Annotated in this window: 45 protein-coding genes (2 of these 45 only partly in view); 20 read left to right on the forward strand and 25 right to left on the reverse strand. The window is 35.0% G+C overall.

Translation table 11 applies throughout. From position 1 onward, the window contains the following. On the reverse strand, positions 1-764 hold the 5' portion of the coding sequence (locus tag STA7437_RS18180; protein ID WP_015194855.1) for a hypothetical protein. It extends 751 nt beyond the left edge of the window; only the first 764 of its 1,515 coding nucleotides appear in the window; its start codon is at positions 762-764; the stop codon falls past the left edge of the window. A gap of 196 nt (positions 765-960) precedes the next feature. Further along, positions 961-1,605, reverse strand: a complete 645-nt coding sequence (locus STA7437_RS18185) for a TetR/AcrR family transcriptional regulator (protein ID WP_015194856.1) — start codon at positions 1,603-1,605, stop codon at positions 961-963. 303 nt (positions 1,606-1,908) lie between these two features. Between STA7437_RS18185 and STA7437_RS18190 the strand changes: the two genes are divergently transcribed. Beyond that, positions 1,909-3,465 (forward strand): M16 family metallopeptidase, encoded by a 1,557-nt coding sequence (locus tag STA7437_RS18190; RefSeq protein WP_015194857.1) that lies wholly within the window; start codon positions 1,909-1,911, stop codon positions 3,463-3,465. A gap of 67 nt (positions 3,466-3,532) precedes the next feature. Beyond that, entirely contained in the window at positions 3,533-5,005 is a 1,473-nt protein-coding gene (locus STA7437_RS18195; RefSeq protein WP_015194858.1) for a M16 family metallopeptidase, read from the forward strand. 66 nt (positions 5,006-5,071) lie between these two features. Here the strand turns inward: STA7437_RS18195 and STA7437_RS18200 are convergent, their stop codons facing one another. Then, on the reverse strand, positions 5,072-5,557 hold the full coding sequence (locus STA7437_RS18200; RefSeq protein WP_015194859.1) for a DUF29 family protein: 486 nt from the start codon (positions 5,555-5,557) through the stop codon (positions 5,072-5,074). A gap of 129 nt (positions 5,558-5,686) precedes the next feature. On the opposite strand from STA7437_RS18200, the gene truB reads away from it, so the two are divergent. The 4 genes from truB to STA7437_RS18220 all read left to right on the forward strand — a co-directional run bounded on the left by truB (position 5,687) and on the right by STA7437_RS18220 (position 12,167). Then, entirely contained in the window at positions 5,687-6,616 is a 930-nt protein-coding gene (gene truB, locus STA7437_RS18205) for a tRNA pseudouridine(55) synthase TruB (protein WP_015194860.1), read from the forward strand. A gap of 29 nt (positions 6,617-6,645) precedes the next feature. Then, positions 6,646-9,654, forward strand: coding sequence for a PAS domain S-box protein (locus tag STA7437_RS25035; protein WP_015194861.1), 3,009 nt, complete (start codon positions 6,646-6,648; stop codon positions 9,652-9,654). A gap of 106 nt (positions 9,655-9,760) precedes the next feature. Beyond that, positions 9,761-10,210, forward strand: coding sequence for a response regulator (locus STA7437_RS18215; RefSeq protein WP_015194862.1), 450 nt, complete (start codon positions 9,761-9,763; stop codon positions 10,208-10,210). 262 nt (positions 10,211-10,472) lie between these two features. Further along, positions 10,473-12,167 carry a diguanylate cyclase domain-containing protein gene (locus STA7437_RS18220; RefSeq protein WP_015194863.1) on the forward strand — a complete coding sequence of 565 codons (1,695 nt, stop codon included), beginning with the start codon at positions 10,473-10,475 and terminating at the stop codon, positions 12,165-12,167. A gap of 258 nt (positions 12,168-12,425) precedes the next feature. Here STA7437_RS18220 and STA7437_RS18225 read toward each other — a convergent pair whose 3' ends face one another. Next, a complete protein-coding gene (locus STA7437_RS18225) occupies positions 12,426-17,879 on the reverse strand; it encodes a translocation/assembly module TamB domain-containing protein (protein WP_015194864.1) in 5,454 nt (1,817 codons plus the stop codon). 380 nt (positions 17,880-18,259) lie between these two features. Here STA7437_RS18225 and gloA point away from each other — a divergent pair, with 380 nt between their 5' ends. Then, the gene (gene gloA / locus STA7437_RS18230; protein ID WP_015194865.1) at positions 18,260-18,691 is read left to right on the forward strand and encodes a lactoylglutathione lyase; all 432 of its coding nucleotides are present in this window, start codon (positions 18,260-18,262) and stop codon (positions 18,689-18,691) included. Between the two features lie 394 nt (positions 18,692-19,085). Beyond that, on the forward strand, positions 19,086-21,356 hold the full coding sequence (locus STA7437_RS18235) for a PBP1A family penicillin-binding protein (protein WP_015194866.1): 2,271 nt from the start codon (positions 19,086-19,088) through the stop codon (positions 21,354-21,356). A gap of 13 nt (positions 21,357-21,369) precedes the next feature. On the opposite strand, the gene STA7437_RS26250 is transcribed toward STA7437_RS18235, so the two are convergent. Beyond that, complete coding sequence (locus STA7437_RS26250) at positions 21,370-21,561, reverse strand: hypothetical protein (protein ID WP_015194867.1); 192 nt, start codon at positions 21,559-21,561, stop codon at positions 21,370-21,372. An 822-nt stretch (positions 21,562-22,383) separates the two neighbouring features. Here STA7437_RS26250 and STA7437_RS18240 point away from each other — a divergent pair. After that, on the forward strand, positions 22,384-22,734 hold the full coding sequence (locus STA7437_RS18240) for a hypothetical protein (RefSeq protein WP_015194868.1): 351 nt from the start codon (positions 22,384-22,386) through the stop codon (positions 22,732-22,734). A gap of 63 nt (positions 22,735-22,797) precedes the next feature. Here the strand turns inward: STA7437_RS18240 and STA7437_RS18245 are convergent, their stop codons facing one another. The 10 genes from STA7437_RS18245 to STA7437_RS18290 form a co-directional block, all read right to left on the reverse strand. Then, entirely contained in the window at positions 22,798-24,753 is a 1,956-nt protein-coding gene (locus tag STA7437_RS18245) for a glycoside hydrolase family 9 protein (RefSeq protein ID WP_015194869.1), read from the reverse strand. A gap of 34 nt (positions 24,754-24,787) precedes the next feature. Beyond that, positions 24,788-25,879, reverse strand: coding sequence for an ETRAMP family protein (locus STA7437_RS18250; protein ID WP_015194870.1), 1,092 nt, complete (start codon positions 25,877-25,879; stop codon positions 24,788-24,790). 9 nt (positions 25,880-25,888) lie between these two features. Beyond that, a complete protein-coding gene (locus tag STA7437_RS18255) occupies positions 25,889-27,472 on the reverse strand; it encodes an MBOAT family O-acyltransferase (protein ID WP_015194871.1) in 1,584 nt (527 codons plus the stop codon). Positions 27,473-27,622: 150 nt separating this feature from the next. After that, a complete protein-coding gene (locus STA7437_RS18260; RefSeq protein WP_015194872.1) occupies positions 27,623-28,912 on the reverse strand; it encodes an oligosaccharide flippase family protein in 1,290 nt (429 codons plus the stop codon). 102 nt (positions 28,913-29,014) lie between these two features. Beyond that, positions 29,015-30,283, reverse strand: coding sequence for an O-antigen ligase family protein (locus STA7437_RS18265; RefSeq protein WP_015194873.1), 1,269 nt, complete (start codon positions 30,281-30,283; stop codon positions 29,015-29,017). Between the two features lie 195 nt (positions 30,284-30,478). After that, the gene (locus STA7437_RS18270) at positions 30,479-31,483 is read right to left on the reverse strand and encodes a glycosyltransferase family 2 protein (protein ID WP_015194874.1); all 1,005 of its coding nucleotides are present in this window, start codon (positions 31,481-31,483) and stop codon (positions 30,479-30,481) included. A 9-nt stretch (positions 31,484-31,492) separates the two neighbouring features. Further along, entirely contained in the window at positions 31,493-33,160 is a 1,668-nt protein-coding gene (locus STA7437_RS18275) for an alkaline phosphatase family protein (protein WP_015194875.1), read from the reverse strand. 57 nt (positions 33,161-33,217) lie between these two features. Beyond that, on the reverse strand, positions 33,218-35,449 hold the full coding sequence (locus STA7437_RS18280) for a GumC family protein (protein ID WP_015194876.1): 2,232 nt from the start codon (positions 35,447-35,449) through the stop codon (positions 33,218-33,220). A gap of 374 nt (positions 35,450-35,823) precedes the next feature. After that, positions 35,824-36,462 (reverse strand): ImmA/IrrE family metallo-endopeptidase, encoded by a 639-nt coding sequence (locus tag STA7437_RS18285; RefSeq protein WP_015194877.1) that lies wholly within the window; start codon positions 36,460-36,462, stop codon positions 35,824-35,826. After that, entirely contained in the window at positions 36,462-36,809 is a 348-nt protein-coding gene (locus tag STA7437_RS18290) for a helix-turn-helix domain-containing protein (protein WP_015194878.1), read from the reverse strand. Before STA7437_RS18290 ends, STA7437_RS18285 begins: the two co-directional genes overlap by 1 nt. Positions 36,810-37,214: 405 nt before the next feature. Here STA7437_RS18290 and STA7437_RS18295 point away from each other — a divergent pair, with 405 nt between their 5' ends. Beyond that, a complete protein-coding gene (locus STA7437_RS18295) occupies positions 37,215-37,727 on the forward strand; it encodes a COP23 domain-containing protein (RefSeq protein ID WP_015194879.1) in 513 nt (170 codons plus the stop codon). Positions 37,728-37,729: 2 nt separating this feature from the next. On the opposite strand, the gene STA7437_RS18300 is transcribed toward STA7437_RS18295, so the two are convergent. Both STA7437_RS18300 and STA7437_RS18305 read right to left on the reverse strand, forming a co-directional pair. Continuing rightward, on the reverse strand, positions 37,730-39,268 hold the full coding sequence (locus STA7437_RS18300; RefSeq protein WP_015194880.1) for a protein kinase domain-containing protein: 1,539 nt from the start codon (positions 39,266-39,268) through the stop codon (positions 37,730-37,732). A gap of 216 nt (positions 39,269-39,484) precedes the next feature. Beyond that, positions 39,485-40,909: an NADP-dependent isocitrate dehydrogenase gene (locus STA7437_RS18305; protein WP_015194881.1), complete on the reverse strand. Its 1,425-nt coding sequence runs from the start codon at positions 40,907-40,909 to the stop codon at positions 39,485-39,487. A 182-nt stretch (positions 40,910-41,091) separates the two neighbouring features. Here STA7437_RS18305 and STA7437_RS18310 point away from each other — a divergent pair, with 182 nt between their 5' ends. The 4 genes from STA7437_RS18310 (at position 41,092) to STA7437_RS18325 (ending at position 46,170) form a co-directional block, all read left to right on the forward strand. Next, positions 41,092-41,790 carry a response regulator transcription factor gene (locus tag STA7437_RS18310; RefSeq protein ID WP_015194882.1) on the forward strand — a complete coding sequence of 233 codons (699 nt, stop codon included), beginning with the start codon at positions 41,092-41,094 and terminating at the stop codon, positions 41,788-41,790. Between the two features lie 338 nt (positions 41,791-42,128). Further along, positions 42,129-42,824, forward strand: coding sequence for a GUN4 domain-containing protein (locus STA7437_RS18315; protein ID WP_015194883.1), 696 nt, complete (start codon positions 42,129-42,131; stop codon positions 42,822-42,824). 302 nt (positions 42,825-43,126) lie between these two features. Then, positions 43,127-44,647 (forward strand): GAF domain-containing sensor histidine kinase, encoded by a 1,521-nt coding sequence (locus STA7437_RS18320; protein ID WP_171815460.1) that lies wholly within the window; start codon positions 43,127-43,129, stop codon positions 44,645-44,647. Between the two features lie 107 nt (positions 44,648-44,754). Next, a complete protein-coding gene (locus STA7437_RS18325) occupies positions 44,755-46,170 on the forward strand; it encodes an IctB family putative bicarbonate transporter (protein ID WP_015194885.1) in 1,416 nt (471 codons plus the stop codon). Here STA7437_RS18325 and smpB read toward each other — a convergent pair. Further along, positions 46,167-46,634 carry an SsrA-binding protein SmpB gene (gene smpB, locus STA7437_RS18330; RefSeq protein WP_015194886.1) on the reverse strand — a complete coding sequence of 156 codons (468 nt, stop codon included), beginning with the start codon at positions 46,632-46,634 and terminating at the stop codon, positions 46,167-46,169. The two genes, STA7437_RS18325 and smpB, sit on opposite strands and share 4 nt — an antisense overlap. 127 nt (positions 46,635-46,761) lie before the next feature. Here smpB and tsaB point away from each other — a divergent pair, with 127 nt between their 5' ends. From tsaB to STA7437_RS18355, 5 genes are all read left to right on the forward strand, one after another. Further along, on the forward strand, positions 46,762-47,397 hold the full coding sequence (gene tsaB / locus STA7437_RS18335) for a tRNA (adenosine(37)-N6)-threonylcarbamoyltransferase complex dimerization subunit type 1 TsaB (protein ID WP_015194887.1): 636 nt from the start codon (positions 46,762-46,764) through the stop codon (positions 47,395-47,397). Between the two features lie 342 nt (positions 47,398-47,739). Beyond that, positions 47,740-48,165 carry a DNA sulfur modification protein DndE gene (dndE, locus tag STA7437_RS18340; protein ID WP_015194888.1) on the forward strand — a complete coding sequence of 142 codons (426 nt, stop codon included), beginning with the start codon at positions 47,740-47,742 and terminating at the stop codon, positions 48,163-48,165. A 113-nt stretch (positions 48,166-48,278) separates the two neighbouring features. Next, positions 48,279-48,539 (forward strand): hypothetical protein, encoded by a 261-nt coding sequence (locus STA7437_RS18345; protein ID WP_015194889.1) that lies wholly within the window; start codon positions 48,279-48,281, stop codon positions 48,537-48,539. Between the two features lie 187 nt (positions 48,540-48,726). Further along, on the forward strand, positions 48,727-50,094 hold the full coding sequence (locus tag STA7437_RS18350) for a Glu/Leu/Phe/Val family dehydrogenase (protein WP_015194890.1): 1,368 nt from the start codon (positions 48,727-48,729) through the stop codon (positions 50,092-50,094). Between the two features lie 339 nt (positions 50,095-50,433). Then, positions 50,434-51,783 (forward strand): FAD-dependent oxidoreductase, encoded by a 1,350-nt coding sequence (locus tag STA7437_RS18355; RefSeq protein WP_015194891.1) that lies wholly within the window; start codon positions 50,434-50,436, stop codon positions 51,781-51,783. A gap of 456 nt (positions 51,784-52,239) precedes the next feature. Here the strand turns inward: STA7437_RS18355 and STA7437_RS18360 are convergent, their stop codons facing one another. Continuing rightward, positions 52,240-52,758 (reverse strand): YtxH domain-containing protein, encoded by a 519-nt coding sequence (locus STA7437_RS18360; RefSeq protein ID WP_015194892.1) that lies wholly within the window; start codon positions 52,756-52,758, stop codon positions 52,240-52,242. An 85-nt stretch (positions 52,759-52,843) separates the two neighbouring features. Between STA7437_RS18360 and STA7437_RS26640 the strand changes: the two genes are divergently transcribed. Further along, positions 52,844-52,990 (forward strand): hypothetical protein, encoded by a 147-nt coding sequence (locus STA7437_RS26640; RefSeq protein WP_171815461.1) that lies wholly within the window; start codon positions 52,844-52,846, stop codon positions 52,988-52,990. A 90-nt stretch (positions 52,991-53,080) separates the two neighbouring features. Here the strand turns inward: STA7437_RS26640 and STA7437_RS25040 are convergent, their stop codons facing one another. The 6 genes from STA7437_RS25040 to STA7437_RS18390 form a co-directional block, all read right to left on the reverse strand. After that, positions 53,081-53,818 (reverse strand): methyl-accepting chemotaxis protein, encoded by a 738-nt coding sequence (locus tag STA7437_RS25040; RefSeq protein WP_015194893.1) that lies wholly within the window; start codon positions 53,816-53,818, stop codon positions 53,081-53,083. 175 nt (positions 53,819-53,993) lie between these two features. Continuing rightward, positions 53,994-55,151 carry a lipid-A-disaccharide synthase gene (gene lpxB, locus STA7437_RS18370; RefSeq protein ID WP_015194894.1) on the reverse strand — a complete coding sequence of 386 codons (1,158 nt, stop codon included), beginning with the start codon at positions 55,149-55,151 and terminating at the stop codon, positions 53,994-53,996. Positions 55,152-55,154: 3 nt separating this feature from the next. Further along, a complete protein-coding gene (lpxA, locus tag STA7437_RS18375; protein ID WP_015194895.1) occupies positions 55,155-55,949 on the reverse strand; it encodes an acyl-ACP--UDP-N-acetylglucosamine O-acyltransferase in 795 nt (264 codons plus the stop codon). Between the two features lie 56 nt (positions 55,950-56,005). Next, positions 56,006-56,479, reverse strand: a complete 474-nt coding sequence (gene fabZ / locus STA7437_RS18380; RefSeq protein WP_015194896.1) for a 3-hydroxyacyl-ACP dehydratase FabZ — start codon at positions 56,477-56,479, stop codon at positions 56,006-56,008. A 6-nt stretch (positions 56,480-56,485) separates the two neighbouring features. Then, complete coding sequence (gene lpxC, locus STA7437_RS18385; RefSeq protein WP_041620178.1) at positions 56,486-57,316, reverse strand: UDP-3-O-acyl-N-acetylglucosamine deacetylase; 831 nt, start codon at positions 57,314-57,316, stop codon at positions 56,486-56,488. 53 nt (positions 57,317-57,369) lie between these two features. Then, positions 57,370-57,671, reverse strand: the final stretch of a protein-coding gene (locus tag STA7437_RS18390) for a BamA/TamA family outer membrane protein (protein ID WP_015194898.1). 1,834 nt of this gene lie beyond the right edge of the window; the window shows 302 of its 2,136 coding nt (coding positions 1,835-2,136); its start codon lies beyond the right edge, outside the window — the gene reads right to left on this strand; the stop codon is at positions 57,370-57,372.

The raw sequence follows: 57,671 nt of genomic DNA on the forward strand, positions 1-57,671 counted from the left end.
ATTGCATCGAGCCAGCTAATTCCTGTACGACTGCGACTAATATACCAAGTACGAGCTAAAAATTCTAAACCAAAAATAAGCCCAAACGGAAAATCAATTAAGCCAAAGTTATCAATATATCTTCCATTTTCACCGATATAACGATAATAGTTACTAGCAATTAAAGGTCTAATTTGTTGGTCAAAAAAGATTAATTCTAATTGAGCTTTTGCTTGATTTTGAAGATAGTTAGGACTCCAGAATTGCCAGAATGATTGTTTAGCGGATCTAGCTTGATTGGGAAGATGTTCGCGCATTCTATTTTTGATTCGCTCCAAAGTTCCTATTTTATTTGCTTCGGCAAACGGATTGGTTTGGATCATTTCCAGACTTTGACGACGTAAATCTCCTAAAATTGTGGTGACTTCAGGAGAATTAATTTCATTATTTAAAATAACTTGTTTTAATTGATCTACCTTTTCTAAATATTGTTCGGTTTCGCGATTAGGAATTATTCCTTTAAACTGGTCGTATTGAGTAATAAATTTAGAAAAATTTTCATTAATAAAATCTACTTTAATTCCCTGTAATTCAACATAGCCAAATTTAAGGTTACCAAGAGTAACTTGTCCATCGAACCAAAAATCACGGAGGGGAACATAGGTTAAATTGAAGATTACTAAAATAAAATTAATTGCTGCTAGGAGAGCCATAATCTTTTCAAACCAAAGTTTGGCAGGATTTTTTTTGACTCTAATTGCGGGATTTTTTCTGACAATAGTCATTATGTTAGAATTTGCGGTCTCATCAGTCACCTCTTAAAATTTTCGTATATTTCAGTGACAAAAATTAACTAAATTATTCTAGGTAAACACACAAATCAATTTCAAATCAAAACTAATAGCTTTTGTTTCTTCCTGAATAATGTGAAGAACTACTGCCTTAACTCAACCAAAGTTTTGGAGAGAAATGCTACGAAATTTACTCTTCTGTACTAGCTAATACGCCGTGAAGAAAAATATCAGCAATTCCTTCTGCCATTTCTTGAATAGCTTGAGGAGAACCTTGGGGATCGATAATAGTTTGATCGGAAAAACCTGCGATCGCAAACATTCCTAAGAACACTTGAGCGACAATTTTAGGATTCATAGGACGATAAATCCCTTTATCCATTGCCGTTTGAAAGAAAGCTTCTGCTACGTCGGTCATTTTAGCAATTACTTCTGATTGAATTCGTTCTCGTAGTTCGGGATGATATTGTGCTTCAATAAAGCATACCCGCAGGAGATCGCTATTATGTTGTAGATGTAGCATTCGGCGACGCATTACCTGAGCTACTGCTTTATAACTACCCATTTCACTCAATTCTGTTAATAAATCGGTCAAAATTTCAATCCAACCTGCGGTAGCAACTTCGGTGAGAATTGCTTTTTTATTGGTAAAATGACGAAATAATGTGCCTTCAGCTACATGAGAAGCATTAGCTAAATCCCTAGTTGTAGTAGCATCATAGCCTTGACGTGCAAATAAACGAAGTGCAGCTTTAAGAATACGAGTGCGGGTATTTTCTTCATTAGCAGAGGATTGATTAGCTGCTACAAAATTCCGTCCTTCAAAAACTTGCATAATTGTAAAGTGATAATTATTTAGGGACTAAGTTACAATATTTGCCGTGTCACTGTATTTAAATTTACTAAATTAATGCTACTTTTTAATTAATTTTTTATAATTTTTCAATTTTATCTAAAAGCCTAATAACTTGAGTTTGAATAATCAAAACGTTGAGATTAATCAACTTATTCTCAAACAATTAGTAATTTTTGTTGGTTAAGCTTTACAGAACTTATCTCTAAATTGCCGTTTTTCAATAAATAGGCTGTTTGAGATTAATTTATGTTTTAATTACGCCAATCAATCAAACAAGTGATCATGCCCAAAAAATTATTTAGTTACAAAAAAAATTTAATCGGATTGATCCTAGTTGTTTTTTGCCTAGGCTGGAATAGTTTAGTTTTACCAGCTTATGGCGATACTGACAATTCGGTTGCTGATAATTCTATTCAACCTTATTTAGCCAAAGTCATCAAAAATGTTACTGAATTTCGGCTTGATAATGGTATGAAGTTTATTGTGTTAGAAAACCAAGAAGCACCAGTAATTTCCTTTGTTACCTATGCCAATGTGGGTGGTGTCGATGAACCTGATGGTAAGACTGGAGTTGCTCATTTTTTAGAGCATTTGGCTTTTAAAGGAACAAAAAAAATCGGAACAACCAGTTATTCGGCAGAAAAACCTTATTTAGATCGTTTAGATCAGATTTTTGCTGAGATCAAAACTGCTAAAGAAGCAGGAAAACAAGAGCGGATAGCACAACTGACTGAAGAGTTTAATCGTACTCAGTCTCAAGCAAATAAATTTGTTAAACAAAACGAATACGGACAAATTGTTGATACTGCTGGTGGAGTGGGTTTAAATGCAGCTACTTCGGCTGATTATACTAGCTATTTTTATAGTTTTCCTGCCAATAAATTAGAGCTATGGATGTCTTTAGAGTCGGAAAGATTTTTAGAACCAGTATTTAGGGAATTTTATAAAGAAAAACAGGTAATTTTGGAGGAAAGAAGGTTAAGAACTGATAATTCTCCTATTGGTAAGATGATTGAAGTTTTTCTAGATACTGCTTTTGTTAAACATCCCTATAAACGTCCAACGATTGGTTATAACGAAGATATTATTAATCTTACTAGGGAGGATGTTAGTCAGTTTTTTGCTACTTATTATGCTCCCAACAACTTAACAGTAGCAATTGTAGGTGATGTCGATCCTGAAGAAGTTAAAAGTTTAGCGAAGGTGTATTTTGGACGTTATCAAACTCAAGAAAAGCCTGGCAAGGTAACGATAGTTGAACCACCACAACAAAAAACTAGAGAGGTTACCTTAGAATTTCCGACTCAACCTTGGTATTTGGAAGGTTATCATATTCCCGCTTTAACTGATCCTGATTATCCAATTTATGAAGTAATTGCAGATTTAATGAGTAATGGAAGAACTTCTCGTTTATATCAATCTTTGATTGAAAAACAACAAGTTGCTTTGTCTGCCGAAGGTTTTAGTGGGTTTCCTGGTGATAAATATCCTAATTTACTTTTATTTTATGCTTTAACCGCTCCTGGACATAGTGTGGATGATGTAGCAACTGCACTGAGAGCAGAAATTGAGCGACTCAAAACCGAGCCAGTGACAGAAGTAGAACTAGAGCGAGTTAAAACAAAGCTAAAAGCAGATTTGTTACGCACTTTGGATTCTAATATGGGAATGGCAAATTTATTGGCTGAATATGACGCAAAAACTGGTAATTGGCGCAATATATTTGACGAGTTGGATGCGATCGCATCTGTGACGGCTGCTGATATTCAAACAGTGGCAAAGAAAACTTTTGTGCCTGAAAATCGTACAGTTGGACGTTTGTTGTCGGCGCAAAACTAATAGTAATTTTTGCCTTTTATAACCTGTTACGTCTCTACGACTTTTAACTTTTGACTTTTTCTGTAATATGAATAGCAATCAACCGAAAAAAATTATTAATTGGCTTGGTTTAGGATTGATAACATTTGTTTTACTGTTGGTTGTGCGTTTACCAGCAACAGCCGAAACACCCAAACATTATACAGAATTGGAATTTGCTCCACCACCAGAGATTCAATTACCAGATTACGATCGCTATCAACTAGATAATGGCATGATAGTCTATTTGGTAGAAGACCACGATTTACCTTTGGTTAACGGAACGGCTTTAATTCGTACTGGTTCTCGTTTTGAGCCTTCAGATCAGATAGGGTTGGCAGAGATTACAGGAACGGTAATGCGTAGTGGTGGTACTAAAAGTCATACTGCTGACGAGTTGAATCTGTTGTTAGAACAAAGAGCAGCTAGCGTAGAAACTGCAATTAATACTACCTCTGGTAGTGCAGGCTTTAATACCCTCACAGAAGATTTAGATACTGTATTTAAGTTATTTGCAGAAGTGATCCGCGAACCTGCTTTTGCACCAGAAAAATTTGAATTAGCTAAAAATCAACAGCGTGGTGCAATTTCTCGTCGGAATGATGATCCAGGAGATATTGCCGAACGAGAATTTGATAAATTGATTTATGGTGAAAATAGTCCCTACGCTAGAACAGTAGAGTATGCAACTCTAGATAATATTACTCGTCAAGATGTGATTGATTTTTATCAACAATATGTTCGTCCTGATGAGATGATCTTAGGTATTGTGGGAGACTTTGAGTCAACCAAAATGAAAGCTGCGATCGCACAAGCGTTTGGAGATTGGCAAGTTGATCGCTCTAAACCTCAATTAACTATTCCTACTGCTTCTCAAAAATATACTAGTGGTGTTTTCTTAGTTGATCGTCCGCAATTAACCCAAAGTAACATTTTGTTGGGACATTTAGGCGGTACTTTGAAAAATCCTGATTATCCTGCTTTGAGTGTTTTAAACGGAGTTATGAATGGCTTTGGTGGCAGACTATTTAATGAAGTGCGATCGCGTCAAGGATTAGCTTATAGTGTTTATGGTACTTGGAATGGTAATTATGACTATGATGGTACTTTTATGGCTGGTGGACAAACTCAAACAGAAAGCACTGTTCCTTTTGTTCAATCTGTCTTAATTGAAATTGAAAGATTACGAAATAGTCCTATTACTGAAAAAGAGTTAGCTAATGCTAAAGAATCAATTTTGAATTCTTTTGTGTTTAATTTCCAAGATCCTAATCAAACTGTATCTCGTTTAATGCGTTACGAATATTTTGGTTATCCTGAAGATTTTATTTTTCAATATCAAGAAAAAGTCAAAGCAACCACAGTAGAAGATATTCAAAGAGTTGCTCAAAAATATTTACATCCAGACAAAATAGTTACTCTGGTAGTTGGTAATCAAAAAGCGATGAATCCACCTTTAAGTAGTTTAAAAGGAACAGTACAAACAGTAGATATTTCTATTCCTCAATCTCAAAATAGTTGAGTAGCTCTTAAAAGCGATCGCGTTAATTTTTAATTTTAGCGCGATTTTATTTCTCAAATTATGATTCTACTTTATTTCAGTAAGTGTAAAACTATTTTTAACTAGATTAAATATCTGCAAAGCATCTGAATGGTATGTTTCATCTATAAGCTTAAAAGTTGTATCTTTGAGGGTTTCTTCATCAATTAAAGTGATTAGTTCGTCTACATCTATTCCTTCAAAAATTTCTTGAGAGGCTTTGATTAAAGCTCTAGGAAAAGTTTCTGCAAAACTATCTGCCCAATCATTTTGTTTAATATAATAAGATTTTTTTCCTAAATGATTGCGTTTTTGAATTTCTAAAAGGCTGTTAATAATAGAGTTGCGCCAACTTTTAGTAACTCTTTTTTCAATTTGAATTTTGATTAAATGAACTAGAAGAATAACGAGAAAACTTTGTAAATTATTAATTTTGTCTTGTCTACCCATTTCTTCTAATTCTTCAATTATTGCTAAAGATTTTTCCCAATCTCGGTTAATAATTGATTGTTTAAGTTCGATTATTTCTTCCATAAGATTTCTTGAAATAGATCGTGATGCTGGCGATTGTTCTACACTAGATAATCTGGATCATTTAATTCTATTGTAATGCGATCGCTCTAAGATTGTTTTTATAATTAGCCAAAAAATAAATATTAATAAATGACTAATACTGGTTTTATCAATTTAAATAAACCTGCTGGGTTTACTTCCCATGATTGCGTTGCTAAAATGCGACGTTTATTAAAAACCAAAAAAATTGGACATGGAGGAACTCTCGATCCTTCTGCTACAGGAGTTTTACCTATTGCAGTAGGGAAAGCAACCAGACTATTGCAATTTTTACCAGAACCTAAAGCTTATCGCGCTCGAATTCGTTTGGGAGTAACTACCACTACCGATGATTTAGAAGGAGAAATAATTAGTTCTCAAACTGTTCAAGATTTAAAACTAGAAAATATTAAGACCTATTTAAATAAATTAACAGGAACAATTGAACAAGTTCCTCCAATGTATAGTGCTATCAAACAAGAAGGAAAAAAACTTTATGAATTGGCAAGAAAAGGAAAACAAGTTGATGTCCCCTCGCGCATAGTTACTATTAACGAGCTAAAAATCATTGAATTTACCTATCAAGATTTTCCTGAATTAGAAATAGAAATTAACTGTAGTCCTGGAACTTATATAAGAGCGATCGCACGTGATTTGGGTTCTATGCTGGGAGTTGGTGGAACTTTAGCTAATTTAATCCGCATCGAAAGTTCTGGCATGAAATTATCTGATAGTTTAACTTTTATAGAGATAGAACAACAATTAGAAGCAGAAACTTTTAATTTAATTCCACCTAGTCAAGCGTTAAATCATTTAGATACAATTAGTTTAAATAATCAAGATGCTCTGCATTGGTGTCAAGGACAAAAAATTACCATTAAGTTAGAACAATTTGAATCAAAACAATCTTTATCTGCTCCAGAAATGTATCTCAAAGTTATTGATGAACACGAAAATTTTTTAGGAATTACTCAACTCATTAATCAAGCAGAAGACCTATTGATTAAACCCAAAATAGTATGTGCTAACTTGGAGCAATAGTTCTAAGTTTTAGAGATAGAGAAGTTTTCATGACCAAGCAAGTTTACCAAATCATCTTGGTAGATGAATCTTTAGAAAATTACCATTTTATTAATCAATTTTGTGAACAATTAAATCAAACTGCCAATTGTTTTTATCAACTAGATTGGTTAAATACACTAGATTTAGTTAATAACTTATCTGATTCTCCACTAGAAAAAATTTATATCATTGCTGCTCAACAATTACCATTACTGAATCATTCAACTATTACTGAATTAAAATCTCGTTGTCGTTCAAACTCAATTATTATTTTAGTTGATAGTGATCGAACAGGCGCGAATGTAATTAATGCAGGTGCAACCGATTATTTAGATCTAACTCAACTTACCTTATCAACTCTAGAGCGAAGCTTCAGATTAGCTAAACTTGCTTTAAATCGCTCTACACAAATAGAAGCAAATTTCCAAGCTATCTTTGAACAAGCTGGAGTCGGAATTGCTTTGCTCGCAACTTCGGGACAATTCCTTCGTGTCAATCGCCGATTGTGTCAATTATTGGGTTACTCAGAAGCAGAATTGTGTTCTCTAACTTTTCAAGATCTTACCTATGTTGACGATTTACAAGCTTCTTGGGAATATGTGGAACAAATTTTGTCTAATTCTTCCTCAGTGAAGAGTTTAACTAAAAGATATATCTGCAAAAATGGTCATCCGAGATGGGTTAACATTACTGCTTCTTTAATCAAAAATTCTCAAGACTATCCATTATATTTAATTACCATAGTAGAAGATTTTCAAGAATCGAAGCAAACAGAAGAAAAACTTCAACATCGTTTGATTTTACAACAAGCTCTAGCTAAGGCAGCTAAACAACTTACTGGTCAAGAAAAAATTAATTTTACAGAAATTTTAGCTTGGATTGGTATTGCTGTTGGAACTAATCATGCTTATTTTGCTACTTTTGCCACAGACAACCCAGAATTTGATGGAATTTGGCAATCTAAAACTACCTCTCACCAGATTTATCATTGGTGGGATAGTCAAACTACCGAACCAACAAACTATTTTTTTAATTCCTGTTTAATAGAAAACTTGACTTGGTTTCAAGAACAGTTTAAGTGTAATCAAAATATTATCATCTCCGATTTAAAGCGATCGCATGAGCTTAACCAACAGCAACAAGATTTATTCAAATCGCTAGAAATATGCTCACTCTTAGCTGTCCCCGTCTATACTCCTACTAATCAACTCTGGGGAATTGTGGGTTTAGATACCAGAGGTGATAACTATAAATTTTGGTCAGAAGAAGAAGTTCAATTACTCAAAATTATCGGCAAAATTCTCTATATTTCCTGCCAACGCCTCAAAACTCAAGCCAAACTGCAAGCTTCAGAAGCACTCTACCAAAATATTTTTAATCATTCCACTGATGGTATTTTTTTACTAGCAATTCAACCTGATGAACAGTTAATTTATGAAACAATTAATCCTGCTTACGAACAAATTATTGGCAAAAACACCACAGAAATAATTGGTAAATCAATCACAGAAGTTCTTTCTTCAGAAATCGTTCATTTATTCCTGAGACAATATCATACCTGTCTTGAGACTTTTGCTCCCCTTGATTACGAACAAACTTTAGAATTAGCTGGAGAAACTCATACTTGGCGTACTATTTTAATTCCTATCATTAATGAAGAGCAACAAGTAATTAAGCTACAAGGTAGTATCAGAGATATCACTAAAGAAAAACTTGCCATTGCAACTCAAATTCGCCACACTCGTTATCGTCATCTGTTGCGTTCTATTACCCTCAATATTCGACAATCATTAGATTTAACAACCATTCTGCATACTACTGTAACTCAACTACAAACAACTCTTCATGCAGACCGAGTTTTATTGGTACAATTTTTACCTGATGGAACAAGTCAAATTACTGAAGAAGAAGTAGTTGATCGTGTTTTCTCGCTTAAAGATCAAGTCGAATTAGATTCTGTTTATTGGCAACAATTAGCAGAACTATCTGTCAAAGAAAACTTCTATCTTCAACAAGACAAAAATCTTACCCAACTATCTTCTTGTGATCAACAATTTTTACAAACATATCATATTTGCACCAACTTAGTTTTACCAATTTTTCGTCGTCGAACAATTAAAAATAATCAGATTAAATTAGAGCAAGAAATTAATCATCTTTGGGGACTATTATGTGTCCAACAATGTAATCAACCGCGCACATGGACTAAAGATGAAATTGAATTATTACAACAACTCGTCGGACAATTAAATCTTGCTCTTTCTCAAGCAGAATTATTAGAAAGTGAAATCAAACAGCGTCAAGAATTAGCTCGTTCTAATGCAGAATTAGAACAATTTGCTTATATTGCTTCCCATGATTTACAAGCTCCTTTACAAACAATTTCTAACTATGTGCAATTAATTGAACGTCGCTATGGTGACAAGCTAGACTCGAAAGCAGATAAATATATCAACTATATTGTTGATGCTGTTCAAAGAATGCGTACTCAAATTAATGATTTACTGGAATATTCGCGAGTAGGCAGACAAAAAAATACTTTGCGAGCTACAGATTGTAATTTAGTACTAGAACAAGCTTTAGCTAATCTAAGAGCAGCAATTGACTACAACCAAGCAATTATTAATTGTGAAAATAATTTACCGACGTTGATTGCTGATTTTAGTCAATTAGTTGTTCTCTGGCAAAATTTAATTAGTAACAGTATTAAATATCGTTCCTTACAACAGCCTGTAATTATCATTAATGTTCAAGCTCAAGAAAATTATTGGCAATTTTCTATCAGCGATAATGGCATTGGAATTGAACCACAATATCAAAAACGTATCTTTCAAATTTTTCAGCGTTTACACACCCAAGAAGAATATTCAGGTTCGGGGATCGGTTTAGCTATTTGTCAGAAAATTGTTGAACGGCACGGAGGTCGGATTTGGGTAGAATCGCAATTAGGTCGAGGGGCAACTTTTTATTTTACTATTCCCAATAGTAATCAATTCAGTAACCTAAACAAAACCTAGTTGTTGTGCTAACAAAGAGAAAGAAGTTGAGTTATATATTGATAATTATTTTTCTGTCTACTTCAATCTTTGATTTAAATTGTGCTTAATTTAAAACCTATCCTCAATGATTAATTCTCCCTCATTAAAAAACATTCTTTTAGTAGAAGACCTGCCTAGTTATCAAGATTTAATGTCTATTGCCTTTGAAGAAAATAATATACTTCATCATCTACATATCGTCAATAGTGCAGAAGAAGCTCTTTTATTTCTAAGTCAACGGCAACAATATCATAATGCTCCTCGTCCAGATTTAATTATGCTGGATTTAGATTTGCCAGGAATGCACGGACATGAATTATTAAAAATAATTAAAGAAGACCATAAAATCAAATATATCCCAGTAATTGTTTTGAGTACTTCTAATGAACCTAAAGATATTCAACAAAGTTATGCACTCAAAGCTAATTGCTATATTAGTAAACCTTATGACCTAGAAAATTTTTTAGAAGTCGTCAAAGAAAGTTTAAACTTTTGGCTCAATTGTTCTCAAATTGCTCAAGTACACCTAAAGTAAATCAAAATACTTTTCAGTAATTTCCTCAATACTCAAGGTGTCAATTAGAAAAAGATTTTTAAGGTTAAAACGCCAATTTAAGTAAAAATTTATTATATTTACTAATAGACTAAATAAAAGCTTAATATTATACTAAGAACATCTCTAAAAAATTTTGATAAAAATAAAAATTAATCATTATTATTCTTTAAATGTCAAATTAATCTCAATATTTTAACAGTAAATAGTTTGCTAAAATGACTAATTTTGCCCAATTAACTCAGTGGATATTAATACTCTTAAAATACTCTTAATTGAAGATAACTCAGCTGATGCCGATTGGATCGGAGAAATTTTAATAGAAGAACATTTAACGAAGTCAAAGCAGGCTTCGCCTCAAGTAGATCTCAAACACGTCAAACGCGTTCAATCTGCTTTACAACTTATTGCTCAAAATGATTTTGATGTGATTTTATTAGATTTATCTCTTCCTGATAGTCAGGGAATAGATAGTATCGCTCAAGTCAAACAAGAAGCTCCAGAATTACCAATTGTGGTTTTGACTGCTCTTGACGATGAAAGCATCGCGATTCAATCTGTACGTCAAGGAGCGCAAGATTATCTAGTTAAAGGCAGATTTGAAGGAGAATTACTGATTCGTTCAATTTATTATGCCATTGAGCGTCAACGGACTGAGGCAACTCTACGACAACAAGCCGAACGAGAAAAATTAATGAAAAAAATGTCTGATCGAATTCGTCAGTCATTAGAACTTAAAGAAATCCTCAATACTACAGTAGACGAGGTACGTCATTTCTTACAAGCCGATCGCGTGGTAATTTATCGTTGCGAATCAGATCAACCTGGAGAAGTCATTGCCGAATCAATAACACTTAACTTTCATCAAGCAGAAGAAAGTATTGTTCTCAATAGTCAAAATCTCTTTCATCAACTTAGTGCCAATCTGGAACAATTTAATTTAGAGCTTGCAAAAGCTCAAGCTGTTCAAGCAATTGACGATACCATTACTCATAGGCAAGATGATATTTATGTCTTAGCAGAATCTCAAATTCGAGCAATTCTTACTTTACCAATTTGGCAAACTCAATCCAATCAACATCTACAGACTAAAGCTGATTTTGGAACACAACTTCGTAACGAGCTTGAAAAACATTCTGTCTTAACTACTAACTCTGTACCAGTTCTTTTTGGTGCTAAACAGGAAAAGATTGAACAATTCAAACCAAGTTCACTTCTTCAAGAACCCTCTGCCGTTGTTTCAAGGCGGGGAAGCTTCGACCAACTTTGGGGAATGTTAGTAGCGCAAAACTATCATCATCCTCGTCAATGGCAAAATTGGGAAATAGACTTTCTACAACAATTAGCTACTCAAGTTGCGATCGCTATTCAACAATCAGAATTATACACTCAATTACAAATTGCCAATCGTCAATTAGAGCAGTTAGCAATTCTCGATGGTTTGACGGGACTCGCCAATCGTCGTTATTTTGATCGCATTTTAGACAATGAATGGCATCGTTTGATTAGAGAACAAAAACCTCTTTCATTAATTCTGTGCGACATCGATTATTTTAAAGCTTACAATGATACTTACGGACATCCAGAAGGCGATCGTTGTCTGCAAAAAGTAGCTCAGATTCTTAAAACAGCAGTTAAACGACCAGCAGATTTAGTAACTCGTTATGGTGGGGAAGAATTTGCCTTGATCCTCCCAGATACCAACGCTGAGGGTGCTTTAGTAGTTGCTAATTTTATTCTTAAGCAGGTCAGAAAACTTCGCATTCCTCACCAAGCTTCTGAGATTTGCAACTATGTTACTCTCAGTATCGGTACAGCTACAAAAATTCCTAACTCTCATCTTGTTGTAGAACATTTAGTTAAAATGAGTGATGATGCTCTTTATCAAGCTAAAAAACAAGGTAGAAATCAAATAATTCAATATCAAACTTGTTGCTAGAATTAAATAAATTGCTTTTGATTTAATTGTTTAAAAATTAAATTTATTGATTAATTAAAATCAAATCCGTCTAAATAGTCGTGATACCTTTTATAGCACTACAGGAAAATATTAAGATATCTTATGTCTTAACCTAAAAGTGTACTGTCATAGTCTTAATGGTTTTTTCTCTTGTAGGCAAAATTCATGAATTGTTGCTTCTTTATTAAGATAATGGTTATTTAACAGAATTTAATATAACTATTGAAATTAGAGATTTTAAAATCTCAATTGATACTCTATTCTGCCTTCATTTAAAACATAATCATAAGTTGCCCTAACCGAAGCATCGTTTTTAATTTCATAAATACCTTCTAAATAAGGATAAACTCGCAGATAATCTAACCCAATATTTTGACCAACACCAACGACAAAATCTTCTACTCTATAAAAAAGTCTACGTTGGATGGGAGTAATCACAAATTGAGCCACACCAAAATTTAATAATTCTTCTGCATTACTATTTTGAAGCTCCTCTGCAAAAGATAAAAATTGATTACCCAACAAATTAACAATTTCTCCTTGACTACGAGTAGGAGTGCTAGTAAGCTGAACAGCAGGAGAATTAAGTAGATTGCGGTCTCTTTGTCCATTTAAAGCAGCAACATTAATACAAGTAGCAAGTTGGTTTAGTTCCGTTTGACTATAGTTGACTTCTCCACTAGGAGGAACATTATCAGGACGAACATTGCAGTTACTAGCAGTTTGACCCAAAGTGGGTAATAATTCTTCGGCTTCTCCATCAATTATCAAATTAACAGTAATTACCTCTGTTCTTCCTACCTGGGAAATATCATCAGAAATTTCATTTCTATCTGGTTCTAATTGTCGCAAATTATTCAAATTAGAAACTTCTGTTTTCATCTGAACATCAAGATAAGGATTTAAGAATCCTGCTTCGGGAGTAAACACAGCAGTATTTTGGCGATTACGCACTAAAGTAAAGTTACTAGAGAGCCAATCTACATTGCCCTTATTTATAAAAATAGTTCCTTTTGGTTCAATATTACTAACAGTATCAGCAGTTCCGTTGAGGCTCAGATTTCCTTGAACATTAAATTCGTAGAGAGGGGATTGTTCAATTTTGAAATTGTCTAAGTTTACTTGAAAATTGTTCAGTCTAGTAATGATTGCAGGAGAATCAGCATTATTGTTTCTGATTAAATTAATGTTAGTCGCTACAGTAGAATCATTATCTTCTTGTTCTGGGATAAAAACTTCACCATCGGTTAAAAATACTTCACCACCAATTATAGGTTCAAGTGCTGCCCCTGTTACAATTACATTTCCTGCCACATCTCCTTCATATAATTCTTCTAGGTTGATTTTACCTTCAGGAAGATTAATAGTTAAAGGATTCTCAATACTCGAAACAGAATATAAGATTGGTAATGTTCCTGTGACAGTAAGGTCTTTTTCAGCGAATTTTCCTGTTAGTTGTTCAACATTAACTAATTGATTATTTAAAGTAGCTTTACCTGTAGCAATTAAAGGTTCGGAGAAATATTTGTTTTTGACTTGAGCATCTTGTAAGTTGACTTCTCCTGTAGCGTTTAAAGCATAAAGTGGTGTCGCACGATTTAAATCTAAACGCCCTGTTGCTCTTAGTGTAGCTGTTCCCTCTCCACCAAGCCAAGTCAAATTATCTTGAGTAAAGATACCTAACAGCGAAAAAGCTTCTGTACCCAAATCTAGATTAGCTGTAATAGTATCGTTTCCTGGTTGAATCGGATAAGGAACAGTGGCATCGACTTGAATTGAAGATGGTTCAGTAGTTGCAAATTGCAACTTATCATCAGTGTAAATATAATTACCTGCAATTGTTTCTGGTAGTGCTTGTCCATTGTATGCACCATCAGAAAACGTAATATTTCCTTCTAGTTGAGGTTGAGATAAAGTACCTGTAATTGTGCCATTAGAATTAATTACTCCTGCTATATCAACAGGAATATTGATAAATCTATTAATCACATCAAGGGAAAGATTTTCTATTTGAAAACTAGCATTTTCTGGTTGAGCAGGTGATAATTTTCCTTGTAGTGCTACAGTTGCATCTTCAACTTGAATTCTGGCATTATCTAAATTAACAATACTATCTTGATAAATCCCTTGGAGCAAAATTTGATTAATAGCAATGAACTGAATTTCTTCTTTAATAAATCCTAAAGGTGGCACAATATTAGCGAAAGCAGGTTGAGGTTGCCATTCCCAATCATTCGCTTCGACACTAAAGTTGATTTGGGGATTAGTTATTGTTCCTGCTAATAAAATTTCTCCCCCATAAGCACCACGAATATCTAAATCTGTAGGAACTTCTCCTGCTTGTTTTGCTGCTGCCTCAGCTTGAATTTGGTTTTCTATTTGTCTTAATAATTTTAATTTTCTGACTAGAGATTCTGAGGCGGTTTCTATATTATTAGGAGCAACTTGATTAGCTTGGGCGTAATTAGGCGTTTGAAATAATCTAGTTAAATCTTCTAGAGTAAACCAACGAAATGTAGTTAAAATATCTTGGACATAAGCTTGAGGAATATTTAGTTCTCCTTCTAATTGTCCTGTTGCTAAATTAACTCCACCATTAAAGTTATATTCACTATTACCAAATTCAAGAGAACTAGTTGCTACTTCTGCTAGATTTTGTTCGGGATTATAGTTAAAATTAGCAGCAAACTTTTTAGCTTGAATATAACCAATGGCTGGTTGTTCTACGGTAACATTTCCTGTAGTTGCTAAAGTAAAAAGATTAGCATTTATTTCTCCTGTCGTTTGACCATTTAATGCACCTTGAATTCCTAACGGTTCTCCTGGGGCAAGATTAAGTAAAGCTAAAGGAAAGTTTTGAATATCTAAAGAAAAAACATCTCCTTGACGATTTCCTGTGGCAATAACTGGTTGAGAAGTATTTTCTCCTTGACGTAATTCTAAACTGGTTGGTAAGTAAGGAAAACGACATCGATTTGCTGTACAAGGTTCTGCTGTGGCAGCAATTACATCCTGTTCTCCTTTTAGATTAACTGCTAATTCGTTAGCTGGGTTAATATTTACTTGACCTGCCATTACAGGGTCGAACACTACATCATTGAAAGCAAAATTATTTAAGCTTAAATTACCAGTTAAGTTGAGATTTTCTGGATTAGTTGGTGCTGAAATTAAATTGTTACCAACAAATTGTCCTTGAAAGTTTGCCTGTCCATAAACATTCACACTTTCTGCTAAGAGATCATTGTTATTAGAAGTTTGGGCAATTAATTGATCTATTGGTAATTGTTCAAAATCAAGATTAGCATCAACATTTAAATTAACTCGATCTAAATCAGGATTAGTAGTTAAATTAGATAAAATTAAATCACCTTGGGCATTAAGAGATTGTTCTCCTAGTTGTAAAGCAATTTGATTAGCTTGAATGGGAAGATTAACTTGATTGTTAAGTAAAGGATTGAGACTACCTGCTAACTCAATTTGTCCGTCGAGATTATCTAAATTTAAGTTTTGAAGATTTTGAGGCGCAAATGTTTGTGCTAATAAATTAGAGTTAAGATTGTTGGCATTAAGATTAGTTTGCCATCGATTATTATTTAAACTTCCTTGAGCATTAATTGTGCCATTAGCTACAGCTAAATTAGCATCAAGATTTGCCTTAATAGTACTTAGATTAGGATTATCAGCTAAAGTTAATAATTGTTGTAATTGCCCTGAAAGGTTAATCCTGCTAGATTCTAAAGTAGTAGCTAGAGGTAAACTGGGTATAAATTGATTGAGTGCAATTCTACCTGTGTTAGCTGTTGCTTGTAAGTTACCTGAAGTGAGTCTACTATCAAGATTAACATCGCTACCATTTACAGCTAGATTTAAATTAGCTATTCCTGTAACTTGATTGGGGTTTAATTGGTCTAATCTACCATTTAAATTAATTGTACCTTTTTCTAAAGTAATTGGTCGGTCAAAATTAACTGCTGAGGTATTTAATTGAGATAAAAATGGTGATAAAGCTAAAGCAGAAGCTGTAATATTAGTTTGCCATTGTTGATTGTTTAAATTAGCGTTTCCTTCAACATTTAATCGACCTTCACCTACTAGAACTTCAGTATCATCAAGTAATAATTGATTATCAGCAAATAAAACTGTTCCTGAACCAGAAATATTTTCTACTGTTGTGGTTGAAGCTTGAGGAATTTGCCATTGCAAATTTGCTTGAGGATTAGCTAATGTTCCTCTAACTTTTCCTTCGGCGTTGAAAGTATTAACGGCTATTTCTTGAGGAAAATTATAATATGGAGATACTATTTTTTCTGTAGGTAAAGTAGCTTTAAAGTTAAATGCCAAAGGCATATTCGTAGCATCTATAGCTTGATGATTTTCAAGAGACTGTTGAATGTTAGTGTCGATGATTCCTTGTCCTTGAATTTGTCCTCCAGCTAAGGGGATAGCTTCTAAATTTTTCAAAACAACTTCACTTAAATTAGCAGCAAAATTAGCTTGAACTGATTTTAATTTGGTTTGAGCTACAGTTAAAGTTTTAGTATTATTAATTGTGCCTGTTAATAAGGGTTCTTTGATCGCACCTGATAATTGTAATTGGGCTGCTACTTCACCAGCAAGATCGACAGGAAAAGAGGTATTAAAAGTTTGCTGTAAACCTGATAAACTAAAGGGTAAAACATCTACATTTAAGTCATAACCTTGTTGTAAATCTACTGTACCTTTTAACTTAGCAGTAAGATTGCCTAAATTAACTTGAGTATCATTTACTTGGGCATTTCTACCACCAAAATTTAATTGAGATTTAGCTGTTAAAGATGAAGATAAATCTTCTACTTCACCTTGCACATTTTGTAAATTAACTTGTCCTTCAATATTAGCAGCAGTAATTTCTTCAAAAGAAGGAATATTAATATCTAAATCGGCATTCAGCTTACCACTATTAAGATTGATTGGAGAATTAGGGATTAAAGAAGTAACATCAGTTAAAACTAAATCATTAATTTGTAGCTTAGTATTAGTTTGACCAGAAGCAATGGTAGTTTGTCCTTTGATTTTTGCTTTAGCTTGTTCTATAGCTGCATCTAAATCATATTCTACTAATTGATCGCCAGTGGGATTGTACCTACCGCTACCGTCAAGTTGTACTTCAATGGGGGATTGATTATAAGGAACAGCAGTGATATTTCCTTCTTCAACATTTACTGTCAAATCTACATAAATAGAAGGTTCTCCATCTTGTGTTTGTAAGTTTAAATCTAACCAAGAATTATCTTTAGCTTGTTCTAAATAAACTTCTGGTTGAACTAAAGTAATTTCTAAAGGTAAAGTTCGTTTAAAAATAAGAGGTAAGATATTGAAACCGACTTCGACTCGATCAATTGCAACTTTACCAGGATCTGTGGCAGTAGGAGGAACAGTAAGAGAGTCGAAGGTGATTCCCCTCAGAGAGACACTTTCTACCTCGCCAAAATCTACAGGGCGATTAATTATTTGACTGATTTGTTGTTCTAAGAAAGAAGGTAATTTTTGTTTGACTAAAACTTTAGTTCCCCAATAACCCAAACCAACTATTGCAAAGGTAGAAAAGCCAATGATTGTTATTTTGGAAGGATGTTTAATTTTTTCTAAAAACATTTGCCAAAAACTAGAAGGTTCTGGATTGGGAGGGGGATTTTGTAGAAATTTTGTCATTGTCTTAAATACTACAGACAAAGCATAGATAATTTTAAATCTCAATTGGTGTAATGATTGAGTCACACCTTATCATTATCTTTTTGGTCAAACTTCTTTCCTCCGACAGAAAATAATTAAATTGTGGTAATTAATTTAAGTTGATATTTATCGCAGAGCAATCCTCAAAAACTACCGACTCAATTTTTGATCAAAAATACCTTTTTTAAGCTCGATTTTGGTGCATGGCATATTTTTTACAAGTATATTGCCTACATAATATTTTTAGATATTATCTCACTCTGAGGAAATCTAAATTGATAACTAGCTATAGTATTTCAAGATAACCTATAAAAATAAAAAAAAACAAAAGTAAACATTAGGGAGTTAAAAGTTAACCAATGCGAATGCTTCACACTATGCTACGAGTTGGCAACTTAGAGGAATCTTTAAAGTTTTATTGCGATGTTTTAGGCATGAAATTACTACGCCAAAAAGACTATCCAGGCGGTGAATTTACTCTTGCTTTTGTGGGATATGGGGACGAAGCTAACCATACTGTGATTGAGCTAACTTACAATTGGGGTGTTGAACAATACGATCTGGGTAATGCATATGGGCATATTGCTTTGGGTGTAGATGATATCTATGGCACTTGTGAAAAAATTAAATCTCTTGGTGGAAAAGTGACTAGAGAACCTGGTCCAATGAAGCATGGTAGTACTGTAATTGCTTTTGTAGAAGATCCAGACGGCTATAAAATTGAGTTAATTCAACTAGGAACACAAGGTTCGGCAAAAAAGGCGGAATTAGCTAGTCAAAAAGTATATTAAATTACAAAAATTTGTGGTGGGTTATGGTATAGAGCAAGATTTTAAATCAGGAGGATTACAATTAAGCTTGCGCCTAATCCACTATACTAAGCTTGTCCTGATCCAAAGGCAAAGGAACAGATTGAGTTATTGATTGGTAAGAGACAGGAGACAGAAAACGCGAGAGGTTCGCTCTCTTCCTTCGCGATCGCGTAAGGATCGAAGTAAAAAGCAGAGGCAAGGAGAAAAGGGGACAATAAGCAGCCATAACTGGGTAACTGTTCACTGATAAAGGTTCATTTCTCACAGAGTATTGATCAGCAAAGCTATTGTGAATTTTTCGGCTACTAGAACAGAGATTTTTTACAATTGGGATAACTTCTTTGGGCTACTGAAGAGCAAGTATTAAGGAAATATGACTACTAAACCGCCATCCAAACCTCCTGCATCAGGTAATTCGACCAAATCTCAATTGAGTAAAATTTTGACTCAAGCGGTTCAAACTATTCAAGCCAAAGTTAATTTTAATGCTCTGGCGTTGAGATCAGGAACACAAGTACCTGAATTAAAAGTTCAAGATGCTAATTCTCAAGAAAGAGTTTATCCTTTGTTAGGCGATCGCTATTCGATTGGACGTAGTTCTCGTTGTGATATTCAAGTTCGTAATCCTGTAGTTAGTCAAGTTCATTTTTCCTTAACCAGAAATAAGAAAAATCCTCGTTCTTTTTTAATCAAAGACGAAAAATCAACTAATGGTATTTATATCGGTAAAAGAAGAGTTGCCAATTTTGCTCTTTATCACGGCGATCGCTTTACTTTAGGCCCACCAGAGTTAGCTGCTGCTGTTACTCTTGAGTATTATAATCCTCCTCCGTTATGGCTGAAGATTTTGCGCTACAGTCTTTATGGTACGGGAGGAATGATGAGTTTATTAATTCTCTGGATTGGAATTGAATGGGCAAAAACGCCTGTTTATCCTTTACCTAGAGAAGCAACTCGCCCTGTGGTTGTTTACGCTGATGATGGCACTCCAATTAACCCAGTTGCCCAAAATACTCACCGCGAACTAAAAAATCTGGCTGACTTTTCTCCTTATCTACCTAAAGCGGTAATTGCTTCTGAAGATAGTAGATATTACTGGCATTTGGGCGTAGATCCTTATGGAATTGCTCGGGCGATCGCAGTAAATTTAACTTCTTCGGAATTAAAACAAGGAGCAAGTACAATTACTCAACAATTAGCCCGAAGTCTTTTTCCTGAAGTCGGTAGACAAAATACGGCAGGCAGAAAATTGCGAGAGATGCTAGTAGCTTTAAAACTCGAGGCAGTTTATAGCAAAAAAACAATTTTAAAAACCTATCTCAATCGTGTTTATCTTGGTGTGGGCAGTTATGGTTTTGAAGATGCTGCCCAATTTTATTTTGAAAAGTCCGCTGCCGATCTCAGTCTCTCAGAAGCAGCTACTCTAGTAGCAATTTTGCCTGCCCCTAATCTTTACAACCCAGTTAAAGATTATGAAACTTCTGTCGCCTTACGTAATCGTGTGATTAATCGAATGGTGAAATTAGGCATGGTATCCGAAGCAGAAGCAGACAGAGCAAGGCGATCGCGAATTGAGGTTAGTCCGAACGCCCGTCAAACCCTTTCTAATACTACTGCTCCCTACTTTTACGCCTATGTTCTCAAAGAACTACAAGCTCTCCTTGGTACAGAAGTAGCCAAAGAAGGAAATTACATTGTTGAAACAGGGTTAGCTCTTCAAATACAAACCGAAGCCGAACAATCTCTCAAATATTCAGTAACAGAAGATGGTTCACGCTATGGCTATTCTCAAGGGGCAATTGTTACTCTCGACAGTGAGACTGGACAGATTATCGCCTTAGTTGGTGGGGCAGATTATAATCAAAGTCAATTTGACCGCGCCACCCAAGCTAAACGTCAGCCAGGATCGACTTTTAAAATGTTTGCTTATACTTCTGCGATTGAACAAGGAATCAATCCTAATAATAAATATTCCTGCGCTCCCGTCAGTTGGAAAGGACAAGAATATCGAGGTTGCGAACGTAGTAGTGGTGAAATAAATATGTATCGTGGGTTAGAGCAATCTGAAAATGCAGTTGCTTTACGAGTGGCCCAAGATATTGGTTTAAATCGAGTTATTGAGATGGCACGACGGTTTGGCATTAACTCTTCTTTAACAGAATCACCAGGTTTAGTTTTGGGAGAAAGTGAAGTTAGTGTTTTAGAAATGACTGGTGCTTATGGTGCTTTGGCTAATGATGGAATTTGGCATCGTCCCCACGCGATTAATCGAATTCTGGATGGTAGTGATTGTGAGAATCCTAATGACTGGCAAACTTGTAGAGAAATTTATTCTTTTACTAGCGACAGTCAAAATAGTCGGGAAGTTGTTTCTGAAGCAGTCGCTGAGCGAATGACTTATATGCTTAAACAAGTAATTGCCGATGGTACAGGCAAAGCAGCCGATATTTCTCAAGGAGAAGCAGGCAAAACAGGTACAACTGATAATAGTGTTGATTTATGGTTTATTGGCTATGTACCAAAAAAAAATTTAGTGACAGGGATTTGGTTGGGTAATGACGATAATTCCGCAACTAAAGGTAGCAGTTGGCAAGCTGCAACTTTGTGGGGTAATTATATGCGCAAAATTATCGATTATCGATAAATAAAGATTTAGTTTATTGTTCTTCAGTTTCGAGACAGGGATTAATTTCTAAATCATAAACAATTGCATCGATGAGATGATGCAGCGCAAAAAAGAACAATTGCTCATTACCATGTTCTAAAGCAGTTTTTAAATATTTTCTTCCTTGTTCTGGATTCATTAACACTTCGTATAAACTTTTTCTCGGGTAATTAATCAAAGACACAATTGACCTCTATATTTAACTTTTTTAAAACATTATGAATAAAACTCACCTCGAACAATAGATACTTACAAAATTTCTAAAAAAAGCTGAATAGATCTAGCAATATATTAATAGGTTAGGACATTAATTTTGTACAGAGGGAATAGAGATTAAGAAAAACGTCCTAACGGTTTCTAGTAATGCTATAAAACTAAAAAACATTAACTTCACACGGTGGTTAATTATGGTGAGGTTTTTTTACCATCCTTCACCATCAAAAAAACTAAGTAATTCGTTGATTGTGATCTTTATACAGACCTAGTACTTCTTCTTACTCCTCTCAATCCCCTTGTATCCCTTTTACAAGGAGGAAAGACAAAGAAATTAACTTTTAACATTGGAGATAGAACATCTACGCATGGGAATTAATTTTACTGAGCAAAAAGATTAAAAAATTAATTCTTGGCAAATTTATTAGAGCTATGCTCATTATTGCTTAAATTGATATTTACCAAAATCATCTTTATTAACTCTTAATCAATCTGACAAAGTTTTGACATATTTGGACAATATTTATTTTGTAAAGTCAATTGGTAGCAAAACTTAAAAATTATAAATTTTTTCACTTGATTCAACTAGTTTAAGTAGCTTGTGATACCTTGACGCCAAGATTTATGTTGCTTCAAGCACAAAATAATATCTGGAAAAAATAACAACATTAAGCCAATAATTTATTTTTTGTTTTAGAATTTAGGTTGCCTAGACAAGAATAATTATTTAAAAGTTATTTCTTGGTTAGATATATTAAAATAGCAGCAAGTTTTAATCTTAGGAGTAAAACTAATGGCAGAACCTTTTAGATTTTCAGACGGACAACTAGCTTATAGTGTAGAAGATTTAGTTAAACTGTGTAAGCGATCGCCTGGAGAAGGGATTAACTATTTAATGCGAGCAGATTTTGAAAACTGGTTGGCGTATATAGGTAAACCCGATCTCGCCCAAATGACTCAAACAATCCGTCAAGAGCAACTAAGTGAAAGCGAAAAATTAGAACAATTTGTAGCTAAATGTAAGCTGGCAGTCACAGGCGAACCCAAGTCAATTGCGTCAACTAAGCCAGCCAAATCAAATAATTTTATGAATAATCTGAGTAAATTTTTTCAGAATTTAATTCCTCAAAAATCAACTAAATAATCAAAATTTTAAAGATAATTTAGTTTAATTGAATGGCGAACTACGGTTCGCTTTTATCAAAAATTATTCACGCGAGTTCGGAACTTCTCCCCAAATTAACTCGCCATTGTTGTATAAACCAATCTGAGTAGCTTTCACTGTTCGGCCAAACGTATACTTCAATCCTTTAATTGACCAATCATTGTTATGATTCCATCGATTATTACTGGTAATACGTAAGCCGACAGATTTTTTATAGTGCTCGTTACCACCAGGATAAATGGCTTTTCCTTGACAATTAATTTCTACATAATAAACTTGTTCGGATACCTGAACAGGTTGACTAGGAGAATTAGGACATTCACTTTCAGTACCAACTACAGAAATATCGTTAATATCTTGAGAGTCAAGGGTGAAAAAGAAACGAAGCGCAGCATTATCTAAGACTGTAGCAGGAGAAGCTGATTTATTAACTATATCTGCTTGAATTTCTAAAAAATTAGCTCCACTTTGTTTAATTTTTGCTTCTACATAAATCGATTCTTGTTGGTCGGTAGGAATCGGTATTTCTGGTAAGGGTTCACCACCAAATTCTAAATACATTCTAGCCAAAGCTCCTGCTATGCCCCAATTGTAGCCGATCGCGACTTCATTACCTTCCCAATCGTTACGGTCATCTTCCCATTGGTCGTTTTGATCGGGACCTCCAACTAAAGCACCAACCAGTAAATTACGAGTTTCGCTGGGATTGCTACTATCATTTAGCCAACTGCCGTGAGCAGTACGATGATGGGGATTTTTGGGATAATTTTTTTCAAAACCAATAATATAACTACGATGATGGGGATTATTGCCTAAAATATAATGAACTTGACTTACCCCAAAATCAAAATAACGGTTAGCTTTTTCGCTTTCTCCTTGATTACGCAACCAATCACTATAGATAAAACCAATAAAAGCAGTACTAGCTGCATAGTTCAAAGAACCCCATTGATTTAAAAAAGCTAAACCTCCTGGAGTATAGGTGATTTTTTCGCCTTGATAGCCAATTGTCCAATAATCTAACCAAGCTTCAACACGCTGACGATATTCTAACTCTCCAGTTTCTTGAGCAAGTAAAACGTATGCCCCATAAGCTTTATCATCGGTAACATGGGTATAATTATAGGGTTTAGACATGGATTGATATTCAGCGATCGCTTTAGTTAAATATTCTCCTCTATAACCCCAATTTTGAGCGTCTTTAGCTTTATGTAACCAAATTGCGCCCCAAACTATTTCATCTTGATAACCACTAAATGATTTATAAAATGGTACTGCTGCACTGATGCAATCAGAATATTTACCGCGATATTGATCGGCAAAGTCATACAATCGTTCTGCTTTCTGCACTAACAAATCTGCATAGGCAGTATCTCCATTTTTACGAAAGAAAATTGAAGCTGCGGATAAAGCTGCGGATGTCTCTCCTGCAAGTTCTGAACCAGGACAACTAGTATCAATTTTATAAGCAGGTCTTGCCATCTGATAACTAACTGCTTCTGCTGGCCCCCACCATTGGTGGTCTTGATTTCCATCTCCAACTTGTCCATAAAAAACATATTGTCCAGGTTGATCATTAGCAAAAGCTTTGAGGAAATAATCAGTTACCCATCGAAGGTTGCGAGATAAATAAGTTAATTGACCTGATTGTTGATAAGCATCATAATACTCAATGCCACCCCAAGCTAAGTTAGTCGCACTAGCTGCCATCGGAAAACCAAATTTAACATGATCCCCAGCATCAAACCAACCTCCACTCAAATCAACACCTACATCTGCACCATCAGTTAAAGTGGCATCACCCCGCCAAGGAATTCGATTCCATGCTGGTAGTTTACCTGCCTGTTGTGCTTCATAAAAAAGAATTGTTTTTTGTAAAGCTTCGCCATAGTTATATTTACTTTGCGTGCCTAAACAGGGAAAGATTAATAACAAAACTAGAGAAATTGGAGCGATCGCTATTAAATTTCTCAATTTAAATATTTTTTTGATTGACATTTTTAAATAACCAATTTACTTAGTTTGATTACAATTAACCATGCCAGCGTTGCATTTGATTATTTTCTTTTAAAAATTGTTTAATTGCATCTAAATAAATTTGACGATATTCTGCATAACTGTATTGGTCTATTCTGATTCCAAAACTGTTTGAGCTACCTTCCATAATTTTAGCCATTTCATCGTTAACTTTAACTGAATAATGACTTCCATCAAAGGTGTTTTTTACATCTTTAGTAACTGCCGAAGGAATTGAAAAATCATACATAACATCATACTTCTGTGCCAGTTGATAAAATACTGGTAACTCACATTCTTTAGTTAATTTGCGACCATAGGTATCGTTAACAATACTCCAAGCCGAACGAGGAGGAATAAAACCAATAAACTCGGCATTAGGAAAAAATGTTCTTAAATCAGTAAATAAATCAACAATTTTCAAGTCACATTGCTGTGGTTCTTGAGGCTTATAAAAACCTGGTTGATAAACAGGATATTCTGCAAAATCTGCTCCTTCAAAATTGCGGTCATAATAATTACCAGGATCAGGACTAATTCCTAATAAAGTCATTAGAGAAAAAGTCAATATATCAATAGACAAATAAGCATGAAGTGGTGATTTTGTTCGTAAGCTTTTGATATCAAAGGGTTCAATTGGTTGTCTTTCTTTGACAACAAAATTAAGTCCGTCAACACCAATATATACTTTTTGAGGTTTAAAGCCATGTTCTTGTAAAGAACGAGAGTATTGAATAAATTCTTTAATTTCTCCTCCTTTAATTGAATAATTAAAACACCGATCTTTCGTAAATTGAGAAGCTCTTAAAGTAATAACTCTAGAACTACCTAAAATGAGACAATTATAATTATTTTTATCTTTAGTTCTAAAAAAAAGATTAGTTTTAGAAATACGTTCGTTAAAAGCAAAATTTCGGCCAGTTAAGATGTTACCGTGACTATACCAAAGTGGGTCTACTAGCCAATTAATTCCTCCTACTGTAGCTACTAATAAAGAAATTATTGATGAATATAAAACAAAATTAAACTTTTGATTTTTCTTTTTAGATAAGCTTGGCTCAATTTTTTTTACTTTAAAAAAGTCTTTGGCAATAGTTTTGATATTCATTTTTTTTATTTAAAACTGAAAATATAAAAATTCACTAACTCTGGTAAAACACAATAAAGAAGCTGTTGTTATTCCGGCCATAATCACTGTCCAAATATTATTAGGTTTCCAGGTTAAATTTTGCCAGAACTTGTGCGGCCATTTTTGATAAGGTTCAGAAGTAGATTCGTTTAAAGTTGGATTATAAATACCCATCCATTGTTGAGTATTCGGAGTAAACCATGCAATTAATAACAATAGAAAAACACCAAAAGTTGCATACTTTTGACTGATACCTACATCCATAGTGAAACCCAAAAATCCTACACCCCAATTTCTCATAAAAGCTAATTGAGTTTCTAAAAAAGCAGGCAATTGTATTCCATTTAGCCCAATCATTGAACCCAAAATTGATGTAGCAGTAGCAAAACTATCGGCACGGAAAAATACCCAAGAAACTACTACGGCAAGAAAAGTAACTAACCAACCAATTCCCTTCAGTAACCAACCATCTTGCTTGAGATTATGTCCCCGAGCTTGACGCCAAGAACGATATAAATGATTAATAACTAAATAAGCTCCGTGTAAACCACCCCAAAAAACATAAGTCCAACCTGCACCATGCCAAAATCCTCCCAATAGCATAGTAATCATCAAGTTGCCATGACGTCTTATTTTTCCTTTACGGTTTCCACCTAGAGGAATGTAAAGGTAATCTCTTAAAAAGTTGGATAAAGTAATGTGCCAACGTCGCCAAAAATCTACAATACTAATAGCTTTATAAGGAGAGTTAAAATTTAGAGGTAGCTTAATTCCAAACATATAAGCTGCCCCAATTGCCATATCTGAATAACCAGAAAAATCAAAGTACAATTGTAGAGTATAGGCTAATGCTCCTATCCAAGACTCAGAAAAAGTAAGGTTAATACCCTTAGCAGCAGCATTGAAAGCTAAATTAGCATATTCAGCCATAGAGTCGGCAAAAATTACCTTTTTAAATAAACCTGCTACAAAAATAGTCAAACCAATTGCTAAAATTTGGCTATTAAACTGATAGGTTTCTGTTTTTTTGAATTGAGGTAAAATATCTTTGTGATGAACGATTGGACCAGCAATTAATTGAGGAAAATAACTAACAAATAAAACATATTTTAAAAGACTATATTCTTTAGTTTCACCTTGATAAGCATCGACTAAATAGGCAATTTGTTGAAAAGTGAAAAAAGAAATTCCTAGGGGTAATATGATTGTTCCTAAATTAAAGTCAGTGCCAATAACCTGATTAAAATTATCGATAAAAAAGTTTGCATATTTATAATAACCAATAAAACCTAAATTAAAACAAATTCCTAAAAATAAAATTGTTTTTTTACTAATTTGATTGTTAAGTTTATTCCCTAGTAAATACCCAAGTCCATAATTACATAACATCGAAATTATGATTAGAGGCAGATTTTTAGGATTCCACCATCCATAGAAAAATAAGGAGGTAATTACCAGCCAAGCAAGAGGAATTTGTTGTCGAATCGCTTGTTTGTTTTTACTGATTAAATAAAATCCAATCAGTGTGATAGGTAAAAATAAAAAAACAAATTCAAAAGAATTAAAAAGCATACTGTATCATTTAAAACTTTTTAATAATATTTTTTAATTAACAAATGATGTTGTCAGGGGTTATATGTAAGTATAAATTGCTAATCATTAAGCTCTTGTAAAGATCTTGTAAAGAAGTAAAGTACGTTGTAAAGCTTTAAGTTATGCAATTTAAGAAGACTTCGCCATCTTGACTTCTTGACGATATAAAACTATGACAATTATCCAAAGTCCAACCATTCTAAAAGAATCTGAACATAAAGTTGCCCAAGCTGCTCCTTTCCAGGAAAATTGAGGAATTAAAATGAAATTTAACCCCAAATTTAATAAAGCAGCAACCACTTGAACTATACTTCTACTTTTTTGAAAACCCGCTCCTGTCAGAGTATCAGCAGCTAACATTTGAAAAGCAGCCAGACAGGGAATAGGAGCTAACCAACGTAAAGCTGCGATCGCGTCGGCGTATTCATTTCCTAAAATAATAGGTAAAACTGGGGCAAATACTAAATAACCGATTACCGAAAGTATCCCATATCCAACCACAAAAGGAAATAGTTTTTTGGCAAAACCCAAACTACTTCTAATTCCTGAAGAGCCGTGTTGAAAAAATTTAGTATAGGCAGCACCAAATATAGCAAATAAAGGAACATAGCCAACATCTATAAAACGATAGGCAGAACCATAAATACCTGTCGAAGTCAAAGTTGCCATGCTGCCTAACATTGTTTTGTCCAAACTAGAATTAATGTTATTAGCAGAAGAACTAATCGAAAAATAAATTCCTGTTTTAATTTCTGATTTTAATTTTGATATGTTAAATTGAGCCGAACCAATGATATGGTTGACAGACAGAATTCCTATCAAAGCGATAACTGCGGAACTAATTAAATATAAACAAGCCCAAGTAAGAGTATTAGGATGAGGAAAAAAAATAGCCAAACTAAGCGCAGCTAAAAGCTTACCACAAGTACTCAAAATTCCCAATTGAGCGAATTTTTTAACAAAATTTGTAGAGATAAAAGCTTTAGAGCTAATATCTAACAAACCTAAACAAAACAAATCAGCAAGCAAAATAATTAAAATAGTTAGCCAAGAAATATTTTCAGGAAAAATAATTGGCGATAAGATTAAAAGTCCAATAGTCAATAAACTACTATTAATTAATAAGAGTAATAATGTATTTCCCCAGTAGATGGGAAAATTTGAGCGATTAATCGCTGTATATTGAACTAAAAGATGTTCGCTACCTAAAGCAACAAAAGGAAAAACAATTGAAGCTAACGCAGTAACAGCAATAAAAGAACCATAATTTTCTGCTCCTAAAAAACGAGCTACTATTACAAAATAAATAGCTTGCATTACGACGTTGAATAATTTTGCAAGCAAAATCCAAAGCGTATCTCTAAATAAATTAGCTTTAAATAGTTTACTAATTTGAGATTTTCTGATTTTAAATTGCATTAGATGTTTTTAAATTTTGTTTAAAAAATAACATTGATAATACAGTTAAATATAAATATATGTCAGCTTTGGTTAACTAATTATTTTTCTATTTATTTTATTTTATTTTTCAAGAGAATAGTTATTTTCTTGAGCAATTGCCAGAGAAAAATTGAGTGCTACATAAATTGCCCAAAACATATTATCCATTGTAACGATTGTACCTTCAGAAATATTTGATAACAAAATATAGGTTAAAAACAACAAAGGCCAAAGTCCTTCTACAGTTTTAGTATTGCGTAACAAAGTCAAAGATTTAATCGCTGTATTGAAAAAACTGACTAAAAAAGTAAAAACTCCAATCAAACCCAAACCTAACCATAAATCTAGAAATCCATTGTGGGCATAAGCCACCTGAGTTCTTACTGCTAGTTCTACAAAAGCAGAAGGACCTTCTAAACCTCGCCAAAATGCAGCTAAACCATAACCGAGCCAAAAGCGTCTGTTGATCATTTCCAGAACTGCTAACCAAATATCAGTTCGACCAGAAAATGTTGAATCCTTGCCAACAGCAACTAACAATAAATCGGATTCTCCATAGTAGATAAATAAAAGGATACCAGCAATTCCAATAATTAATCCGAGCAAAATTGCTGTAATCATATATTCATATCGCCATCGGAAGATTCGATAAAGAGCGCACAAGGACAACATAATTAATAAATTGCCCAAAGATGTAGTTGAGCGAGACAAAACCACTAAAGCAACAGTAACAGCTAACAATAACCAAAATAGCCAACTTAAACTCTTACCGTTACTAGCACGAAGCAAAAAGATTACTGCTGCGGGTACCATCACTAAACCAAATTGGTTTTTGTGAGTATAAACACCTCGTACCGCTCCTTCATGAAGTGCTGCCATAATGCCATAGTGAGGTAAAGCCACCACGAATAAAACACTAAGAACAACACTTAAGATAAAAGTTCCACAAAGAATGTTGAACAGTTGTTGAAAGGTGTAGCGAGTTGCTAAGTAAATACCAAAAGCAGTTGTACCAATTGCATATATGCTATATCGAAAAGTTTCGCTGGGGGCAACTGACCAAAAAGAAGATAAACTAATTACTAAAATAAACGGCCAAATTAATTTATCTTTGGTTAAAATATCAGCTACTTTTTTCCAACGTAACACTAATAAGAGAAAGGAAATTAAATAAATTAATATAGAAATTTTTGCATTAATCGAATAATCATAATTTGTAAGATTTATTCCATCTCCTTCACTTGCTCCTCGAATGATTAACAAGGGAATTAAACCTTGTGATAAATGAAATAAAGCTAAAACAGAAAAAAGATATTCAAAAGAAGTTAGTGATAAAATTTTTTTAAGCATTAATTCTGCTATTTTTTTATTTTTAAATTATTATTATATATTTATTTGATTAATCAACTCTATTTACTATAATTAAGATTAATTAGCTTTATTAACGCTAATTTAATTTAGTTGATTATTTTTTGGAAAAAAATTTTAATTTATTATTGGTAATATTAACCTAAACTACATTAGATAAACAAGTTGCTAGTTTATTTAAACTTGAAACATATTTTTTTGATAGCTGATTTTACTATTAGACAATAATAATTGAAAACGACGCTCAATAATTTTGGGTAGTTGAGTAGTAAAATGTTTAAGAAAAATGGGATGAGCAAAGATTGCCATTAATCCAGTTAACAGTTGTTTTTGTTTAAAAGGTTCAACTACAGAATAATAATCTAGCCATGTTTGGGTTTCAGTCATTTTTTCCTCAAGAGCAGCTAACAGTTGAGGATTCTCCTTCAGGTAATCTTGGTGCTGAAGAAAATTAGCAATAGCTCGGCATTCATCTTCTAAACGTTTAATTTTATTACTAGCAACCAAAGAACCTGGACGAGAACGATAATAATAATAAGCTTCAGGAATGAGAAAAAACTTGGCTCGATGTAAAAAACAATCCATATCTAGCCAAAAGTCTTGAGTGACTTTGATGGTTTCATCATATTTAATTTGATGTTGAACTAAAAATTCTCGTTTAAATAAAGGTTTGCTAAAACCAAGACGTAAGCCAACTCTGCCTTCAATATCTGACTTGACAAAATCGGCTGCAGAAATTTGTTTAACCGAATCAATGATTTGTCCACTACCACCAATTAGAGTTCCCCAGGGACAGACATGACCATCTTCAATCAAATAAAGATTATCAGCAATTAAATCAGCTTGATGAACTTGAGCAAGATGAACCAATTTTTCTAACCTTTCGGCAGCATACCAATCATCAGAATCAAGTACTGCTATCCATTTTCCTGTTGCTGCCCTCAAAGCACGATTACGCGCACCTCCTGCACCCAAATTGGTTTCGTTCACTAACAGTTTGAGCCGAGAGTCACAAAAACTTTGGATTATTTCAACAGTGTTATCGGTCGAAGCATCATCAACCACAATAACTTCAATATTGTGCAGAGTTTGATTAAGAGCCGAATCAATTGCATGAGCAATATAATTAGCAGTATTGTAAGCAGGAATGATAACAGATACTATGGCTATGGGTTGATTCATCAATGTCTCCTAAGAGATAGTTAAAACTGGGTCTAGTAAAGGCTTACCATCAAAATAATCAGGGAGTTTTGCTCCCATCAAATTGAGTATAGTCGCACTGAGATCGACTGCTCGACCATCGATTAAATCAGAACCTGGTTTGATTCCAGGTCCGGCTGCTAATAAAAAGCCATGTTCTCGATGTCCACCAGGACGATTATAAGTAATAGGTCCAATGCGACCAAGATCAGGACTATCGACGACATCAGTAGGAATTTCATGCCAAACTACGATTAAGTCTGGTTCAGGTAACTTGGGATCGTTATCTAAAGGTGATTTGCGAGTACGAACTACTTGTTTGACTAAAGGTTGTCCGCTTCGACCATCTTTAAGACGATCAAGAACTTCAGTTAATTGATCGCAAAGAGAATCGTATTCAGCCGGTGTGACAATGCCATCGCGATCGCGTCCTTGAAGATTAATACGAATGTGACCATCAGCATATGCAGGTAAGGCAAAAGCTTTCATTTGTGGCCACAACGAACTATACCAACGCGCAGGCATCCAACCTAATTCTACTTGTTCGTCTAGAAGAGGGTAAGGAGACAGTAAACCGTGTTTGGAATTTCTTAAGAATTTTTTATGTGTCCAAGTGTGCCACAATTTTTTGATTGGATTTGGTTCGTAAATTTTGCCCCAGACTTCTGCTGACCAACCATTTCTAATTTTTTTGCTAATAATTGGCGGTACAGGTTGATTGAGATCTCCCGCTCCTAGAGCAACTTTACCTGGAAAATTAAACCGATAAAGCACTTCTGGAAGCAACATCATACTAAGTAAATCAGTTAGATTTGCACCCATGCCATGAACGGCAAATAACAAAATGTAGGCATTGTCTGGTGCTGCTGCGATAATTTCTCCTACCGCTTGGTCTACTTGTTGAAATCCTTGCAACATCGGATCTCCCAAAGTTTCCATTTGATTGGTGTAGGGATAGAGGGGATGATCTGGTTGACTGAGATTGTATAAATCATGTCCCAAAGTATGAGTTTCACCAAAGGCAGTTATAAATAAATCCCAGGGTTCTTGTTGCAGAATTTCTCGGCAAATTTGAGCGCGAGTGGCAACGCTTTCCTTAACTGCTTGAGTTACCCAATTAAAGTATTTTTTATCCCACCAAATCCCATTATCTTTTCGATACACGGGGTTAGAACCATATTTGGCAACGATTTGTGGTAAAAGTTCGCTTGGTTGAGATTCGCTTGGATAAAAGGGATGATGCCCACCCCAACCTGTAATCTGAATGCCGTTAACCCCTGGAGATACTCTAGTAACTGGTACATCAAAAGCAGCTACTCGATATTTTTCTCCTAACGCATAAAAAGGAAGATACTCTTGATAATCGTATCCACCATAAACAGGATCGCAACGCACTTCATAGGTGTCAGGATTGTAGGTAATCGTATCCCAAAAGCCAGTTTTATCAGGTAAGCAACCTGTAGTCATCATGACCCAAAGAGGTTCAGTGGAAGAAAATTCGGCTACTCCTCCTTGATAATTGACTTGATTATGTAAACGACCGTAGATTCCCTGTTGACGAACACGGCTGAGATTGGGCAGATTTCCCTGGGACATCCATTGTTCTATGAGATTAGGGTCGGCTGCATCTAAACCAATGGCAATAATTGGTGTTTTCATACCTCGTTTCTAAATAGTATTATGTATTTACGAAAACTTAGAACCACTTATGCGGTTTTAGACCGGGGCTACTTCCGTGCGATCGCTATTTGAGGGAAGCTTTTTTGAAGAAAAATAACCTTTGGCATATTTAGCGTGATAGGAATAACGCTCAAATTCACTGGGTTTGACACCATTAATCACCATGCCTAAAACTCGTTTGTTAATAGTTACTAAAATTTCTTGAGCAAAAGCAGCACTTTCTTGCTCTACTACGCCTGGACGACTGACAAACAAAAGACCATCAACTAGCTTACTCAAAGTCAAAACATCAGCAGTTATTGGCAAGGGAGGTGCATCGATTAAAACGAAATCATAATCTTTTTTCGCTTGTGCGATTAACTCGTTCATCTCAATCGAATCTAGTAAAGCCAGAGGATTAGGTGGAACTACTCCTACTGTTAATAAATCTAGCCTTTCAATTGGTCGAGCTACAACTTCATGTAAGCTAGTTTTGTGGGTTAAGACGTCTTTAAGTCCCAAGTGATTACTCATATTCCAGAGATGATGCTGATTGGCTCTGCGTAAATCACCATCAATTAACAAAACACGACGACCTAATTGAGCGATCGCAGTAGCTAAATTTGCTGCAATAGTAGATTTTCCTTCTCCTGGTACAGAGCTAGTTACCAAGACAACTTGTGGTGGATTGTCCTGATTGAGAATTTTTAAATTGGCTTGAATCATGCGATAGATTTCGCTGTTAAAGGAATCTGGCTCTCTTTGCACGACAATCCCATTGGGTTCATCATCTGTATATTGAGGAATTAAACCCAAAACTTTATAAGGAAATCTTTGTTTGATTTCAGGAATAGTTTTTAAACTACGGTCTTGCATTTCTAACAGTAAAACTGAGAGGTTAGAAAGCAATAATCCTAAGATTAGTCCCAATACCATTAATGCTAACCTACCAGAACTACCTTTTTCTGGCAATTGAGCTAATTCAATAATTTGAGCATTACCAGTTGTTTGGTTTTGCAATAATTTTAGTTCTTGCTGACTATCGAGTAAGTTTTGGTAAACTTTTTCAGCAGCTTCTACTTGACGAAGTAAGTCTTGTTGTTGTTGTTCGATTTGTGGTAGCTGCTTTGCTCGTTGCAGATACGCTTGTTGAGATTGAGAAAGAGAAGCTAGTTGTCTTTGTTGACTAATGCGGTCAATTTCTAGGGAAATATATTTTTCTAAGGGATTTTCTTTATTGCCGTCGCTTCTAAGTAAGCCTTCAGAAATTTTGGTATTTGAACCTACAGTTTCAGTAATTAACCCTTCTAATTTTTGATTGAGGTCTTGTCTTTTTTCCAACAAACTTTGTACCATTGGATGGTTATCTCGAAAGCGTTGCCGTTGTTGGGCAAGTTCGGTTTCCACATCAGCTAGATCTTTGAAAATGCTTTCGACAACAGGAGTCCCTCCTAGTTGATTAGCTGCCAAAGCTTGATTTAGGTTTAAACCCAATTGTTGATTGAGAGTGGCTGTTTGAGCCTGAGTACCCTGAAATTGAGCAGCAACATTAGCAATTTGTTGATTAAGATTAGCTAACTCAACAACTAAAGTTTCTTTTTCTTTAGCTAAATTGACTACTCGATTGGCTTCTTTGAATCGCCGTAAATCAGATTCAGCTTGAGATAGTTTTTGTTCTATTTGGGGAAGTTGATTACTAATAAAACCGTCGGCGTTAGCAGTCTCAGCTTGAGTACTTTTAACTTGTTCATCTAAATAAAGTTTCATCAAAGTATTGATGACATCAGCAGCAGTATAAGGGTCTTGGTCTTGATACCTTAAACTAATTACGTCAGTTCCACTGACAATCTCTATTTTCAGTTTCTTGTTTAAAGCTTCTGGTTTGAGTGCCTTACCTTCTTCGTCTTTAAGCTTTAATTTTTCAATGGTTTGAACCAAAATTGGTTCAGTTTTCATCCGTTCAATTTCAGTTTTTAATGGACTTTGATCATTGAGCAGAGGTTTTAGTTCACCAATCCCTTGACCAACCTTAGTTAAAGACGCAGTATTATTCTGTTTGAAGAGTAATTTTCCTTCTGCTTGATAACTTTTTTTGAGCAAAGTACTGAGAGCAGCGACTGAGCCTACTGTTAGCAAAAATACTGCCAGGGCTGGCTTCCAACGTCTTCTTAACTTTTGGAGGTAATTATAGAGATTAACATCAATGTTTTCTCTAGAGGCAGTATAACTGTTATTTAAAGATAAATTTTCTGGAGTTTGACCGTTACTCATCCCAGTAAAATTAGACATATTGATAAACTACTTTTTCTGATTAGTTTAAATTATTTCGTTTTTATATTCCGTTATAGAAATATATACGCGATAAAACCTCTACTTACTTTAAAGTTTTTATAAAGTTCAGTAGATAAAATATGAAAGAGATAAAAACTTATTGACTCCTCTAGTTGAGCCAGGCAAGAAAGGCAGTATTTTTCTTACTGATTAGTTTGAGTGTTTGCTACTGCTAACTAAAATTTTAAAAAAAAGTTTGATCTAGTTGATTAATTATACAAAATTTTTTACTTATTCAAATCAACCAGATTTATTGATTGAGTTTGCTTAAGTATTGCTCGATCAATTTTGATTGACCTAGACTAACTATTATAAATAAAATAAAAAAGAGTTTAATGATTTTTTAATAAATAAATTTCTTTTTGTTGGGAATCACAATAAATCCAGCCTAAATCTTGTAAGCGATGAACTAAATTGGAGATAGTTACTCCTAGTTGTTCGGCAATTTGGTACAAATGTTGCCACTTAGCTAAATTTTTAGCTTGACTTAATTGTAATAAATAATACTGAGGCATTAACAAACAACCTGCAAAATATTGTGCTTGCCATTCAACGCCTTCGGTACTCTCAAGGCTTCGACACAACAAAGGTTCAACTTTAATTGCTAATCCTCTATGCTTTAATCTGATTTGACGTTCCACTTCGGTGCGATCAATATGCAATACCCAATGCCCAATTTCATGAGCAATAGTTGATTCGCCTAACCCTCCTTGTAGCTGAGGAATGCGGTCGTTTATTTCAATTAATTTTTCTAGGGGTAAAATTCTGGCAGCAATTGCTCCATATTCGTCATCACTAATAGTATCCCAAACTACATCTAATCCTAAAAATTCGGCGACTCGGCTGGCATCTAAAGGAAATTTAGGTAAATAATTGTGCGTTTTTTGCATTTGCAGCAAAATATCTAAAGCACAAGCTTCTATAGTGAGCTTGGGGATAAAGCTATAGGGACGAAAAATACTCAAGCTCATCACTCCTGACGATCTGTGCCAACTGCTTCACGAAAAACTTTTTGAGCAAAGTCAGGATTTTCTCGCATTCGTCGAAATAAAGCTGGCATATCCTTGTAATGTTGTTTAAGTAAATCTTCTTCTTGTTGGGGAATTCTACCAGCAAGATAGATTAATTGTTCTTCATCTAACTCAAGTTGACGAGCTAAAATCCGAATTGCTTCTTCTTTGGGTGGATAATCAGCCCGATTGTTTTCTAATTTAGATAAATAGGTAAAGTCTAAGTCAATTAATTTGGCTAATTCCCTTTGAGAGTAACCTTTATTTTTTCGTGCTTGACGAATCAGTTGACCAAAGTTATCTTCCACTGTTTTCCGCTTTAAGTTAATATTCTATTTAAATCTTATGAGAATTTGAAGAAAACATCAACATAGCTTCGTTATCAGTGACAGAGCTTTTGCTCTGTTTACCAACAGAGACAATTTTGTTTAATTGCCACTTTTAGTTGTAGCGATTACATATACTTAACTATAATTAGTTTTTCAAGGCAAAAATTGAGAATTTAATTCAGATTATGGTTTGTTTAATGAATAGCTACTTTAACCCTTTATCTTAAAAATCTGTTAATTAAAATAAATATCAATTAGTTTTAATTTAGATTAAATTACTTTATAATCTCTCCAATTATGCTTGCATAAATATTTATTCATGGTCGTAACTATCTTTTAGAATAAAAGTAAAGATGGGGGACTAATGAAAGGAGCTTACATATTATGAGTATTAAAAATTTATCGCCAATTTTAGCTGCTGGCGCGATCGCGCTTAGTGCTATTCCTGCTTTTGGTGAATCTACTCAATCATCTAATCGCAATGTTTTTTGCCAAGTAAACAATGGTATTCCAACTACGGTGGCAAACGTTCAAGGAGAAATCAAGTCTATTTTTCACTGGCGTAATGAAGTATTGCCAAAATCTGCTAATGCTCAACAGCTTTGTAACAGTGTATCTGCTAAGTTAGCTAACTATTCTAGTTTAAAAGGTTTTGGTGGTCACGACCAAGGTGGTTTACCTACTATTTGTGCTGAAAACAGTCCGGGAGAATGCAGTTTAGTTCTTTTTACTCTAGCACCAACAGACAACGCTATTGATGAAAGTGAACGTGTTCTTGCAGGTATTCTCGATTCTGGATTAGCTAAAGATAAGCAAGTATCAAACGCTAGAGGAATACAGTCTACTTACTATCCTGTAGATTTTTGGTATTTGCTAGGACTCAAGTTCAACAAATAGCTTTATTGATTATCTAACTTGCTATTAATTAATTCTAATAACTTGACCGTCGTTTGATGGTCAGGTTGAATTTTTCTGGCTTCTTCACAGTGTGCTTTAGCATCTTGGTACTGCTGCAATTCATATAAAGCTCTACAAATTTGAGTCCAAGCTAAAAATAAATCTGGTTTAATTGCCAGTGCTTTTCGAGTTGCAGTAATTGCTTCATCATATCTGTCTAATTCTATTAAAACTTGTCCTTTGTTAAACCAAGCATTCACAAAATCTTGATCGACAGCTAAGGCTTGATTAAATTCTTGTAAAGCGTCTTCGTATTGTTTTAAATCTGAACGAGCTAAACCTCGGCAATTCCAAGCTTCGGCAAACTTGGGCTGATAGGAAGTAGCTTGAGCGCAAGAAGAAAATTTTTCTAAATGCCTGCCTAGCTTTCCTTGAGCAAAACCTCGATTAGTCCAAGCTTCAGCAAAGTCTGGTTTAATTTTAATTGCTTGATCAAAAGCGTCAATTGCTTCTTCGTATTTACCTTCGTTATTTAAAAGATTGCCTTGATTATAATAATTCATTGCTTTAATCACAGTCCAAACTCTTGGTCCGAGAAAAACTAATCCCAACAGCAAAGGTATAGCAGCAAACCAAACCCATCGTCGTGCAGGTTTTTTGGGATCGACAAGATTGGGTTCGGAGGGAGACTTGATTTTTTTTCCTCCTTTACTCAATGATTGTTGTCGCAAGTCATCGAGAACTTCATTAACGTTTTGATAACGTTCTCTAAAGTCATTACAGACCATTTTATCGAGGATATTGGCTAGAACATTACTACAATTTCCTGCTCGCTCTCGCCAACTTATTTCTCCAGTTTGAGGATTTCTAGGCAGTTGATCGGGATGAAATCCAGTAATAGCTTGAATAGCAGTTATTCCCAAAGCATAAATATCACTATTGAAACGCGGATCTCCTCGTTGCTGTTCACTTGCCATATATCCAGGAGTACCAATCGCAACAGTTAAAAGATTTCCTTGTCCTTCAGTTAAAGTCATGTTACTAATTTCTTTAACTGCACCAAAATCAATGAGAACAATTTTTTCATCTGTGACTCGCCGAATTAAATTTGAGGGTTTAATATCACGATGAATTACATTATGTTGATGAACAAAAGCTAAAATTTCTAAAACTTCTTGGAGGAAACTTCTAACTTTTTCTTCACTCCAACGATTATTCGGATGAATTTCTCCTTGAGATAAGTCTTTGCCCTCAATAAATTCCTGAACTAGATAAAATTGCTCGTTTACTTCCAAATGAGCTAAGAGCCGAGGAATTTGAGGATGATTGCTCAATCGATAGAGAACATTTGCTTCATTGGTAAATAACCTTCTCGCTGTTTCCAAAACAAATTCCTCATTAGATTGAGGTTGAAGTTTTTTTACGACACAGCGAGGATAACCAGGAAGTTGCATATCGTGTGCGACATAAGTTTCACAAAAGCCAGTCTTCCTTAAGCAATCGATAACTCGATAGCGTCCTCCTATTAACTCATCAGACATAAGGTTTGGGAGTTGGGTATAAGTTACTGAATCAAAAAGTCGGTGGTTAACATTGTTAGGCAACACCGCTATTTATTAATCGTTATAACAGACTATATCAAAGGATTTTAGACATAACATGATTGTTGCCCTTAATTATTTTCCAACATATATGTTTGGTAATAGGCAATAGTTATTAAAAATTCAATGATTGTGCCTATTACCAAAATGTTTAAATTAAGAAAAATTGTTAATAATTGCTTGAGCAAACTCAGAGCATTTTAGCGGTGGTTCGACAGGAGGAGCCATCAACCTTGCTAAATCGTAAGTAACTTGACCAAGTGCGATCGCGCTTCCCAAACCTTGCTGAATCAGATCCGCTGCTTCTTGCCAACCCATGTATTCCAACATCATTACTCCTGACAAAATCACCGAACCTGGGTTAATTCGGTCTAAACCAGCGTGTTTCGGGGCTGTACCATGAGTAGCCTCAAAGATAGCACAATTATCGCCGATATTTGCCCCAGGACTCATTCCTAGACCACCGACAATAGCAGCAGCAGCATCGGAAAGATAATCTCCATTCAAATTCATGGTAGCCAGAATTGAATATTCATCAGGACGAGTTTGAATCTGTTGGAAAATGCTATCGGCAATGCGATCGTTAACCATCACTTTATTTTGCCATTGACCATGACCATGAGTATCCCAAATCTGCTCAAGAACTTGTTTGACTTCCTGACAAATTTGTTGTTGTTTTTCGGGAGTTAAAGCATCGTATCCAGGATCGATTTTACGAGCATTTGCTTCAATAGTAAGTTCTGGATTAGCTTCTTGGTTGCTGAGAATCCAAGATTCTCTTTCTGTAATACATTCGGCACGAAATTCAGTAGTGGCTAGTTCATAACCCCAATCCCGAAACGCTCCTTCGGTATATTTCATAATATTACCTTTGTGAACCAAAGTAACTTGTTGTTTTGATTGGGGGAGTCGCAAAGCGTGTTGAATAGCTCTTCTGACCAATCTTTGTGAACCAGTTTTGCTAATTGGTTTGATCCCAATTCCCGAATCTAGGGGAATTTGTTTTTTGCCGTGTTCGGCAGTAGCAGGAATTAAATCAGTGTTGAGAATATTAATGAGTTTGTCAGCAATTTCACTTCCTTGTCGCCATTCAATTCCTAAGTAAATATCTTCTGTATTTTCTCGATAAACAATGACATCCAATTTTTCAGGACTTTTGTGAGGGGAAGGAGTTCCTGCATAATAACGACAAGGACGAACACAAGCATAGAGATTAAAAATTTGCCGTAAAGCAACATTGAGAGAACGAATTCCTCCTCCTACAGGAGTTGTCAGAGGTCCTTTGATGGCAATACCATATTCTTTAATGGCTTTAAGAGTATCTTCAGGTAAATATTGATAAGTACCATACTTGTCGCAAGCTTCGTCTCCTGCATAGACTTTAAACCAATTGATTTGGCGTTTACCACCATATGCAGCACTAACAGCAGCATCAATCACTTTCTCTGTCGCTGGCCAAATATCTACGCCAGTACCATCACCCCGAATGAAAGGAATAATTGGATCGTCAGGAACGATTGGTTTCCCATCTTTAAACGTGATTTTTGTTCCTTGAGAAGGTGATGTTAGTTTTTCGTACATAATGAATTACAAAAATTAAATGTAGCTACAATAACAATTAAGTCAAAATAACATTTAAGGCAGTAATACAATTTACTCCTTCAGTTTTTTCTAAAGATCAATAAAGATAACATAAGAGGAACAATATAATTAGGTCAGTATGTTCAGAGCTATAATAAACCTCTTAAATTGGCATAGACATAATGAAAAAAATTTTAGTGGTAGATGACGATCACATTCTCCGCAAGGTTTTAAAGCATACTTTGGAACAACAAGGTTATCAAGTTAAAGCAACTGGTTCGGGAGCAGAGGCTTTGGCAGGGTTTCAAAACGATCTTCCAGATTTGATAGTCTCTGATGTTTCTATGCCAACTATGGATGGTTTTGAATTTTGTCGTCAACTGCGTTCTCAGCCTTCAGGACAGTTGATCCCCTTTATTTTTCTCTCTGCCAAAAGTGATTTAGATCATCGGATTCAAGGACACCAAATTGGTGCAGATGATTATCTGACTAAACCTTTTGAGATGAAAGAATTGCTAGTTAAAATCGAAGCTTTATTAGAGCGATCGCGACGAATTCATAGTGAAATAGTTCATTTATTACAGCAATTAGTTAATTCTCAGTCAGTTAATCATTCTTTCGCTGGAATCAACTTAAACATTGCCAATCCTAACGCCAAGGAGTCTAAACCTGAACCTTTACCTCTGACTCCTGCCGAAGAAAGAGTATTTTGGGAAGTCATTCAAGGTTTTACTAACAAGCAAATCAGTGAGCGTTTGTTTATTAGTCCGAGAACTGTACAAACTCATTTAAGCAACATTCTAAATAAACTTAATGTGGAAAATCGTACTCAATTAGTTCGTTTTGCTTACGAACATGGTTATGAAAAAAATGAGAACTAATAATTAAGACCACTAAAAAAAATTCTTTCTGTGGAGATTAATTTAAAATTTTTAGCTTAGTATAACTTCAACAGAGTAACCAAAGTTCTGTCTTGCCAATCAATTCAGTACTGATGTATTAATCAAGTCTTAAATCACTGTCTAGATGTGCAATTGAACCGATCACATTAATCTCTATAATTCTTAAATTTCAATTCCTAAATCATGATAGGATTGACCTTAAGACCGATAGCTAAGTAAAAACACTCAGATATCGCTCTCAACAGAAAGTAAAAAACCTTTCTACCTATTTAATCATTTTTGATCAAGAAAAATAATCGCTGCAACAGTAATTTTGTATGGAAGAGATTAGCGATTTAATCAGTCAGTTTCAAACCGAATCAGAAAAAAACCAACTTCAACTTGTACCTCAGCTAGTTGCCAGAGGAGAATCTGGTTTAGAAGTATTGATGAATTTTTTACACTCTCGTCAATCAGAACCAGTTAATCTAGTGATGGGAAAAGCTTATCAGGCTCTGCTTCAAACTGATAATCCTAAAGTTCAAGAATTTCTTAAAACCTATTTCCCCACTGGTGTAGTTCCTCTCAAATCGGAAAGAAATATTGACTATCAACCGCTACAACAACTTTTAGCAAAACAGGATTTTTTAGGTGCTGATGTTCTTACCTTACAAAAGCTATGCGAAATAGCAGGGGAAGCTGCCATTAAGCGAAAATGGTTGTATTTTACAGAGGCTGAAAATCTTCCCAAGACAGACCTATCTACTTTAGACCAACTGTGGTTAATTTATTCGGAAGGTAAATTTGGTTTTTCTGTTCAAAGACAAATTTGGCTATCTCTAGGTCAAGACTTTGCTCAACTTTGGTATAAAATTGGTTGGAAATCAGGAAATAATTGGACTCGTTACCCCAAAGATTTTACCTGGGATTTAACTGCACCCAAAGGACATTTACCTTTATCTAATCAGTTAAGGGGAGTTAGGGTAATTGCTTCAATTTTTGCTCATCCAGTTTGGTCAACTGACTCTAATTAATCAATTTTTTTCAGAATTCTTTGGAAGACTCAGAATAAACTGAGAGCTTAAATTAAAGGAAATCTTAGTTTTTTAGCAAACATAATCTCAAGAATCTCTGCTTAAAATGTTCGTTCAGAGAGTTTTTCGGGAACTTTAAGTGTAACAACTTTGAGAGAGACGCCAATAGTTATCTTTTTCTCAAGCTTATGGCTTTAGAGAGATAAAAAGTCGCTCTGCTCTCTAGGTTGTCGACAAAACAATCTAATTAAAATTCAGTGATAGAAGTGCAAGCAGTAGATTTAGGGATAAGAGTCACTAATATGACTAAACCAATAAATAGACTCTTTTGCCGTTTAGATGGTCTTTCTTCTGCGGCTAAAGAACAAAAAAGACTGAGCATTCTAAGTAAACTAGGTTTGTTAGCAGCAGAAACAGTTCCCGTTTTTGATGAAGCGACACAAACTGCTTCTAGTTATCTAGATGCACCAATTTGTATTTTAGGTTTAGCAGTTGAAAATGAACTATGGTTTAAAGCAGCAGTAGGGTTATCAAAAATTGGTTTAATGAATCAATTAGCCTCGGATCGAAAAATTCAACTCCATGAATCTTTTAGTACTTATATTATTGATAGCGAGCAGGCTTTAGCAATTGAAAATACTACTGTGAACCCTGTTTTTACTAATACCAGTTTAGTTCAGCATTATGGAATCAAATCTTATCTTGGTGTTCCTTTAATTAGTCCAGAAGGCTATTGCATTGGTACGTTAGAAGTGATGGATTTGCAAACTAGAGAGTTTAGCAATCGAGATTTAGATTTTTTAGCTTTAACTGCTCGTTGGTGTTTAAGAGAGTTTGAACGAGATTATTTAATCAAAACTCAATCCTCAAAAACTACTGAGAATTTGGGTAATTTACCTGTTCTCAGTCCCACTCAACCAGCTTGGCAAGCACCAATACCAACAAAATTAGAAGTAATTAATCCTGCAACTGATAATTTATCTTCTACTAATTTAATTAAAGTTAAATTACTGGCTCAACTAACTCAAGAATTAAGAACTCCTCTAACTTCTGTGATTGGAATGGCAAGTGTACTGCGCAGAGAAGTATATGGTCCTTTAACAACTAAACAAAGAGAATATCTCGAAATTATTCATAACAGTGGTCAAAATTTAATTACTTTAGTTGATGAAATTGTCAATTTGGGCGTTTTAAATGAGCAAGATATTAATCTTCAAATTGCCTCAATAGATATTGAGATGCTTTGTCAACAGGTTGTAAATAGTTTAATCGATTTTGCTAAACAACAGCAGCAAACACTACGTTTATCAGTAGAACCAGGACAACGAATTTGGCCTTTAGATAAAGAAAAAATTAGGCAAGCTCTTTATTATTTAATCATTAGTGTTTTAGAGATGTCTGAAGCTGGTGGAGAAGTACGCGTTCATGTGTCTCATCGCCATAAGGGTTTAAATATTGCTGTCTGGTTAACTCATCCTTGGCTAGGAGATGGTTTACCACAAATAGAATTGTATTCTCAATCAGTCACTAAAGCTTTAGCTCTAAATGGTTCTTCTGGAGGACATAATTTTGAGCAGAGTGTGGGAGATGTTTTATTGGGCAATCAAATTTTGACCTGTGCTGCTTTGATGACAGTGTTAAATGGAGGAGAAAATAATAATCATAAACATACTAATAAAATTTCACGAGACTTATTAGGGTTATTACTGAGTTGTCATTTAATTGAGCTTCATCACGGTCAAATTGCCGTTCAAGGCTCATCTGAGTCTGGTTATCGTTATATTTTACAATTACCAACTGTTGAATCAGAAGAAGAATATTAAGATTCAGATACAATGAGCCGTGTTCTGGAAATTCAGAATTTAAAGTTTAGAATTATCTTGGTTAGTCAATCTCAGATTTAACTATCAGTTATTTTTAGGCTTTATTCATGAAATCGGCTTGGACAAAAATAGTACTTTCCGACTTGAGTTTATATCAATGGCACAGTACCAGCTATCTTTATCGTTTTATAGGTTGGTTTTCTTCTTGGCGACAAGGAAGCTGGTTGTTGCAGTGGGGTGAAGCTCTTGGGGCTGCTTTACTAAGTGTTTTGTTTGTGCTTGCTCCTTTTGTATCTACCAGTCTGCTTGGTCTTCTTTTAGTAGCTTTGGCTGGATATTGGATAATTTTTACAATTTCAGAAGAACAACAATTAGAAGTAACGCCAATACATTTGGTAGTTTTGGTTTATTGGTGTATCGCTACAGTTGCGACTGCTTTCTCGCCAGTTAAAGCTGAGGCTTTGTCTGGCTGGATGATCCTGACTTTATATCTAGTGATGTTTGCTTTAGCTGCTAGGGTTTTACGCTCGCCTCGTATTTGTAATGGAGTAATTACTGTTTTTTTGTTAGTTGCTTTGTGGGTAAGTACTTATGGCGTGCGTCAGCAAGTTTTTGGAGTAGCGCAATTAGCCACTTGGAACGATCCCAATTCTCCTTTAGCGCAGGATACTAGAGTTTATAGTTATCTGGGTAATCCTAATTTATTGGGAGGATATTTATTACCTGCGATCGCTTTAAGTATTGGTGCAGTTTTGATCTGGCGGGGTTGGCTGCAAAAAATTCTTGCTTTCATGATGGTAGGAGTTAATTCTGCTTGTTTGTATTTTACCGATAGTCGTGGTGCTTGGTTAGCCATGCTAGCTTTAATGACAGTGTTGTTATTATTGCTTTACTACTGGTGGAGAGATTATTTACCTCGTTTTTGGCAGGTTTGGTTGTTACCACTAGTATTTGGGACATTAGCAGGATTGATTATTGCTGCAATTGTTCTGGTAGAGCCTTTAAGATTAAGGTTTTTGAGTATTTTTGCTGGTCGCGAAGATAGTAGTAATAATTTTCGCATTAATGTTTGGGAAGCAGTTTTTAAAATGATTCGTGATTATCCTTTAACGGGGATCGGTCCCGGTCATGAGGCTTTTAATAAAGTATATCCACGTTACATGAACAGCCGTTATCCTGCCCTTAGTGCTTATTCGGTTTTTTTAGAGCATTTGGTAGAAATGGGTTATTTAGGCTTAATCTGTTTTATTTGGTTGATTGTAGTGACTATTGATAGTGGTATCAGGCAAATTGAACGTTTTAAACTGAGTAGTAATCGTCAAGGATTGTGGTTGATTAGTGCGATCGCAGCAATTGCAGGTTTATCAGTTCATGGTTTGGTTGACACAGTTTGGTATCGACCTCAAATCAGTACTTTATGGTGGTTGATGCTTGCGATCGTGGCGAGTCAAATTCGGAGATTTCCCGTTAAACAGGCAAATACAGAATTTTCCCAAGCCAAGCTATCTCAGGAGCAATTTTAATATCTTTTCATCGCTCTCTCTATTTCTCTTTGGTCTTGGCGACGTTTCATTGTTTCTCTTTTATCATGTAGTTTTTTACCTTTAGCTAACCCAATACTGACCTTAATCCAGCCATTTTTAAAATATAATTTGAGCGGGACTAAGGTTAAGCCTTTTTGTTCAACTTGTCCAATCAGTTTGCTAATTTCTTGACGATGTAAAAGTAGTTTACGAGTTCGGCGTGGTTCATGGTTAAAATATTGACCACTAGCTTGATAAGGAGATATGTGGACATTGATTAACCACGCTTCACCATTACGAATCAAAGCATAACCATCTTTCAAGTTAGCTTTGCCTTCACGAATTGACTTAACTTCTGTTCCTGTTAGTTGAATACCAGCTTCATAAGTCTCTAATATTTCATAAAGATAACGAGCTTGACGATTATCGCTGATAATTTTAATGCCTGCATCTTTGTCGCCCATACTTCTTGACACTGCTATATACAGTATTTTTTATCTAATAACTTTATTTAATTCGTAGAATAACACTCTAGTAGTTTTAAACAAAATTCTTCTTTTTGTCTCATCTAAAATTAATGTCAATTGTCTTATGCTAACTCTAGATTCTCATCAATATGCTCTTGCTCTTCACACTACTACACCTCAATTGGGTATTGCAATTAGTAATTTTGCACAAGATCATCGTAGTCAAGTTTGGCATTTAGGACACGATCTGTCTTCTCATCTTCATCAATATCTTGGCGAAATTATACACCCGCAAACATGGCAAGATTTAAAATTTATTGCCGTTGCTAAAGGACCTGGTGGTTTTACTGGTACTAGAATTGGTGTAGTAACTGCTCGTACTTTAGCACAACAGTTAGAAATTCCTTTATATGGTGTTTCTACTTTAGCTGCCGTTGTTTGGTCGCAAAAAACTCAATTTGAACCTGATTCTCTTGTAGCTGTACAAATGCCAGCTAACCGAGGTCAATTTTTTGTAGGTATTTATCACTTTTCTCAAACTAATTATCAAAAAATTTATCTACCTGATACGGTTATGACACCTGAAGCTTGGCAAGAAACTTTAAAAAATTTAAGTTTACCTTATCAATTAATTGAAACTCCCGTTAATCTTGCCCAGACTGTCACTAATATTCTTCAACTTGGTTATTTACAATGGCAACAAGGACATTTTAATCAATGGTCGGAAGTTGTTCCTTTTTATGGTCAGAATCCAGTTTAATAAACTAAGTTAATCTAATCTTTATTTTAAAAGTAACTAATTTCAAGATTTAGTTAAATTTTGGATTCAATCCAGCCATTTCTAATTTATTATGCCATATTAATAATAACTCTCTTGTTTAAAACTAAATGATTTGACTTTATCAATTATAGTTAGAAAAAATATATATAACTAAACTGGTAAAATAATTGTCAAACAAATGGTTTTTAACTTGCTCATGGTCATGACTAGCCATGAGTTTTTTTTTGCTAGATAATTATTTATAAATCTTACCTAATCTTGTCAAAATTATTAATTGAAATGATAAAATTTTTAACACTTGGCTTCATCACTATCTAATTTATGAATACACCAATAGAACGCATTCGTTTATCGACAACGGCTAAAGAACAACTAATAAAACTCAAACGTATTACTAAAATTGAACAGTGGAATATTTTGTGTAGATGGGCATTTTGTTATTCTCTAGCTGAACCTAGTATTCCTACTTCTGTGCCAATCAATTTAGATAGTAATGTCGAAATGAATTGGAATGTTTTTGGTGGAGAAATCGCAGATATTTTGCTATTAGCTCTTAAAAAAAGATGCGACCGCGATGGTTTAGAGACAAATCAAGAAACTCTTAAAATGCAATTTATTTTGCATCTTCATCGAGGAATTAGTTATTTAGCTGGTGAATTGGATTTTAAAAATATTGACGATTTAATTGCGATGGCTGTTCAACCAACCACAACTTTACAAACTGTTACTGAATCTAAATCTGATTAGAGCGTTTCTTAATTAAATAAGATACAGCCAATAACCTAGTTTTTGTTGATTGTTCACCCACATTTTTAATGTCAACAGTTAAGATAAAAATTAAAAGTCTTAATCATAAAACTATGCCACGTTTAAATCTTCATAGTTTATCAATGCAAATAAGTCGGATGTACGAGCAGGGACAATCTTTATTTTGTACGATTAAAGTACAAGATTGGCTTAAAGAACGTAATTACGACCCTAACGAATACGATATTATTTTTCATCATAAACCTGCGCCACCAGAATCAGGCTTAATTCAAATGGTGGAAATTGAATTGCGTCGCAAAAATGGACAACCTGTAGATACGTGGTTACAAACGGAAGTTAATCGTTATAGTTAGTAAACAATTATTAAAAAGTAGCAATTTATACTGTTTTGATCTGATTCAATAGAAATATATCCTCCCATCATTGTTTTTCTCCCCTCAGCAACAGTTTGAGAGTAAAGCAAGTTGGCTGGTCAATACGGTGATTAGAGAAGGTGAGGTTTTCTTGCCGTCTCTCACCAGCATAATTTGTGGTGACACTATGGCTAAAATTATTGTTTCCGATCAAGATCTTGCCTATCCTCTACCTCATCAAGTAGAACAAGTAAAGACTTTTCAAACTAATCAATCTTTATTCGCTGATGCCAGTCAAAGATTAGAAAAAGCTTTAAAGTATGTATCTATTTCTGAAGATGCAATTCAACGCTTGAGATATCCCAAAACTAGCTTGAGTGTTTCAATTCCGATCCGAATGGATGATGGTTCACTGCGGATTTTCTCAGGTTACCGTGTTCGTTACGATGATACTAGAGGACCGGGAAAAGGAGGAGTCCGCTATCATCCCAACGTTACTTTAGATGAAGTGCAATCTCTGGCTTTTTGGATGACTTTTAAATGTGCCTTGTTGGATTTACCTTTTGGAGGTGCTAAAGGCGGAATTACAGTTAATCCTAAAGAATTATCTAAGTCGGAATTAGAAAGATTGAGTCGTGGTTATATTGATGCGATCGCAGATTTTATTGGACCTGATGTAGATATTCTCGCACCTGATGTCTACACTAATGCCACGATTATGGGTTGGATGATGGATCAGTATGGCATTATTAAGCGTCAACTTAGTCGGGGAGTAGTAACGGGAAAACCTTTAACCTTGGGTGGTAGTCAAGGAAGAGATGCAGCAACAGCAACGGGTGCTTATTACGTAATTCAAACAGTTTTACCCAAATTTAAAAAAATTCCCCAAAAAACAACTGTAGCAGTCCAAGGTTTTGGTAATGCAGGCTCGATTTTAGCCGAATTACTCGATCAAGCTGGTTATCAAGTGGTAGCGGTAAGCGATTCTCAAGGAGGAATTTATGCACCTCAAGGATTAGATATTCCGAGTATTCGTGAGTATAAAACCAGCCGTCGGGGAATTAAGGCAGTTTATTGTCAAGATAGTGTTTGTAATATTGTAGAACACAAAATAATTACTAATCAAGAGTTGCTGGCTTTAGATGTTGATGTTTTGATTCCAGCAGCTTTAGAAAATCAAATTACGATTGATAATGCAGCAACAGTCAAAGCTAAATTTATCTTTGAGGTTGCTAATGGCCCTATTTCTTCGGCAGCAGACGAAATTTTAACCGAAAAAGGGATTTATGTCTTTCCCGATATTTTGGTTAATGCAGGTGGTGTAACTGTTAGCTATTTTGAATGGGTACAAAATCGTAATGGTTGGTATTGGACGTTAGAAGAAGTTAATCAACGTTTACAAACAAAAATGGAAGCAGAAACCGAAAAAACTTGGTCTCTTGCCCAAGAATTAAATTTGGATTTACGTACGGCTGCTTACGTTCATGGTTTAAATCGTCTGGGAGAAGCTTTGGATGCCAAAGGAACGAGAGATTACTATAGCAATCATCAATAGCGTTTCTTAATTAATTGAGATGCAGTCAATACTCTGGTTTTTTGTTGATAGTTGATTGTGTGTCCACGCCTTTACACTGATGAACATAGATGGAGATTATCGGTTGGTGGTGTTTTTTGTTGATAATTGATGGTTGGTCGCTACGCGCACCTTCGGTGAGGTTAATTGTTACTTGCTACTTTGTAACTGGTGTACAGACATAACATGGTACGTCTCTACCGATAACTGATATCCTCAATTATCTTTTTTTAATAACTATTGATAGATAATAAGTGACTCAATCTCGCTAAAATTAAAAAGTAAGATTGATAAATTTGGTATTGCTAAATAGTAATAATAATGAATAATCAACAGAATACTTATGAAGTAGCAATTATTGGTGCGGGTGTTTGTGGAACTGCTTTACTTTATACGTTGAGCAAATATACTAATATTAATAAAATTGCCTTAATCGAAAAAAATACAGATGTAGCTTTAGTTAATTCTCATAAAAATAGTAATAGTCAAACACTTCATTTCGGTGATATTGAAACCAATTACACTTTAGCCAAAGCGGAAAAAGTTAATCAGGCAGCAAGCTTAGTTAAATATTATCTTTTGAATAATGATCCTCAACAAAAGATTTATACTAAATATCACAAAATGGTTTTAGCTGTTGGTAAAGAACAAGTAGCTAAACTTCAAGAAAGATATCAAGAGTTTAAACAATTATTTCCAGAGCTAAAATTAATTGATCGCACAGAAATTGCTCAAATTGAACCTCGGGTTTTACAAGGAAGAGATACACAAGAACAAATTTTAGCTTTATATACACCTGAAGGTTATACAATTGATTTTCAAAAATTGGCTCAATCTTTTTTAAACAATGCTTTAAATAATAAGACAAAAACCATTGATTTGATGATGGGAAAAAAAGTTACTCAAATTATTAAACAAGGAAATTATTATTATTTAAATATTGAGGGAAAAACTATTATTACTAAAGCGATCGCAGTAATGGCAGGAGCGCACAGTCTTTTATTTGCTAAATCTTTGGGATATGGTTTAGATTATGCACTTTTAAGTGTAGCTGGTAGTTTTTATTTTGCTCCCGAAGTTCTCAACGGTAAAGTTTATACTGTTCAATTACAAAAATTACCTTTTGCAGCTATTCATGGCGATCCTGAAGTGGACGATCTCACTAGAACTAGATTTGGTCCAACGGCAAAAGTTTTACCCATGTTAGAACGTCATAATTATACGACTGTTTGGGAATATTTTCAAACCGCAGGATTAAGTATTAAGGCGATTACTAGCTTTTTAAAAATTCTGGCTGACCCGATTATTTTTAGATATATTGTTTTAAATTTTATCTACGATTTACCCTTCATTGGTAAAAGATTATTTATCAAAGAAGTTAGAAAAATTATTCCGACAATTCAATTAAAAGATTTAGAATTTGCTCAAGGATACGGTGGAATTCGACCACAAATTGTCAATTTGAAAACCCAAAGTTTAGAAATGGGCGAAGCTAAACTAACAGGCGATCGCGCTATTTTTAATATTACTCCTTCTCCAGGTGCATCGACTTGTTTACAAAATGCTTACGATGATACGGAGAAGTTAATTGTTTTTTTGGGTGGTGAATATAGTTTTAATAAAAAACAATTTTTAGATGATTTATTAGTTAATCAAGTTATGAGTAAATAAGATTATATAGCGTTTGTCAATTAAATGAAACACAGGCGAAAGTAGTGGTTTTTGTTGATAGTTAATTGTTAATGGTTGGTCGCTACGCGCACCTTCGGTGAGGTTGATTGTTGATTATTAATCTCTCATAATTAGTAATTAGTAACTGGTGTACAGATGTAACATGTTGCGGTGAGACCCTGCGCCACGCCAGTCGCTCCACTTGGGGATACTCCAAGACCGCGCTGGCTCACCTGCGGGCGCAAAGGAACGCTCACCAAGACACGTCTCTACCGATAAATGTTCATAGATGTACCTCACTAAGAGCGAGAAAGGCTAGATCAAATCCGTTTAATTAGTCATAATTTGTAGTGCGACTAATAAAAGTTGTGGGCGAGACGGATGCACCATCCGCGCACGCACTAGTTATTGAGGTTATTGAATCGGATTTGATCTTAGAATTAGCAGGAGTAAGATTTATTCACCTACTTGCTCTTGGTCAATAGGTACTAGTTTATAAAGCGTTCCATTGATATTGGCTTGTTTAGTGCTAGTTTCGTTGCTAGTTGGACTAGATTGAACATTATAGTTAATCGGGTTTTTAACAACATTTACAGCATCTTTAACAGTCGCATTAACGTCCACAGCGGTAACTGCTATTGTACGTTCCACATCCCGATAAGTATCATTAACACCTGTCGCGACACTCTGAACCGCATCACCAATATCTTGTATGGTGTCATTAATGTTTATCGCTGTTTTTTTGACGGTATTGCCAATATCTTTGATGTTTTTATTGATGCGAGCAACAGAATTTTTATTAGTTAAAATACTAGCTATTCCTCCTAAAGTTGCACCAATTATTACGCCAGATATTAACCTATTCAGCCCATTGTTGGGTGTTGTCTGTGTATTGTATTGCTCGGTAGTTGCTTGGTATGTCGATTCTGTAAAATTGTTTTGCTCATCAATTAGAGGTTGATTGCTACTAGTCATTTTTCATTTCCTTGCATACAATTGATTAGTTTTTTTGTTGATCAAAGAATAGAATTGAAGCTAAAATTATCAGGTTTTGAGATTGGTGAATGATTGCCAAGTTGGAAATATATTGATCAGTCTGGAAAATAATTCAATTTACGAAATTAGAGGAGGCAAGAGGCGAGAATCTCTTCCCGCCTTTAAGTTTCGTCTGCCATCTCACGGTGGTAATCCTACCGCGCCAATTTAATGTCGTTACTTAAAACTCAATCGAAAGAATTTGAACGATTGATAGTGATTTGGCATCTCAAATTAACTCGGCCTCTCTTGGCATCGCTCTTTAATAAGATTCGGGAGGGTTAGGAGGGTTATATGAGAGGGGATTTTCATAATCCGTTTGGAAAACTTCTTCTTCAAAGCGTTGATTTTCTAGAGATTGGTCGGCATCTTCCGCAGCATTTTTGACAGAATCTGCTACATTATTTATCTTTTGTGTACTAGTTTCGCTAGAATTTTTGACAGAATCTGCTACGTTATTTACTGTTTGTGTGAGATTTTCGCTGGAAGTTTTGACGGAATTAGTCGTTCCTTTGACAACTTGGTTAATATCTTCGGCAGTACTTTGTACAGCATCTGCTGCCTGCTTTGTTCCTTCATTTATTCCCCGTGCTACTTCCTTGGTGCTACCAACCACAGCATAAGTCACACCTTCACCAACACTCTTAACTACGTTTCCTAAACCTTTTGCTGTCTCCCCTAGACCTTCACCAACGGTTTTGATGCCATCTCCTACCCCTTTTACAGTATGGTTAAAGCCTTGAGAAGCTTTTTTACCTCCAAAAAGACCAGTTAATGCGCCTACAGAAACACCGATTAGTCCTCCCAATAATGCCCCTGCTAAAATGGGATTGAGATTTTTGTCTTCTGACCTACCTTCAAAGTCGCGCTTATTAGCAAACGACTCTTGTTTTGGTTCGATTGGACGAGAAACTGTTGAACGAGCATAAGATTGCTCTGTATCGATTGGTTGATAATATTCGTCATCGCGAACTGTTGAAGGTCGGTTGTTGCTAATCATAATTGTTACCTTGGATGAGCGATTGATTACTTACTAATAAATTAGTAAGCCAGTGAAAGAAGCTAATCGCTCTTTAGTCGTAGATAAAACTCCAACTTTAGTCAGGCGTTATGAAAAATTTTTTGCTGAGTATTGATACCAATATCTTAACTTGGGTTATGCTACAAAATAGTAGTTATAGTTTAACTAAAGTCAAAATCTGACTAGCAGCGCGATCGCATACTCCTTCTTCTCCTAATAAAGAACGCATTTGTTGATAATCTTGTTGCAGTTTACGCTGATTTTTTTCATTTAAAAGTAAGTTTAAAGTTTCAGTAACAACTGCTGTAGAAGTAGCTTCTTCCTGTTGTAATTCTGGAACAATTTTTTGATTAACTAATAAATTAGTTGGTGACATTAAAGGAATTTTAAACTTGAGCAAACTGCGAGCGAGCCAAGCAGTAAATGGATGAATCCGATACAAAACTACTTGAGGAATATTAAGTAAAGCAATTTCTAAATTAACTGTACCTGATTTAGTAATAGCTAAATCGGCTGCCGCGATCGCTGATAAAGTTTGATTTTTTAATAAAGTTGCCGATAAATTATATTGTTGTACGGCTGTTGCAATTTTTTGTTCATAATCTGTTAAAACCACAGGAATTAAGAAATGAACATCAGGTAATTTATTTTGAATTTCTCGTGCTGCTGTCAAAATTACGGGCAGTAAATATTTTAATTCTTGTCTTCTCGAAGCAGGCAGTAAAGTAATAATTAATTGTTTCGATTTGATACCTAATAATTCCCGCGCTTGTTGACGATTGGGAGCAGTTTTGATGCGGTCTAATAAGGGATGACCAACCCATTTTACATCTATTCCTTGGGACTGAAAATAATCAGCTTCCGCAGGAAAAATTGCCAAAATTCGATCTACAATTTTTTCCAGATGTTTGGCATGACCTAACATTGGCACCGCCCAATCTTGAGGAGCAATATAATAAATTATTTTGACGTTTGGTAGATTGGCGCGGACATATTTCCCAATTACTAAATTGGGTCCCGGATAATCAATTAGAATTAAAATATCTGGAGGATTAGCTTGCAAATATTTTTTAGCACGCTTTTGAACTTCTAAGGTTGGCAGAATAAAAGGTACAGCTTCCAACAAACCAATTGAACTAATTTTGGTAGTATCTGCGAGTAAATTAGCCCCCGCTGCTGCCATGCGACTACCACCTAAAGCGGTAATTTCTAGAGGAATGTTTTTCGCTCTTGCCTGACGTTGAAGAGCATCGATTAACATCGCCCCTTGCAAATCCCCAGAAATTTCTCCAGTACTAATAAAAATACGCATTATTTATTTTTGTCCGGGAATTAAACCTCTTCTACCATCAGCAATAGAACTCTGAAGAAAATCTCTTAGGTGTCCAATTGCTTCACTTTCAGTCAGTATTTCTAATTGTGCGATCGCTTTATCTAAAGGAATACCTTCATGATAGAGTAAACGAAAAGCTTGTTTTAACTTACTAATTTCCGAATGAGAAAAACCCCTTCTTTTCAGTGCCACCAAATTTAGCGATCGCACTCGCGCAGGATTTCCTTCTACTAACATATAAGGAGGAACATCGCGACTAATCCGACTCATTCCCGCCACCATTGCCATTCGTCCAACATGAACGAATTGATGAACTCCCAAGACTCCACTAATCACTGCCATTGATTCAATTTTGACATGACCAGCCATTGCCACATTATTAGCAATAATGACGTCATTTTCAATGATGCAATTGTGGGCAACATGGGAATAAGCCATCAAAAGATTGTCATTACCGATGATAGTTGCTTCATCCTCCTCCGTAGCCCGATTAATCGTAACATACTCACGGATGCGATTGCGATCGCCAATAATCACTTTACTTTTTGCCCCTTGATATTTTAAATCTTGAGGTTCTAAACCAATCGCAGCCCCTGGAAAAATTTGATTATGTTTGCCTATTTCGGTTGGTCCTTCGATAATGGCATGAGAACCAACCACAGTATTTGCCCCAATTTTAACGTCAGCCCCAATTACAGCATAGGGTTTGACCTGAACTGTGGAATCTAGTTCAGCTTTGGGGTCAATTACAGCAGTAGGATGAATTAAGCCACTCAAGAGAGTAATCAATTTTATTAAGAAAAATTACAGCTAACAGCTTACAGGAGAAAAGATTAATCAATCAAGGAAAACATCATATCCCCTTGAACCGCAAGTTGACCGTCTACTTCTCCTTTTCCCTGCATTTTGGCAATACGATTCTGTTTAAAGGATAAAAGTTCCACAGTCATAATTAATTGATCTCCAGGAATAACTGGACGACGAAAACGCACCTTATCAATTCCTGCAAAAGCAAAGAATTTACCCTCCATACCAGGTAATTGTACGAGAACGATTCCTCCTACTTGTGCCATTGCTTCTACCATTAAAACCCCAGGCATCAAAGGACGGCTAGGAATGTGTCCAGGAAAATAAGGTTCATTAAAAGTAACATTTTTCAGTCCTACTGCTTTTTGACCAGGTACATACTCAAGAATACGGTCGACCAAAGCAAACGGATAACGATGAGGTAATAGACGGTGAATTTCCTCAATGGTCAGAGTTGTTTGAGTAGCAGTTATTTGATTATTTTCAGTAACAGTTGACATTTTAAATTAATTTAATTGATCAAGATCAGCCAAAGTTCTTGCCAGTTGAATATGTAACTTATGACTTGCTTTATAAGCAAGAAAATGAGCTTGAGGAAATCTGCCCAGTAAACTCAGATCTCCTACTAAATCTAATAGTTTATGACGGGCTGGTTCATTCGTAAATCTTAAAGGGGGATTGAGCCACCCTGACTTACTACAAACCAAAGCATTTTCTAAACTACCACCTCGAATTAAACCAGCTTGTTGTAGATGTTCAATCTGTTCTGCCAAGCCAAAAGTCCTAGCTGGGGCTACTTCTTGAGCAAAATTACCTTCCTGGCAACTCCAACTATGCCATTGATTAGCGATCGCACTATAAGGAAAGTCAATGCCATAAGTAAAACGAGTTTCTGGACTAGGTAAGGCAGCCACAAAAGCATCTCCTTCTTGAATCCAGATAGGTTGTCGCAGTAACCAAGGAGAACGATCACAAACAGAAGAAACAATTCCCACAGCAGCGATCGCTTCTAGCCATAACTTTGCCGAACCATCTAACAAAGGAACTTCTGCCCCATCAATTTCGATACGAGCATCATCAACTCCACTTGCTGCTAAAGATGCTAGTAAGTGTTCAACCGTTCTCACTTTAGCTTCTCCTTGAGCTAATTCAGTGGAAAGAGTTGTCTGACTCACAGCTTGAACTGTAGCTGGAATAATAGGTTGATTAGGTAAATCGACTCGGACAAAATATCTTCCCTGATTAGATTCATCAGGAAGAACTTTAACAGTGGTAGTTTCACCCGAATGCAAACCCACCCCTGACAATTCAAAAGCTGTTTTTAATGTATTACCCATTGATATAAGCAACATGTGTAGGGACGCCTGCTACGTCTCTACTAAATAACTGATTAAAACCTCTCGCCAATACCAAAATGAATCCGATTATCTCCCTCATCGTTAATGGCATAATCAACCCTAATTTGACCAAGAGGAGATTGTACCCTAACACCAGCACCATAACCAAAACCGCTTCCAGGTAAATCTCTAACTTGTGAAGGTTCGCCAGGAACAGCACCATCTGAACCGAGAGTAGTACCATAATCTAAAAATAAAGCACCACCGACAATCGAGAAGATTGGAAAACGATATTCTGCTGTAGCTTGGACATAACTGCGTCCGCTACCAACTTCCCCCTCTGCATAACCTCGTA

The organism is Stanieria cyanosphaera PCC 7437, assembly GCF_000317575.1.
GTDB classification, from domain to species: domain Bacteria; phylum Cyanobacteriota; class Cyanobacteriia; order Cyanobacteriales; family Xenococcaceae; genus Stanieria; species Stanieria cyanosphaera.

Excerpts from the sequence above, each read along its gene's own strand:
- STA7437_RS18185 (WP_015194856.1), bottom strand. The coding sequence starts at position 1,605 with ATGCAAGTTTTTGAAGGACGGAATTTTGTAGCAGCTAATCAATCCTCT.
- STA7437_RS18190 (WP_015194857.1), top strand. The coding sequence starts at position 1,909 with ATGCCCAAAAAATTATTTAGTTACAAAAAAAATTTAATCGGATTGATC.
- STA7437_RS18195 (WP_015194858.1), top strand. The coding sequence starts at position 3,533 with ATGAATAGCAATCAACCGAAAAAAATTATTAATTGGCTTGGTTTAGGA.
- STA7437_RS18200 (WP_015194859.1), bottom strand. The coding sequence starts at position 5,557 with ATGGAAGAAATAATCGAACTTAAACAATCAATTATTAACCGAGATTGG.
- truB (WP_015194860.1), top strand. The coding sequence starts at position 5,687 with ATGACTAATACTGGTTTTATCAATTTAAATAAACCTGCTGGGTTTACT.
- STA7437_RS25035 (WP_015194861.1), top strand. The coding sequence starts at position 6,646 with ATGACCAAGCAAGTTTACCAAATCATCTTGGTAGATGAATCTTTAGAA.
- STA7437_RS18215 (WP_015194862.1), top strand. The coding sequence starts at position 9,761 with ATGATTAATTCTCCCTCATTAAAAAACATTCTTTTAGTAGAAGACCTG.
- STA7437_RS18225 (WP_015194864.1), bottom strand. The coding sequence starts at position 17,879 with ATGACAAAATTTCTACAAAATCCCCCTCCCAATCCAGAACCTTCTAGT.
- gloA (WP_015194865.1), top strand. The coding sequence starts at position 18,260 with ATGCGAATGCTTCACACTATGCTACGAGTTGGCAACTTAGAGGAATCT.
- STA7437_RS18235 (WP_015194866.1), top strand. The coding sequence starts at position 19,086 with ATGACTACTAAACCGCCATCCAAACCTCCTGCATCAGGTAATTCGACC.
- STA7437_RS18240 (WP_015194868.1), top strand. The coding sequence starts at position 22,384 with ATGGCAGAACCTTTTAGATTTTCAGACGGACAACTAGCTTATAGTGTA.
- STA7437_RS18245 (WP_015194869.1), bottom strand. The coding sequence starts at position 24,753 with ATGTCAATCAAAAAAATATTTAAATTGAGAAATTTAATAGCGATCGCT.
- STA7437_RS18250 (WP_015194870.1), bottom strand. The coding sequence starts at position 25,879 with ATGAATATCAAAACTATTGCCAAAGACTTTTTTAAAGTAAAAAAAATT.
- STA7437_RS18255 (WP_015194871.1), bottom strand. The coding sequence starts at position 27,472 with ATGCTTTTTAATTCTTTTGAATTTGTTTTTTTATTTTTACCTATCACA.
- STA7437_RS18260 (WP_015194872.1), bottom strand. The coding sequence starts at position 28,912 with ATGCAATTTAAAATCAGAAAATCTCAAATTAGTAAACTATTTAAAGCT.
- STA7437_RS18265 (WP_015194873.1), bottom strand. The coding sequence starts at position 30,283 with ATGCTTAAAAAAATTTTATCACTAACTTCTTTTGAATATCTTTTTTCT.
- STA7437_RS18270 (WP_015194874.1), bottom strand. The coding sequence starts at position 31,483 with ATGAATCAACCCATAGCCATAGTATCTGTTATCATTCCTGCTTACAAT.
- STA7437_RS18275 (WP_015194875.1), bottom strand. The coding sequence starts at position 33,160 with ATGAAAACACCAATTATTGCCATTGGTTTAGATGCAGCCGACCCTAAT.
- STA7437_RS18280 (WP_015194876.1), bottom strand. The coding sequence starts at position 35,449 with ATGTCTAATTTTACTGGGATGAGTAACGGTCAAACTCCAGAAAATTTA.
- STA7437_RS18285 (WP_015194877.1), bottom strand. The coding sequence starts at position 36,462 with ATGAGCTTGAGTATTTTTCGTCCCTATAGCTTTATCCCCAAGCTCACT.
- STA7437_RS18295 (WP_015194879.1), top strand. The coding sequence starts at position 37,215 with ATGAGTATTAAAAATTTATCGCCAATTTTAGCTGCTGGCGCGATCGCG.
- STA7437_RS18300 (WP_015194880.1), bottom strand. The coding sequence starts at position 39,268 with ATGTCTGATGAGTTAATAGGAGGACGCTATCGAGTTATCGATTGCTTA.
- STA7437_RS18305 (WP_015194881.1), bottom strand. The coding sequence starts at position 40,909 with ATGTACGAAAAACTAACATCACCTTCTCAAGGAACAAAAATCACGTTT.
- STA7437_RS18310 (WP_015194882.1), top strand. The coding sequence starts at position 41,092 with ATGAAAAAAATTTTAGTGGTAGATGACGATCACATTCTCCGCAAGGTT.
- STA7437_RS18315 (WP_015194883.1), top strand. The coding sequence starts at position 42,129 with ATGGAAGAGATTAGCGATTTAATCAGTCAGTTTCAAACCGAATCAGAA.
- STA7437_RS18320 (WP_171815460.1), top strand. The coding sequence starts at position 43,127 with ATGACTAAACCAATAAATAGACTCTTTTGCCGTTTAGATGGTCTTTCT.
- STA7437_RS18325 (WP_015194885.1), top strand. The coding sequence starts at position 44,755 with ATGAAATCGGCTTGGACAAAAATAGTACTTTCCGACTTGAGTTTATAT.
- smpB (WP_015194886.1), bottom strand. The coding sequence starts at position 46,634 with ATGGGCGACAAAGATGCAGGCATTAAAATTATCAGCGATAATCGTCAA.
- tsaB (WP_015194887.1), top strand. The coding sequence starts at position 46,762 with ATGCTAACTCTAGATTCTCATCAATATGCTCTTGCTCTTCACACTACT.
- dndE (WP_015194888.1), top strand. The coding sequence starts at position 47,740 with ATGAATACACCAATAGAACGCATTCGTTTATCGACAACGGCTAAAGAA.
- STA7437_RS18345 (WP_015194889.1), top strand. The coding sequence starts at position 48,279 with ATGCCACGTTTAAATCTTCATAGTTTATCAATGCAAATAAGTCGGATG.
- STA7437_RS18350 (WP_015194890.1), top strand. The coding sequence starts at position 48,727 with ATGGCTAAAATTATTGTTTCCGATCAAGATCTTGCCTATCCTCTACCT.
- STA7437_RS18355 (WP_015194891.1), top strand. The coding sequence starts at position 50,434 with ATGAATAATCAACAGAATACTTATGAAGTAGCAATTATTGGTGCGGGT.
- STA7437_RS18360 (WP_015194892.1), bottom strand. The coding sequence starts at position 52,758 with ATGACTAGTAGCAATCAACCTCTAATTGATGAGCAAAACAATTTTACA.
- STA7437_RS25040 (WP_015194893.1), bottom strand. The coding sequence starts at position 53,818 with ATGATTAGCAACAACCGACCTTCAACAGTTCGCGATGACGAATATTAT.
- lpxB (WP_015194894.1), bottom strand. The coding sequence starts at position 55,151 with ATGCGTATTTTTATTAGTACTGGAGAAATTTCTGGGGATTTGCAAGGG.
- fabZ (WP_015194896.1), bottom strand. The coding sequence starts at position 56,479 with ATGTCAACTGTTACTGAAAATAATCAAATAACTGCTACTCAAACAACT.
- lpxC (WP_041620178.1), bottom strand. The coding sequence starts at position 57,316 with ATGGGTAATACATTAAAAACAGCTTTTGAATTGTCAGGGGTGGGTTTG.